This window comes from Pseudomonas sp. PF05 (assembly GCF_056521845.1).
In genome coordinates this window covers 1,094,955-1,141,546 of the sequence record NZ_JBWLPW010000001.1, presented here as the reverse complement: position 1 = coordinate 1,141,546, position 46,592 = coordinate 1,094,955, and the positions used below count along the sequence as shown (strand labels likewise).

The window sequence follows — 46,592 nt, the reverse complement described above, 5'->3', positions numbered from 1 at the left end:
CTGTGTAGGAGCTGTGTAGGAGCTGTCGAGTGCAACGAGGCTGCGATCTTTCCCCTGCCAATTGAGTCTTGAGCAAAAGATCAAGATCAAAAGATCGCAGGCTTCGCCAGCTCCTACAGAGGCCGACGGTATGAACTGTAGGAGCTGCGTAAGAGCTGTGTAGGAGCTGTCGAGTGCAACGAGGCTGCGATCTTTCCCCTGCCAATTGAGTCTTGAGCGAAAGATCAAGATCAAAAGATCGCAGGCTTCGCCAGCTCCTACAGAGGCCGACGGTATGAACTGAGCTGTGTAGGAGCTGTCGAGTGCAACGAGGCTGCGATCTTTCCCCTGCCTGTGTGCCTATAGACAACAACCAGGTCGAGAACCAGATCCGGCCGTGGGCCCTTGGGCGTTCGAATCGGTTGTTTTCCGGATCGCTACGCAGCGAAAAACGACGGCTGCGATCATGCGTTTGGTCCAGTCGGCGCGACTTAACGGACATGATCCATATGCCTACCTGAAGAATGTTCTCACGCGATTGCCAACGCAACGAGCGAATGGCGTTACCGAGCGGCTGACGCATGAATGGGCGTGCGTTCAACCTTGCGGGTTCAGGGGGCGCTTAGCTGGCGTAGCAACTTCCTGATTGGCCAAATCCTACGATTTACTGCTGCATTGGCATGCTGCGGTCTATGTCGTAACGGCCATGATTCAAGTCGTATTTGGATGCACCTCAATCTTACCGGTCAGTATAGTCAACTCCGTCCCGATGCCGGAGTGCCTTAAATTGGACAATACCCGTGAGCGCTTGATTGACTCAGCGCTGAAGCTGTTTCTTTCACAAGGTATATACATCACTGGTGTGATGGCCATCGCCGCGATGGCGGGTGTTACCAAGATGACGCTCTACAGCCATTTCCCTTCCAAGGATGCGCTGATAGTGGCTTGTCTTGAGGAGCGTGACCGACGCTGGCGTGAAGAGGTAGCGCGCACCTTGGCAGGGCATCCAGACCCGGTCAGTGGCATGCTGGCGTTTTTCGATTTGTATCAACGCTTTCTTTTGCAAGATAGCGGGCGCGGGTGCCTGTTCGTCAACAGTGCGGCTGAATTCCCACACTTTAGCCACCCTGTGCATTTGGCAGTGAGCAGGCATAAGCAAGGGATACGCGAAAATCTTACTGCGTTGGCCATGAGCGCCGGCATAAGCGACCCTGACGTAGTTGCTGATGGGTTGTTTATCTTGCTGGAAGGCAGTTTTGTCAGCGGCGCCATGGGCCAGGACGTGCGGGTATTCAACACTGCCCGGCATGTAGCTCAATGCTGGATCCGCAAGCAGGGCCAGCAAGAGCAGAGCGTATGACCCTAGGCTTATTAGCGGCCATTGCCGCCACTTTTTCCTGGTCGCTGCTCTACATCTTTCCCGGGTTGGTCGGCGATTACAGCCTTTTTGATCTGGCTGTGGTGAGCTATGCCTTTGCCGGTTTAGGTAGCCTGCTGGTGCTGTTTGTTTACCGTAGCGAAGTGCGGCAACTGCGACTGAGCGACTGGGCCTGTGCCGCACTGCTGGGCTTCTTGGGATACATCGGTTACTTCTTTCTGATTACCACCGCCGTCTTGGCAGCTGGGCCGGTGATCCCTCCGGTGATGATGGGGTCAGTACCGATCGTGCTCGCGATTGCCGGGAACATGCGAAGCTCCAGCGTGCCATGGCGCGCCATTGCCGGGCCACTGCTGGTGGCGGCATTGGGCATAAGTTTGGTCAACCTGAGCGTGTTTGATTTTAGCAGCGCAACGGTGGGGCTCCCGACCGATTCGATACTGCTGGGTCTGCTCGCATCATTAATGGCCATTGGATTTTGGACTGGTTTTGGGTTGTTAAATGAAAGTGCTTTGGCTCAGCGCCCAAGCCTATCTCCCATGTTGTGGTCAGCCATGCTGATTTTCATGTGCAGCGTCGAAATGCTCGCCTTCGTCCCTGTTGGGCTGTACTTCAAACTGTCCCACTTCGCTAGCCATCCGAGCGGGTTAGCAGGTACTCAGGCGCTAATAATCTGTGGGTTAATTCAGGGGTTAGGCGCCACCCTCGCAGGTGCCTGGGCATGGTCAGTCGCCACTCGGCGCCTACCCCTGGCTCTAAGCGGGCAATTGATCGCCAGCGAAACCATTTATGCAACTACGATGGGCTTGCTCATCAACCATCGCTGGCCTTCTTCTATGGAAGCGCTTGGGACAGGGTTTCTATTCATAGGGGTGGTGTGGGCTATTCACGCCTTTTATCGCAGGCAAACACGCCGCGAAACGCATGGTGGGATACCTGATCTCGGAAAGGCAGCGAGGCTGCGATCTTTCCCCTGCCGATTAAGTCTGAAGCGAAAGATCAAGATCGAGAGATCGCAGGCTTCGCCAGCTCCTACAGAATCTCACCCCTCTGCATAGATGTAATGCAGGTAGCTCACCTGCTCAGCCACCGGCAGGCGGTGCAGCTTGGGGCAGGATTCGCAGAGCACGGGCGGTTGGCCTTCGACCGGCTCGTGCAGCTGGTAATGCAGGCAGCAATGCCGACGCAGGGGCAAGCATGGGCAAATCTGCGGTGCCGGTGATTCGACCATGCGTTGCAGGCCCCGCAGCTTCAAGCGTCCGTTGTTCACCGTGACCTGCTCCAGCCATTGGTGCGCCTCGGCGAAGCCGTCCCTGGACAGGTCGGGGTCCATCCTGACGAACGCGCCGTCCCAGATGGCAACGAAGTTGCCCCACAATATCTTCGGAGCCAGGCCACCGGCGGCGGCCAAGGTGCTGAACAGCGGCGCCAGGTGCTCGTGGATCAATCGCGACCAGTACGCAGCACGATCCTCCGCGCCCAGGGCCGACAGCCCCGTGGCCAGGTCCAGCGCCGCAGGTTGACCGTCGTCGTGCAGCAGCAGCGCGTCCCCGCCCCAGAACTCGATGGCACAGTGACGCGTCAGCACGCAGGCCAGGGTGGCCGGCAGGACAATACTCATGTAGTTCATCGACCACTGCGATACCACGGCGGCGCGGTTCACCCCCGGGTAACGCAGGGCAAACCGGCTCAGCAAGGGTTGCAGTACGGCAGGGTCGGCAAGCTGGCTCAACGCGATGGCAGGCTGATCGCCAGGTGCCTGCCGAATAACCCGCTGTATCGGCGGCCAGGCCTGGTTAAGCCATTCTGGAAATTCGATAACGGGGCTCCCGTGGCTTTCCCTAATTAATGCAAACGATTAGCATTGGCTGATCCTATCCTCCCTCCCCTGCAAACTCAACGTCGTTAGCGACCAGGCTCACCAAGACCACATGCACACACTTCGCAATTTCTGGCGTCTCGCGCGGCCTTTCTGGGCCTCCGAGGAAAAGTACCCGGCCCTGTTGCTGCTGTTGGCCACCGTGCTGATGACCCTGTGCCTGGTTGGCGTCAATATCCTCACCAACTTCTGGAACCTGCATTTCTATAACGCCTTGCAGGCCCTGGACTACCACGGCTTCCTGGTGGGCAGCCTGCAGTTCATCCTGCTGCAGATAGGCATGGCCGCCTTTACCGTAGGCGCGTTCCACTTCCAGCAGAAGCTGACCATCCGCTGGCGGCGCTGGGCGACTCGCAACATGCTCGATCAATGGCTGGGCAGCCAGCGCTACCAGAAGCTGAAGCTGACCGAGACCGATGTCGACAACCCCGATCAGCGGATCGCCGAAGACATCGACCTGTTTATCGTCAAGTCACTCAAGTTGAGCCTGGGCCTGTTGACGTCGGTGGTGTCGCTGTTTTCCTTCCTGCATATCCTCTGGCAGGCCTCCAGCCTTGTCAGCGTGCCGTTCAACGATCAGTCGGTGGTCATTCCGGGGTTGCTGGTGTGGGTCGCCCTGGTGTACGCGCTGCTGGGCACCGGCCTCGCTTTCTGGCTGGGCCGCGCGCTGCCCAGCCTCAATTTCATGCAACAACGCCGTGAAGCGGATTTTCGTTTCTCGCTCATCCGCCTGCGGGAGAACGCTGACTCGGTGGCGCAATACCGGGGCGAGGTCGTGGAAAACGAACGCTTCAACCATCGCCTGGAGGCGGCGCTGGAGAACTTCTGGGCGCTGGTGAAGAAACAGAAGCTGATCATGGGCTACTCGACCTTCTACTTGCGCAGTGCAACGGTCATCCCGATGTTCATCATGGCGCCACAATTCTTTGCCGGCGCCTTTCCCCTCGGCCGCCTGACCCAGATAAGCGCGGCCTTCGGCGAAGTGCACGCGGCCATCGCCTACCTGGTGAGCGTGTTCCCGGAGCTGTCGGAATGGAAGTCGGTGATCGACCGACTGATCGGTTTCCAGGCGCGCCTGGATAACGTCGAGGTCACGTCCCAGGTCAGGCACGAACAACAGGCCAGCGGCCTCGACATCAAGGACCTGGACATCTGGCTGCCGAACGGCCGGCCCTTGTTCAAAGGCTTCAACCTTTCCCTCAAGCCCGGCGACAGCCTGATGATCAGCGCGCCGTCCGGCTACGGCAAATCGACGCTGATCCGCACGATTACCGGGCTTTGGCATCATGCTCGCGGCTCAAGTCGTTATGACCGTGAGCGCGCCCTGACACTGTCGCAAAAACCCTACCTGCCGCTGGGCAGCCTGCGCGAGGCGCTTTGGTACCCCAAACCACCCCGCCGCGAAGAAGATGCGGCGCTGCGCCAGATCATGGAGCAAGTCGGCCTGCAACACCTGGCCGATCAACTGGAGCAGGAACGGGACTGGGCGCAGACCCTCAGCGTCGGCGAACAGCAACGCTGTGCTTTCGTCAGGGCCCTGCTGGCCCGCCCTGCGGTGCTGTTTCTCGATGAGAGCAGCTCGGCGCTGGACGCGGCAAACGAAGCACGCTGCTATCAATTGCTCAAGCAAACGCTGCCGGACACGATCCTGATCAGTGTCGGGCACAGCGCCTCCCTGGAGCGCTTCCATTGGCAAGTCCTTGAATTGCAGGACGAGGCGCAGTGGGTGCATCGCAAGGTCAAACAAGCGGTGTAAGAGCGTAGAAGCGTAGGAGCTGTCGAGTGCAACGAGGCTGCGATCTTTCCAAGATCAATTGAGTCGAAAGCGAAAGATCAAGATCAAGATCAAGATCAAGATCAAGATCAAGAGATCGCAGGCTTCGCCAGCTCCTACAGAGTCCAGCGAAAACAAGCCCTCTCCTGCGCAACACAACATCCCTGTTCACATACCGGCATGCAGGTTTTGTGGTCTATAGTTCCTGACAGATTCAGGATTTAGCTCGGACCATCAGGAGCAACACCCCCCGAGCCGTTACCGTGTCGGATGCCCACCAGCCTTCGGTAGTGAACTATGCAGGGAGCACACCATGCCGATCCAGCGGCCTGAGACACTGAGGTTGGCCCCTGGCACTGCCCATCATGCAGAGGCCGATGGCATTACCGGGCCCGGTGTGTTTCGGTTCGGCCTCGACCAGGCCAAGGAAGCCTACATTCTGTTCCCGTTGCTGGCCGCGCTGCTGTTGCTGGTCATCTGGACCGCTACCCTGTACCTGATCAAGGTTGAACAGGCCCGCGCGCAGCAGAGCGCCGCGACGGCAAGCCTGGAGATGGGCGCCACTTATGAAGCGCAAATGTTGCGCGCCATTCACGAAATCGATCAAACCCTCAAGCTGGTCAAATACACCTACGAAGCTGAGGGTGAGCCCAATCCCCTGCGCCGACTCCAGGAGCGGGCCCTGTTGCCCCCGGCCCTGGTGTTTGACGTCAGTGTGGTCAACCCCGACGGCAGGCTCGTGGCAAGCACGCGGGTCAACAACCGGAAAAATATCGCGGACCCGGATGAACAGCAAACGCTGCGGCACAGCGACTCACTGTCCATCAGCCACCCGTGGAAAAGCCCTGTCACCGGGGAATGGCGCCTGCGCTTCAGCCGGCGACTCAACGCGGCGCACGGCGGGCTTTCCGGGATCGCCAGGGTCGAGGTCGATGCCGCCTACTTCGTCAGCAGCTACGATGCCTCGAAACTCGGCGACCAGGGTGCGCTCGGGCTCCTTGGCACCGACGGCATCTTCCGCGTACGGCGCACCGGGGAAACGGTACTGGCCGGCGATACGGTCGATTACAGTGCCGTGGTGCCGGACGCCGAAAACACCGAGGCCGTGCTCTCGGTCAATGGATGGGACGGGGTGCGGCGCTACACCAGCGCCCGTCAGCTCTACGATTTTCCATTGGCGGTGATTGTCGGGTTGTCCGAGCAAGAGCAACTGGCCGCAGTGAACCTGCAAGCGCGGACCTATCTCTGGCGCGCTGCGGGCGGCAGCCTGGTGCTGGTGTTGTTGGTGGGCCTGCTCGCCCGGATGAGCTGGCAATTGGCGCAAAGCCGTTTGCGCGCCGCCGAAGCCCAGACTCAACTGGCCGCGGCCGCCCGCCAGGCCGGCATGGCCGAAATCGCCACCAATGTCCTGCACAACGTGGGCAATGTGCTCAATAGCGTGAATATCTCCGCCGACCTGGTCACCCGCAAGCTACGCACCAGCAAGGCCTTGGGGCTTGGCAAGGCGGTGCAAATGATGAACGAGCATGCCGAGGACCTCGGTGACTTCATCTCCCGCGACGAGAAAGGCAAGCTGCTGCCCGGCTACCTGAACCAACTGGTGGATGCGCTTGCGGTCGAGCAACAGAGCATGACCGAAGAACTCGGCCAATTGAGCAAAAGCGTCGATCACATCAAGGAAATCGTCGCCGCCCAGCAATCCTATGCGGGCACCTCCAGCATTGCCGAAACCGTGCAGATAAAGGACCTGATCGAGGATGCCCTGCGCATGAATACCGGCATCATCGCGGCGCATCGGATCACCGTGGTGCGAAACCTGGCCGAAACACCCCTGCTGCTACTGGACAAGCACCGGGTGCTGCTGATCCTGGTCAACCTGATCAAAAACGCCAGCAGGGCGATGGATGACCGGCCGGAGCTTATCCCTCAAATCATCCTCCAGAGTGAGCTTGCCCAAGAGAACACCCTGGTGATCAAGGTCATCGACAATGGCGAAGGCATCGCGCCAGAAAACCTGACACGAATCTTTGCCCATGGCTTTACCACGCGCAAGGATGGCCATGGCTTTGGGCTGCACAGCTGCGTGCTGGCGGCCATGGAGATGGGCGGTTCGCTGGAGGCCCACAGCGAGGGCCCGGGAACGGGCGCGACCTTTACGCTCAAATTGGCGATCTAGACTACGCTTCGGTGCGTGCTAGCGCGCAGTGTCAGCCAACGTTACAAGGAACAGACGAATGGCGATCCATGCATCGAGGTCACGTTGACCCTATGGTGACAAGACCCAATACACTGGCCCTGGCCGTCGTGACGCTGTATGCCGGCGGGGCCAGCGCCGACACAGCCGATACGGCGATGTTCTCGTTGAGCAGCTTCGGCACCGTGGGGATCGTCCACTCCAGCCAGAAAAAAGCCGACTTCACCTCCAGTGTCTTCAAACCCAACGGCGCAGGTCATTCACGCAACTGGAGCGCCGACGTCGACAGCCTGATCGGTGCCCAACTGACCGCTACGTTCACCCCGCAGCTGTCGGCCGTGGTGCAGGTTATTTCAGAGCAGCGCTACGACAACAGCTACCGACCCTTTGTCGAGTGGGCCAACATCAAGTACCAGTTCACGCCGGACTTCAACGCCCGCATCGGCCGTACCGTATTGCCGACTTTCCTGGTCTCCGACACTCGAAAAGTGGGCTATACCCTGCCCTGGGTGCGGGCGCCCATGGAGGTCTACAGCCTGATGCCGATTTCCAGCAGCGACGGCATCGATGGCAGCTACCGGTTTCATATCGATGAAATCACCGATACCGTGCAGGCTCACTACGGTCAGACCGACAGCCGACTGCCTGACGGCGCTGGCAAAGCACTGGCGAGAAATTTCTGGGGGATCACCAACACCACTGAGTTCGGCGTCCTGACCACGCGCATCACCTTCATGAAAGCCGACCTGACCCTGGAGCAGTTCAACTCACTCTTCGATACGTTCAGGGAGTTTGGTGCAGAAGGCATCGCCATCGCCGATCGCTACGACTCCGATCACACGCCCGTCGAATTCTTTGGAGTAGGCGCCAGCTATGATCCGGGTGATTGGTTCGTCATGAGCGAATGGGGGCGTCTCGATAGCCGTTCCGGGCTAGGCAGGACCAGCGCCTGGTACATCAGCGGCGGATACCGCATTGAAGCGTTCACCCCCTATGTCACCTACGCTCGGTCCAAGACCGAAACAGAAGTCTCCAGCCCGGGCTTGTCAACATCGGCCTTGCCACCGGACCTGGCGGGTGCTGCCGCGCAGCTCAACGGTGCGCTCAACTCTGTCCTGGGCTCAAACGAAGGCCAGCAGACCCTCTCCCTGGGCGTGCGCTGGGATTTCACCAAGAACATGGACGCCAAGCTGCAATACGATCACACACGGTTCAAAGGCAACTCGGTCGGCCCGTTGATCAACCCCCAACCGGACTTCGAGCCGGGGGGCTCATTCAACGTCATCAGCCTAGCTGTCGATTTTGTATTCTGATGGAGCGGGCCATGTGGTTTGTGAGGCTCATCGGATTCGCCGTAGCGGGGCTCGCCATGTGCGCAGCCAGCACTGCCGTCCAGGCCGAGGTGGTCGTGGTCGTCGCCACGTCCAGCCCGGTGAAAACGCTCGCGCGCAATCAGGTGGCAGATATTTTCCTGGGCAAGACCAGTCGTTTCCCCGACGGCGGACAGGCAACTCCCATAGACCTGACGGAAGATTCACCGACCCGTGATGAGTTCTACACAACGTTCACAGGCAAGTCCGCCTCCCAGCTCAAGGCGCACTGGTCGAAAATCATCTTTACCGGCAGGGGCCAGCCGCCGCAGGCTGTTTCAAGCAGCGCGGAGCTCAAGAAGCGTGTTGCAGGAAACCCCGGCACCATTGGCTATATCGATGCTCGGGAGGTGGACGGCAGCGTCAGGGTGCTGCCGCTCGACCCACAATGAGTACAGTACATGCTGTTCACTTGAGAAAGCAGATGTATCTGTGGCGAGGGGATTTATCCCCGCTGGGCTGCGAAGCAGCCCTAAAATCTGAAATCCCAGTTTGCCTAGTAAATTGAATCGGCAGTGTTGGGGCCGCTTCGCGACCCAGCGGGGATAAATCCCCTCGCCACAATGAGTACGGGCCTTAGGTATCCAGATCCGTATCAGCCGCCTGGGCTTGCAGCAACACCTTGAACTGATCGGCGGGAACCGGTTTGTTGAAGTAGAAGCCCTGGAATTCGTCGCAGGCATTGTCCCGCAGGAAATCGGCCTGCGCCTTGGTTTCCACGCCTTGGGCCACCACGGTCAGGCTGAGCGTGCGACCCATGGCGATAATGGCCTCGGTCAAGGCTTTGTCTTCCGACACGCTGCTGGTATCGCAGATGCACGAGCGATCGATCTTGATGACGTCGAGCGGGAACTGCTCGAGGGCAGAAAGCGAAGAATAACCAATGCCGAAATCGTCGATGGCGATGCGGACCTTCAGGTGTTTAAGCCCCGTCAACACGCTCAACGCTCTCTTGACGTCCTGCATGAGCAGGCTCTCGGCGATTTCCAGTTCCAGCAGACGTGCATCCATACCGGTTTCGGCCAATATCTGCGCCAGGTCCGTGAGCAGGTTCTCATCGGAAAACTGCCGTGCCGTGAGGTTCACGGCGACCCCCAGGTGCGGCAACCCCTGTTGCTGCCAAGCCACGTTTTGCTGGCAGGCGGTCCTGAGTACCCACTTGCCGATCGGCACGATCAAACCGGTCTCTTCCGCGACCGGGATGAACTGCATCGGTGCCACGATACCCAGGTCTGGATGATTCCAGCGCAGGAGCGCTTCCATGCCGGTGATTCGGCCACTGCCGATATCTCGCTTGGCCTGGTAGTGAAGCTCGAACTCGTGGCGCTCCAGCGCGTGGCGCAAGCTCAGCTCCAGCGTCAACCGTTCCAGTGAGTCCGCGCTCAGCTTCGCGGAGTAGAACTGGAAGTTGTTCTTGCCGCATTGCTTGGCCTGGTACATCGCGATATCGGCGTTTTTCTTGAGTGTCTGCTCGTCCAGGCCATCCTGTGGAAAGACACTGATGCCGACACTGGCAGTCACCCGGAACTCCTGGCCCTGGAGGTTGAAGGGCCGGGCAATGGCGCCGAGGATTTTCTGGGCGGTGGCTGCCACGTCCTTGTCATCGGACAGCTCCGGCAGCAGGATCACGAATTCATCGCCGCCCAATCGGGCCACCGTATCGCTGGTGCGCAGACACCCCCTGAGTCGCAGCGCGACCTCCTCGAGCAATTGATCGCCGGCATCGTGCCCAAGCGTGTCGTTGACTTGCTTGAAGCGGTCGAGGTCAAGGAACAGCACCGCCAGTTGCCGGTGATAACGGCCTGCCTCGCTGATGCTCTGGCTCAACTGCTTGCTGAACAGGCTGCGATTGGGCAACGCCGTAAGGCCGTCGTGATAGGCCAGGTACTCGACACGTTCAGCGTAGGCAATTTTCGCCTCGGCCGCGCGCAGGCGGCTTTGCACCAGTTGCCAACTCATTCGGGCGAGCAGCCCCGCCATTAACATCAGCAACAGGCTGGCGCCTGTCGCACGCCAGAGGTAGGTGTGCGCTTGCCGGGCCACCGAGGCCAACTGTTCTTCTTCGGATAAACCGACGACCACCGCGAGCGGAAAATCGTAGAGCTGACGGGCGTTGGTGTAGCGCCGCACACCGTCCCATCCATTGATCGAGCGTACCGCTTCAGTGTTTTCAGTGTCCGGCACCACGGCGGCGTAATCGACCTCGTCGCCGGCCGAGATCGCATCCCCGCTGCGCCGTGCCCGAAAGATGCCGTCGATGCCCAGCAGGCCGAGCAAGCCATGATCGCCGAGTTTCGAGGGGTCATAACTGCTGACGAAATAGGCCGCGTCGACCTTGACCATGGCGATCCCGGCGAAGGCGCCATCCCCCGCGTCGAGCCGCCGGCTGAAACGCAACTTCCACTCCCCCGTCGCCGGGCTTTTCCACGGACGGCTGATCGACAGTGCAGTGTCACGCCCCACCGTTTGCAGCTCATCCTTGGCAATCCGGCTTCCGGCCTCGCTCGGCTGGGTGCTGGCGACGACCCGGCCAGTGGCGTCGACCACGCTGACGTCAAACAGATAAGGGGAAGGCAGCAAGGCGCGTGCCTTGAGCTGGGGCAGCGGGTTGGTCTCGCGCCCGGACTCGTAGGTGTACTTGACGAGCTTGAGGGTCTGATCGATTTCACGCACCGCCCGCAGGATCTGCGCTTCGTAGGTGGCGCCGATTTCCAGGCTCGCCTCGGCGATGCCCTGCTGCGCGCGGGCCTGCTCGACCTTGATCAGGTACAGGGTGCCCGCCCAGATGACCGACAGCAGTAAAACCGCCAGCAGCGGGAACAGAATGTAGGCTTCCTTGACCTGGTCGAAGCGGCGCCAAAACGGATGACTCGTCGCATCGGACAGGGCGTTTTCACGAGGAGCGACATCCTGGGCCGACGTCAGTACACTCGCCCGCTGGATCGCCATGGTGTGCTCCCTGCATTGTTCAATGCCGACGGCCTGCGGGTATCCGACCCGGCAAACGCCGCGAGGCGTTCGTGGCTCCTGATCGCCGACACTGAAGGACCGCGGACTTGCAGAAAACTATAGACCACAAACTGCGCCTGCCACTGCCAATCGGCACGCCGACCGTGGCTTTGCGGTGATTGTCATGACGAAGTGCAGTTGACTCCCCTGACTTATTGGTCCAGTTTTTAATACAACAGTGTCCTGCAGGTCTTTGATGCAGGACGTAATACCTGATAAATCCTGTTCGTTAAGCAAAGGGCCCCTGCCAGCCTATGAGTGATGTATGTAGGACCTTCCCAGCCATTGAACGCCAATGGACGTCCCTGTGTCGTTGATTCCCCTGGTTGTGTGTGACGACTCCAACATGGCGCGCAAACAGGTGTTGCGCGCGCTGCCCACAGACTGGCCGGTTTCGGTCACCGAGGCGGTCAACGGGCGCCAGGCCATGGACGCCATACGCCAGGGCCTGGGGCAAGTGGTGCTGCTCGACCTGACCATGCCGGAGATGGATGGCTACCAGGTGTTGAGCGCCTTGCGCGCCGAAGGCTTGAAGGCGCAAGTCATCGTGATTTCCGGTGACGTCCAGGACGAGGCGGTGCGCCGCGTGCTTGAGCTGGGCGCGCTGGCATTCCTGAAAAAACCTTTCGACGAAAACGAACTGCGCCAGACCCTCACCCGGTTGGGGCTACTGACCCCATCCGGCCAGGTGCCACTGCCGAACCGTTCGGCCCCGAATGCGGCCATCAGTTTTCACGATGTGTTCCGCGAGACGGTCAACGTTGCCATCGGCCGGGCGGCGGCCCTGATCGCCAAGGTATTGGGGGTCTTTGTGCAGTTGCCGGTGCCGAACGTGAACATCCTCGAGGTCGGTGAACTGCACATGGCGCTCAACGACGTCGGCAGCTCCCAGCAACTCACGGCCATCTGCCAGGGTTTCATCGGCAGCGGCATTGCCGGCGAAGCCCTGCTGATATTCCATGACTCGGAAATCGCCGACATCGCGCAATTGATGCAGCGCGAGAGCGCCGATTATTCGGACCTGGAAATGTTGCTGGACCTTTCCAGCGTCTTGATCGGTGCGTGCCTCAGCAGCATTGCCGAGCAGATCGATGTGGTGTTTTCCCAGGGCCATCCGCAGATTCTCGGCCAGCACGCGGCCATCGAGGAACTGATCCAGGTCAACCGCAAGCATTGGAAAAAGACCCTGGCGGTGGAGATCAGCTACAGCCTGGAAGGGCACGATATTCGCTTCGACCTCTTGCTGCTGTTCACGGAAGACTCCATCGAACGGTTGACCCACAAACTCGCCTACCTGATGAACTGAGCCATGAACGATTCCATCGATCTGAACGAGTTTCACTGGTTGCTGGCCATCGTTCAGAGCATCGACGTCGGTGTCGTGGTGCTCGACCGCGAGTACCGCGTGCAGGTCTGGAACACCTTCATGGAGAACCGCTCCGGGGTGCAGCCCAAGGATGCTCACAATCAGCATTTTTTCAGCCTGTTCCCTGAAATCGATCGCCAATGGTTCAGCCGCAAGGTGGAAAGTGTCGCGACCCTGGGCACGCCAGCGTTCACGGTCTGGGAACAGCGCCCGTACCTGATCCGGTTCAAGAGCTACCAGCCGATCACCGGCCAGGAAGCGTTCATGTACCAGAACACCACGCTGCTGCCGCTGCGCTCGCCCGACAACACCATCAAGCATATCTGCCTGGTGATCTATGACGTCACCGACGTCGCCACCAACCGGCATCAGCTCCAGGCCGCCAATGCACAACTGCAACGACTCTCCAGCACGGATCGACTGACGGGGTTGTATAACCGCGGTCACTGGGAAGGCGACCTGAAAGCCGCCTACGCCCGCCACCAGCGCTACGGCAACACGTTGAGCCTGGTGATGCTCGATATCGACCACTTCAAGCAGGTCAACGACACCTATGGTCACCAGGCCGGCGACAAGGTCATCGAGCACGTCGCCGAGCTACTGCGCGAGCATGTGCGCGACGCCGATGTCGCCGGGCGGTATGGCGGAGAAGAGTTCGGCGTGGTGCTGTCGGACACCGACAAGGCCGGCGCCCGGATTTTCGCCGAGCGCCTGCGCAAGGCAGCCGAGACGCTGCAAGTGCACTACAACGGCCAGGTCATCCGTTTCACCATCAGCCTGGGGGTAGCCGACCTGAGCCAACCTTCGAACGACCACGCCGACCTAATCGCCAGGGCGGACCAGGCGCTGTATACGTCGAAGAAGAGCGGGCGCAATCGGGTGACGGTGCATGAATAGCCAGCCCACAACGGCTCCCTGTGGCGAGGGGATTCAGCGAAACGTCGCACCGCCCCGCCGGGCTCTGTAGGAGCTGGCGAAGCCTGCGATCTTTTGATCTTGATCCTTCGCTCTCGACTCAATTGTCTGGGGCAAGATCGCAGCCCCGCTGGACTCTGTAGGAGCTGGCGAAGCCTGCGATCTTTTGATCTTGATCTTTCGCTCTCGACTCAATTGTCTGGGGCAAGATCGCAGCCTCGTTGCACTCGACAGCTCCTACACAGCGCTCGCTCCCACAGGGGCCTTTGGCATTTACTCACCCACAAGCCTTGGGGAAGCTTCGCCATATTTACCCAGCAGCTTTAGCGTCACCCCGTTTGTCCAGCCGAAGCCGTCCTGCAGTTCATATTCGCCGCCTCCCCCGCCGTCACCGCGACCGGACAGATCGTATTTCTCCACCAGCTTGTTCTCCTTGCGGTAGAGGTTTTCGACTTGCTGCAAGAAGCGGCTGCCAATTTGCTGCGCCAGGGCGGTATGCCGGTATCGGTCCAACCCCTCCACCGCCACCCATTGCAACGGTGCCCAGCCATTGGGCTCGTCCCACTGCTGGCCATTGCTGACCTGGGTGGTGGCGATGCCGCCGGGGCGCAACAGGCCATTGCGTACCGCATCGGCGGTGCGATCGGCATGCTCGACAGACGCCAGGCCCGTATACAGCGGGAACAGCGTCGCGGCCGTGAGCTGCTGGCGCTGCTGGTTGCGTTGCCAGTCGTAGTCCACGTAGAAGCCTTTGTCGGCATTCCACAAGTGCTTCTCGATGGCACGCTGGCGCAGTTCGGCGCGCCGGCCGTAAGCCTGGACGCAAGGGGTGTTCTGCACCGTCTCGCAGGCTTTGGCGATGGTGTTTTCCAGATGATAGATCAGGCTATTCAGATCCACGGGCACGATAGCGGTGGTACGAATGCTCGCCAGGTTCTGGCCATCGTCCAACCAGCGCGAGCTGAAGTCCCAGCCACTTTCGGCGCCGGCGCGCAGGTCACGCCAGAGCTCTTCCTTGGGCCGGTCCGGCGCCTGCTCGGCGGTGCTGACATCTTGCAACCAGGATTCCTGTCGAGGCGTCGCGCTGGCATCCCAATAGCGGTTGAGCACACTGCCATCGGCGAGCTTGACCACATGTCGCTCAGCCGCGCCGGGCTTGAGTGCCTGGGCGCCTTCCATCCAATAGGCATACTCCTTCTGCAACTGGGGCAGGTATCGACCATAGGCCTGGTCACCTTCGATACGCGCCTGCAACTGCACCATGTAAGCAAAGAATGGCGGCTGCGACCGGCTCAGGTAGTAGGTGCGATTGCCGTTGGGAATGTGGCCGTAGGTGTCGATCATGTAGGCAAAGTTGTCGGTCATCTGGCGGACCTGGGCCTTATCACCGCTCTGCTCAAGCCCCAGCATGGTGAAATACGAATCCCAGTAATACATCTCGCGAAAACGCCCGCCGGGCACCACATAGGGCTGCGGCAAGGGCAACAAGCTGCTATAGGCCGGCACCTGCTTGTAGGTTCGGCTCAGTATCGGCCAGAGACTGTCGATGTGCTCCTCGATCGGAGCGCCGGGCTTGGGTGCCGGGCTTTCAGCTGCGCCGGATTCGATGAAATTGTCTTTCACGAAGGCCTTGATATCGAAGGCATCGCTGTTACGTCGGGCCAGGTAATCGGCGCGGATCTGCGCTGGATCACGGTTGGGCAGCGCGTCCACGAAATGCTTCTGGTCGGGGAACACCTGCTCGCGTTGCACCGCTTCAAAGAGTTCGGGATAGGCTTGGTCGGGGGGAAGATTGGCTCGTGCCTGGGCGTCGGCGTAGCTCCATGTAGCGGGCGGTTGGCTTGAACAGGCCACGCACAGCAGCGCGGCAAGGGAGAGGCTGGTGAGATCGATAGGTCGCATCAGAGGGTCCGTCCTGTTTTCGTTTCTGACAAACGAGTGACATGACGGGACGGGCCCGGGTTCATTAAATGCGCTCCGATAGCCCCAGTTCCAGTGGGAGCGAGCTCGCTCGCGATGACGGCGGTACATCCAACACCTGTCCAGGCTGACCCACCGCTTTCGCGAGCAAGCCCGCTCCCACCGGTTTCAACTGGCTGGCATCAGAACCAGGTTTCCATCTGGATGCCGTACTGCCAGACACCGCCGGCGTTGAAGTCAGTCTTGCCGAAGGAGTCCGTGGTGCTGTACCGGTCCAGGTCCGACGACCAGTTCATGACGCTGGCGAACAGGCGTAGCTCAGGGCGCGTGAGCAGATCGCCCAGGTCAGGCTTGAAGGTCGGGGCGACCGTGAACTTCCAGAAGTTACCGTCGACCGCATTGCGTTGCAGGTAGCCCTTGGGGTCCAGCTGCATGGTTTGCCAGCTCATCTCGTAGGCCATCTCGAAATTGCTGTTGATTTCGTTGGCCAACCGCACGTTCAGGGTCATCCAGCGGTAGTCGTCACCCTTGACGTAGCGATCCTTGCTTTGTTCAGCCAGCAGGCTTGGGCCGATGCGCCAGCCGGACGCTATAGGGGTCTCGCCGTAGAGCGCCAGACGCAGGGCACGGGCGTCGTCGATCAGTTCGCCATCCGAGCCAACGTTCTTGACCTCTGCCCCTAACCCTTGGCCATAGAGCAGCGCTGTCTTGAAGAAGCCTTCGCGGCCGAAAAAGTTTTTCTGGTGATTGGCGACCATCGTGTGCAAGCCGGAATCGGCTGGCGTCAGCCCCGCTTCATTGGTGCGGGTAGCGAAGTCGTTTTTCTTCGAGCCGATGGCGTTGAACATCCACTGCCACTGGCCACCGTCGAAAAACTGGTTGGAGGTCAGGATGTAGCTCTCCACATCGGCATTGACGCCACCCTCGCTGAAATCCCCGTAGTTGCGACCGATCAGTGAGTAGTTCGAGCGCCAGTCCTTGGTCATCTGCACATCGTAGATGCCACCGCCGGTGCCGGCCAGATAGACCACGTCAGAGTCCAGCCAGTGGATGTCGAAATTGTCCCTGTCGAAGCGCTTGCCGGCCCACAGGGTGGAATTTTCGAACATCGAGTTGCCCTTGAAGGCCGCCAGGTGATCGAGCTCGGTAAACACCTGGCGCACGTTCAGGTTGCTTTCCTCGGCGGTCCAGTCGTTGGAGCTCTCCACACCATCGGCGATGGACACCGTGAACTTGGAGCGGGTGCCGTTCTGCGCGTACAGCTCTTTCGACAGGTCGATGCGCATGTAGGTGTCGTCCTCGTTACCGAGTCGCCCGACAGCGCCACCCACAGAACCGGCCGGGGTGGTGTACGGACCGCCACGACCACCGCCCAACCCATCATTGATCAGCAACCCCGAACGGGCGTAGCCCTTGAAGCTGAAGCCGTCGGTGAGGTGGGCGCCACTGCCCTGCTTCTCTGAGCTTTGCTGACTGGCTTCGAGTTTTGCCAGACGGGCATCGAGCGTGGGGACCGTAGCGGCGGACGCCACCGGTTGTGTGGCGGGCGTGGCGCGTTTGATTTGTTGCAGTTCCCTGGCGAGCGCCTGGGTTTGCTGTTCGGCGGCGGCGGCACGTTTTTCCGCTGCGCTGGCACGGGCCTCGAACGCGGCCATGCGTTCTTCCAGCGTTGCGGCCTGAGAAGCGGTCGCCGCGGCGCCGAGCACGCTTGCGAGTAGCCAGCTTGATGCTTTCTGCATGTGGAATTTCCCTGTTTTGTTTTTATTGTTCTGTTGCCGCGACCGGCCTTTTTCGCCCTGGCTCTGAATTGTCAAACCTGAGCAAAAAAAGGATGCCTGATCGCAAATACACTGCTACATTTGGCGATGTTAACGTTAACTTTTCTAAAAACAAAAATAAAGAGGGCTTTATGAAACAGCTCAAATCGCTCCTTCCAGCGGCATTGCTCGGCCTGTGCGTCGGGTTTCCATCCCTCTCCACAGCCGCCAGCCTGACGATTTCCTGCGGTGCCGTGGGCGCTGAATTGCAGCTTTGCAAGGAGGCCGTCGAAGCGTGGTCGAAGCAGACCGGCAACAGCGTCGAAGTGGTTTCCACGCCTAACTCGGCGACCGAGCGGTTGTCGTTCTACCAGCAGATCCTCAGTGCGCAATCCAGCGACATCGACATCATCCAGATCGACATGGTGTGGCCGGGGATGCTGGCCAAGCACTTGATGGACCTGCGCGAGGTGCTTCCTGCCAACGCGACCCAGGGTTATTTCCAGGCCCAGGTGGATAACGCCACGGTGAACGGGCGCCTGGTGACCATGCCGTGGTTCACCGACTCGGGGCTGCTGTATTACCGCAAGGACCTGCTCGAGAAGTACAACAAGCCCGTGCCCCAGACCTGGGAAGAAATGACCACGACTGCCAGGGCTGTCCAGCAGGCCGAACGCGATGCCGGAAACGCCAATGCCTGGGGTTATGTATTCCAGGGACGCGCCTACGAAGGCCTGACGTGTAACGCACTGGAGTGGATCAGCAGCCAGCCGCAAGGTGGGCTGGTCAACGCGCAAGGCGACATCGTGGTCAACAGCCAGGCCTCGAGGGCGGCGTTGACCCTGGCCAAAAGCTGGGTCGGAGACATCGCCCCCCGTGGCGTGCTCAATTACACCGAGGAAGAAGGACGCGGCGTGTTCCAGTCGGGCAATGCGCTGTTCATGCGTAACTGGCCTTATGTCTGGGCCCTGGTGCAAAGCCAGGACAGCATCGTAAAGGATAAGGTCGGCGTCGCTCCCCTGCCCCGCGGCGGCGCGACGGGCACCCACGCGTCCACCCTCGGTGGCTGGGGCCTGGCAGTGTCGCGCTACAGCGCCAACCCCAAGCTCGCCGCCGAACTGGTGAGCTACCTGAGCAGCGCCCAACAACAGAAACACCGCGCCTTGGTTGGCGCCTATAACCCGGTGATCGAGTCGCTCTACCAGGATCCCGAGTTGCTCGCGGCCATGCCGTACTACAGCCAACTGCGCAGCATCCTCAATGATGGGGTCATGCGCCCCGCTTCAATCACCGCCGACCGCTATCCACGCGTCTCCAATGCCTTCTTCGATCAAGTGCACGGCGTGCTGGCGGGCGAACGGCCGGTGGATCAGGCGCTGGCCGAACTGGAAAGCGAACTCACGCGCATCAAACGCCGGAACTGGTAAGCCACAAGGAAGGAAATCACCATGTCTGTCTCCACGACACTCGCCCCCGGCGACGACGAGTACCTGCTCACACGGGAAACGCCGGTACAACGCCGTCGCGTTCGCGCCGCCTGGCTGTTCCTGAGCCCGATGTTGCTGTGCCTGGCCCTGGTGGCGGCCTGGCCGCTGCTGCGCACATTCTGGTTCAGCCTGACCGACGCCAGCCTGGCCGACACAAGCGATGCAACCTTTGTCGGCTTGAGCAATTATCTATTCCACAGCAGCACCGGCTGGTCAGGCATCCTGGTCGATCCACAGTGGTGGAACGCGGTGCGCAACACCTTGCATTTCACCGTGGTGTCAGTGGGGTTGGAGATCGTACTGGGGCTGCTGGTGGCATTGCTGCTGAACGTCAAGTTCACCGGACGCGCCCTGGTGCGGGCGCTGATCCTGATCCCCTGGGCGATCCCGACCATCGTCTCGGCGAAAATCTGGTCATGGATGCTCAACGACCAGTTCGGCATCATCAATCACCTGATGCTCGGCCTCGGCCTGATCGATGCGCCCCTGGCCTGGACAGCGGACGCGGACCTGTCGATGTGGGCAGTGATCATCGTTGACGTCTGGAAGACCGTGCCTTTCGTCACGCTGCTGATGCTGGCGGCCTTGCAGATGTTGCCCAGCGACTGCTACGAAGCCGCCAGGGTCGATGGCATTCACCCGGTGAAAGTGTTCTGGTGGGTCACGCTGCCGCTGCTGATGCCGGCCTTGCTGGTGGCGGCGATCTTTCGCATTCTCGATTCCTTGCGGGTGTTCGACGTCATCTATGTGTTGACCTCGAACTCATCGAGCACCATGAGCATGTCGGTCTATGCCCGCCAGCACCTGGTGGAATTCCAGGACGTCGGTTACGGCAGCGCCGCTTCGACCTTGCTGTTCCTGGTCGTGGCGGTCATCGCCATGGCTTACCTGTACCTCGGACGCCGTCAGCTGGAGGTTCGCTCATGAGCCCGCGCCTGCTGAAAAAAGCCCTGCTGCGCGCCGGGTTCTGGTGCCTGATCGGGATCTTGCTGCTGTATGCGGTCTTCCCGTTCTACTACGCCATCGTGACGTCGCTGAAGCCGTCCAGCGCCTTGTTCCAGGTGAGCTACTGGATCGACAACCCCGACTTCTCCAACTATGCCGCCGTGCTCAACCAGGCCTCGTTCCTGCGGGCCATCGGCAACTCGCTGGCTGTGGCGCTGTGCGTGGTCGCACTGGCGTTGTTCCTCAGCCTGACCGCCGCCTATGCCCTGGGCCGAGTGAAGTTTCGCGGACGCGGCGTGGTGTTGATGATGGTCCTGGGCGTCTCGATGTTTCCACAAGTCGCAGTGCTGTCGGGATTGTTCGAGGTGATCCGTGCCCTGGGCCTGTACAACACGTCCTGGGCGTTGATCCTGAGCTACACGATTTTCACCCTGCCCTTCACCGTCTGGGTGCTGACCACCTTCATGGGGCAACTGCCTCATGAGCTGGAAGAGGCCGCGATCATGGACGGTGCGTCACCCTGGGTCACGCTGACGCGCGTGCTGTTGCCGCTACTCTGGCCGGCACTGGTCACCACGGGGCTTTTGGCCTTCATCGCCGCCTGGAACGAGTTCCTGTTCGCCCTGACCTTCACCCTCACCGACTCGCAACGCACGGTCCCGGTCGCCATCGCGCTGATTTCCGGCGGCAGCCCCCATGAATTGCCTTGGGGCTTGTTGATGGCGGCGTCGGTGCTGGTCACGGTGCCATTGGTGATTCTGGTGCTGATCTTCCAGCGCCGCATCGTTTCCGGCCTCACTGCCGGTGCGTTAAAGGGTTGAGGCCCAACACAGACAAGAAAGGAACAGCATCGTGATCAAGTTGAAGCTGGACAACGTGAACAAACAATTGGGCGGCGCACGCATTCTTCGCGACGTCAGCCTGGAGATCTCGGCGGGTGAATTCGTGGTTTTCGTCGGCCCTTCGGGCTGCGGAAAGTCGACCTTGCTGCGGCTGATCGCCGGACTGGATTCGATCTGTGGCGGCGACCTGCTGATCGACGGACGCCGAGTCAATGACCTGGAACCGCGCGAGCGTGGCGTCGGCATGGTGTTCCAGTCCTATGCGCTGTACCCGCACATGAACGTCTACGACAACATCAGCTTCGGCCTCAAACTGGCCAAGACCGAAAAGACCAGCCTGCGCGAGCGGGTGCTGAAAACCGCGCAGATCCTGCAGTTGGACAAACTGCTGCAACGCAAGCCACGGGAACTGTCGGGTGGGCAGCGCCAGCGGGTGGCCATGGGCCGGGCCATGGCGCGGGAACCGGACATACTGCTGTTCGACGAGCCGCTGTCCAACCTCGACGCCTCCCTGCGCGTGCAGATGCGCAACGAAATCGCCCGGCTGCATGGACGACTGGGCTCGACCATGATCTACGTTACCCACGACCAGGTTGAAGCGATGACCCTGGCCGACAAGATTGTCGTGCTCAATGGCGGCCGCATTGAGCAGGTCGGCTCGCCGCGCGAACTCTATGAGCGTCCGGCCAGCCGCTTTGTCGCCGGTTTCCTCGGCTCGCCCAAGATGAACTTTCTGCCGGCACGCCTGCACACCCCAGGCGAGACCAGCCAGATCGATAGCCCTTTATTGGGCATGACGCCCCTGCCCTTCGACAGCGCCCACCTGGCGGCGAACAGCTCGCTGACCCTGGGGATTCGCCCGGAACACGTGTCGCTCAAAGCGGCGCAAGGCAGCGCTGGGGTTGTCGTGGTCGGGGTCGAATACCTGGGCAGCGAAACCTACGTGCACCTGGAGTCCGGCGAGGATGAACCGTTGATCTGTCGCTGCGAGGTCAACGCCGGATGGCAAGTGGGCGATCGGGTTGAACTGCAGCTGGCGTTCGGCAGCCTGCACCTGTTCGATGCGGATGGCACTGCCTTGAGACGCCATCCTGCTGTTATTGAAGTCCTCCCGGAGGACGCCCCGCAGCGCTCGCCAAAAGCAGGCGCCCTATGACTGTGTCCGTGAATGCCATGAACGCCCCCATGCCCTCCCCCCTTGAACATGCGCAGCAGGCGCTGAGTGAAGGTCAGTCTCGCGTCATCGACGATTATCGACCTGACTATCATCTGGCGCCTGTCGCGGGCTGGATGAACGACCCTAACGGGGTGGTGTTTTTCCGTGGCGAATATCACGTGTTCTACCAACACCACCCTTTCGATGCCAAATGGGGTCCGATGTATTGGGGCCACGCCAAGAGCGTCGACCTGGTCCATTGGCAGCATCTGCCCCTTGCCCTGGCGCCGGGGGATGACTTCGACCGCCACGGCTGTTTTTCCGGTAGCGCGGTGGTGTGTGGCGATACCCTGGCGCTGATCTACACCGGGCACACCTGGCTGGGAGAAGTGGGTGACGAACGCTTTATCCGCCAGGTCCAGTGCCTGGCCACCAGTGACGACGGCATCCGGTTCGTCAAGCATGGCGCCGTCATCGAGAACGCGCCGCAAGAAACGATCATGCACTTTCGCGACCCCAAGGTCTGGCAGGAGGACGGCTATTGGTTCCTGATTGCCGGCGCGCGCCTGGGCGACAAACCGCTGCTGCCGCTGTACCGCTCCACCGACCTGCGCACCTGGGAGTTCCTCGACTACGTGTCCAGCGGCAATGAGGTCGATGGCTACATGTGGGAATGCCCGGACCTGTTTCGCCTCAACGGGCGCGACGTGCTGCTGTATTCCCCCCAGGGCATGCAACCTGAAGGTTACGAACGGCTCAACAAGTACCAGACCGGTTATCGCATCGGCCGGCTCGACAGCGAATGGCACTTCAGCGGCGGGCCGTTCATCGAACTGGATAACGGCCACGATTTCTATGCTGCGCAAACGTTGGAGGCCGCCGATGGTCGGCGCCTGATGTGGGCCTGGCTGGACATGTGGGAAAGCCCGATGCCGAGCCAGGCCCATCACTGGTGCGGCATGCTCGGCCTGCCCCGCGAGCTTGAACTGCAGGGCGATCGCCTTGGCGTGTTCCCGGCACGGGAACTGACCGCGCTGCGTCAGGCGCCACTGCCGAGCATCACGCCGTGGGGCGAGTCGGGCAGCCGCTGGGTGCCGCAAGTGAACGGCGACAGGCTGGAAATCCATGTGCATCTGGATCTGCTCGGTTGCACCGAAGGCCATCTGGGCATCGCCTTGCGCTGCAGTGCCGATGAGCAGGAACAAACCCTGCTTTATTACGACGCGTCACTGCAACGCCTGGTGCTCGATCGCAGCCGTTCGGGTGCGCAAGTGAGCGGTCAGCGCAGCGTCACGATAGACCCGGCGCAAACGCAACTGCAGCTGCGGGTATTTCTCGATCGCTCGTCCATCGAGGTGTTTGAGGAAAACGGCCGCTTCAGCTTCAGCAGCCGCGTCTATCCGCGGCCCGACAGCCTCGGGGTGAAACTGTTGGCGAACGGGACGGGCGGGCGCGTCGCCATCCCCAAGGCATGGCCGCTGGACTCGGGCTGGCTATGAGTACCTTCATTCGAGTCGCGAGAAGCCAGGACCCTGTGTCATGATTCTGCGTCAACCTGACTGGCCGCACTTCGCATGACTTCCGTGAAAGACGTTGCACAGCTGGCCGGCGTATCCCTGATGACGGTTTCGCGCGCGCTCAACACGCCGGAAAAACTGAGCCCCGAAACCCTTCAGCGGGTACGTCGCGCCATTGATGAACTGCAATTCGTACCGAGCCTGTCAGCGCGCAGGATGCGCGGCGACAACCTGCAGGCGCGCACCATCGGAGTGTTCGCACTGGACACCGCGACAACGCCGTTTGCCGTCGAGTTGCTGCTGTCCATCGAACAGACCGCGCAGCAGGCAGGCTGGAACGTCTTCATCCTCAATCTGTTGAGCAACCCGCCCACCGACCAGAACATCGACCTGATGCTGTCGCACCGTCCCGACGGGTTGATCTTCAGTGCCATGGGATTGCGCCAGGTGAGCATTCCCGAGCGACTCAAGAGCAAGCCGCTGGTGCTCGCCAATTGCCTGGCCGATGACAGCCACCTGGTCAGTTATGTGCCGGATGATGAAGCCGGGCAGCATCGAGCCATGCAGCATGCGTTGAGCCAAGGCTATCGGCGTCCGCTGTGTATCAATTTGCCGAGGAAGAGTCTGGCCTGGGGCCTGCGCCAACGGGGCCTGCAACGTGCCTGTCAGGCCGTCGGCCTGGCGCCTGAGGCACTCCTGCAATACGACCTTTCCGATCACGACGCCTATGGTGAAACCGCCGCCATTCTCGACCGGCACATCATCGACGGGCGTCCGCAATTCGACATCCTGGTCTGCGGCAACGACCGCATCGCCTTTTGCGCCTATCAGCTGTTGCTGGGCCGCGGCCTGAAAATTCCCGACGATGTTGCGGTGCTCGGCTATGACAACATGATCGGCATCGCCGAACTGTTCATCCCGCCACTGACCACCGTACAACTGCCGTACTACGAGATCGGTCGCCAGGCGGCCCGACACCTGATCGAGAACCTCGAGGTAACGGGCGCCCAGCCGGTGGATTGCCCCCTGGTGGTCAGGGCGTCGCTATAGGACCGGCGAGGGAGCTCCTGTAGGCGCTGTGTAGGAGCGCTGTGTAGGAGCGCTGTGTAGGAGCTGTCGAGTGCAACGAGGCTGCGATCTTTCCCCTGGCAATTGAATCGAAAGCGAAAGATCAAGATCAAAAGATCGCAGCCTTCGGCAGCTCCTACAGGGATCTGTGGAGCTGTCGAGTGCAACGAGGCTGCGATCTTTCCACTGGCAATTGAATCGAAAGCGAAAGATCAAGATCAAAAGATCGCAGCCTTCGGCAGCTCCTACAGGGATCTGTGTAGGAGCTGTCGAGTGCAACGAGGCTGCGATCTTTCCACTGGCAATTGAATCAAAAGCAAAAGATCAAGATCAAAAGATCGCAGCCTTCGGCAGCTCCTACAGGGATCTGTGTAGGAGCTGTCGAGTGCAACGAGGCTGCGATCTTTCCACTGGCAATTGAATCGAAAGCAAAAGATCAAGATCAAAAGATCGCAGCCTTCGGCAGCTCCTACACAAGTCCAGCGGAAGCACGTTCTCATGAAACAAATGATCACTAAGGCTGCGTCACGGGCGATGGCGGCAGTGATGCGATGATCTGGGCGCGGCAAACCTCGAGGATCTCATCGGCCAGCGCGCAATCGTCCGGGCAGGCCCGTGACAACATGATCGCGCCGACGGCATGGGCCAACATGTCGAGCATTTTGGCCCTGATCGCTTCCTGCGGCGCGTCTTGCTCGGTCTCGTACCGGCTTTCGAGCGCGGCCAGCGTGTTTTCGATGCCGCTGGCAAAGGTAGCCTTCAGTTCGGGCGATTGACGGGCAGCGTCGCCACACAGTGCCGCCAAGGTGCAACCGCCGCCCCGGCCGTCACGGTGGTCCCTGGACACGTAAAGATCGACGAAACCAGGCACGTCGATGCCCGCATTGTCGGTCAGCGACTGCGCAAGGCTGTTGGCTGCCGCTTCGGCCATCAGGTCGGCCTTGGAACCGAAATGCTTGTAGAACCCGCCATGGGTGAAGCCGGCGGCCGCCATCAAGTCCGCCACACCCACGCCGTCAAAACCTCGCTCGCGAAACAAGACAGACGCCGTCTCGACGATGTGCTCCCGATTTGCCTGGGCCTGGGCCTTGGTCACCCTCATTTTTCACTCCCTCGTGCTGCTCGAAAATCATGCGCACATCATACATAGATGTCGAGCATAATCAAATTAGTTGACAGTTTAGATTTCGATCATCATCCTAATAAAAAGCCGCGCTCACTTCGGCAGGCTGCACGCGCTCCCTTTATCCAAACCGACGGAAACAAGACGCCATGACCGACCAGAACCTGTTCACGCCCTACACATTGGGTGATCTCACGCTTTCCAACCGAGTGGTCCTGGCACCGCTGACACGTAACCGTGCGGGGCAAGGTTTTGTACCGAGCGAGTTCGCTGCCACTTACTACAGCCAAAGAGCGTCGGCAGGCCTGCTGATCTCCGAGGCTTCACAGGTTTCCCAGCAAGGACAGGGTTATCAGGACACACCTGGGATCTACACCCAGGCGCAGATCGACGGCTGGCGCACCGTCACCGAGGCCGTGCATGCCAAAGGTGGGCGAATTTTCCTGCAACTGTGGCATGTCGGCCGCGTTTCCCACGTCGACCTGCAAGCGAACGGCGTCGCACCAGTGGCCCCCTCCGCCTTGCGTCCGGCGACCAAGGTATTCGTCAACAATAGTTTCGAGGACGTTTCCGAACCGCGAGCGCTGGACATCAGCGAGTTACCCGGGATCATCAACGATTTTCGCCAGGCGGCGGCGAACGCCATCGCGGCAGGGTTTGACGGCGTGGAGATCCACGGCGCGAACGGCTATCTGCTGGACCAGTTCATCAAGGACGGTGCCAACGTGCGCACCGATGCCTACGGCGGCTCGATTGAAAATCGTGCTCGCCTGCTGCTGGAAGTGACCGCGGCAGTGGTGGAAGAAGTCGGCGCCAACCGCACCGGCCTGCGCATCTCGCCGGTCTCGCCGGCCAATGGTGTGTCCAGCAGCGCACCACAGGCCCAGTTCGACTACCTGGTCGAACAGCTCAACGCTCTCGACATCGTTTACCTGCACGTGGTCGAAGGCGCGACAGGTGGGCCGCGCGACGTTGCGCCCTTCGACTTTGCCGCCTTGCGCCAACGCTTCAAAAACACCTACATCGCCAACAACGGCTACGACCTGGACTTGGCCACCTCACGACTCGTCGAAGACAAGGCTGACCTGATCGCCTTCGGCCGGCCGTTCATCGGCAATCCGGACCTGGTGGAGCGGCTCAGAACCGGTTCGCCTTTGTCGGCATTCAACCCCGCTACCCTCTACGGTGGCGGTGCGACGGGCTACATCGACTATCCAACGCTCGCTGAATCCAGCGCGCGGTAACACTGGCAAGACCCGACTGCGCGCCTGAACAACAGCGCGCGACTCGCTCATCAATACCTTGAAGAAGAGAATCTCCCATGGACACTCGCACAACCGTTCTCATCACTGGCGCCTCCACCGGCATTGGCGCTGTCTATGCCCAGCGCTTTGCGCAACGTGGACACCCTCTCGTCCTGGTCGCCCGCGACAGCGCGCGCCTGGAAGCGCTGGCCGCCAAGCTGCGCAGCGAACATAACGTTGTCGTGGATATTCTCCAGGCCGACCTGACCCAGATCGGCGACCTGACCACCGTCGAAACCCGGCTGCGCGATGACGCCGACATCGGCATCCTGGTCAATAACGCCGGTGCTGCCCAATCCGGGACCTTCATCGAACAATCGACCGACAGCGTCGCGCACCTGGTGTCGCTCAATACCACCGCGCTGGTGCGGCTGGCCAGCGCCATCGCCCCACGCCTGGTCAAAGCGGGTGACGGCGCGATTATCAATATTGGCTCCGTCGTGGGCCTGGCACCGGAGTTCGGTATGTCGGTCTACGGCGCGACCAAGGCGTTCGTGCTGTTTCTCTCCCAGGGACTCAGCCTGGAACTCGCCCCAAAAGGCGTCTACGTTCAAGCTGTCCTGCCAGCGGCCACCCGTACCGAAATCTGGGAACGCGCGGGCATCGATATCAACACCCTGAATGAAGTCATGGAAGTCGCTGACCTGGTCGATGCCGCGCTGGTCGGTTTTGATCGTCGCGAGCCGGTGACCATCCCGCCCTTGCATGAAGAAGCACGCTGGGATGCCTTGCAGGCCGCGCGTCAAGGCCTGCTCGGGCAAATCCGGCAGTCCCATGTTGCCGAACGTTATCAAGACCCGGCGTGATCATCGTTTAGCGGGCGCCGGCGCGAAGGACAGCGCCGGTGTTTCTGGGTGCCGGGCCAGATGATCACTGCGCTGCATCCCTTAGAAGAGCAAAACACCATGAAGGCATTTTTAATCGACCGCTACGGCAAGAGCAGTGGCCGTATAGGCGATGTACCGGCCCCTGACGTGGGAGAGCACGACGTTCTGGTCCGCGTGCAGGCCGCCAGCGTCAACCTGCTGGATTCAAAGATCCGCAAAGGCGAATTCAAACTGATCCTGCCCTACTCATTTCCCTTGGTATTGGGTCATGACGTGGCCGGTGTCGTGGTTCGTGTGGGCTCCCGTGTCCAGCATTTCAAAGCGGGCGATGAAGTCTATGCCCGCGCCCCGGATGGGCACATCGGCACCTTCGCCGAGCAGATTTCAGTGAACGAAAACGCCCTGGCCATGAAACCGGCAAACATCAGCATGGAAGAAGCCGCCGCCCTGCCCTTGGTCGCCCTGACCGCCTGGCAGGTACTGGTTGAAACCGCACGACTGAAGAAAGGCCAAAAGGTCTTCATCCAGGCCGGTTCAGGTGGCGTCGGCACCCTCGCCATCCAGCTTGCCAAGCACTTGGGCGCCTTCGTTGCGACCAGCACCAGCACCGGCAATGTGCCGTGGGTCAAAGCCCTCGGCGCGGACATTGTCATCGATTACATGCAACAGGATTTCGCCAACGTCCTGCAGGACTATGACGTCGTGTTGAACAGCCTGGGCGCCGATGAGCTGGAGAAATCGCTGAAGATCCTCAAACCTGGCGGCCAGCTCATTTCCATCTCGGGACCACCCACCCCACAGTTCGCCCAGGCCCAGGGATTTTCCTGGGTGCTGAGACTGATCATGGGCCTGTTGAGCCGCGGTATACGCCGCAAGGCCCGCCGAAAAGGTGTGGGCTACGCCTTCGTGTTCATGCGTGCCAGCGGTCCTCAACTGCGTGAAATCACCACGCTCGTCGAGTCCGGCAGCATCAAGCCGGTGATTGATCGGTCCTTCTCCTTCGATGCGACGGCCGATGCCTTGAGCTACGTCGAGCAAGGACGCTCCAAAGGCAAGGTCGTCATCAACGTCCGCTCAGGAATGGCCGATGAGTGAAACCGTATCCACCCCAGACAGCGACCAGGATCCAGCAACAGAGGTGACCCCTTCGGCCCCGGCCCCCTTGGAGGAAGACAAGGAGGAGCAAGACTTCGGTGCGCCAGTGATCGTCTGGCGCACGTTGATGCTCGAGCAATGAAGCGTGACCTCATTCGCCTCATGGCCGAATGAACGACGCCTCCTGCGCTGCCATTGTCCGAAGCAGCGGAGCCACCCGCAGGCCTCGCTCAGGAAGTAAGGCCGCCCAGCCGGCAAGCGCCTCGACGATCCCAGGCAAGCCAACCCGGTCGGCGTGGTAAAGCAGCCCGCCCCGGTAACGGGGAAAGGCGTAGCCGTGAATCCAGACGAGGTCGATGTCATTGGGGCTGTCGACGATACCTTGTTCAAGCAAGTGCGCGGCCTCATTGATCATGGCGAACAGGCACCTGTCGAGAATTTCCTCATCGTCAATTGCACGCGGCTCGATACCACGGTTTTGTCGATGCGCCACGAGCATCCTGGCCACATACGGGTCCGGCAGGCCCCGACGCTGGCCTTCCTCGTATCGGTAGTAACCGGCCGCCGTTTTCTGTCCGAGACGCCCCGCCTCATGCAGCTGCTCGATCCAGTTGCAACGACGTTCCGATGCGTTCAGTTGATCGACCCGGCCCTGCCGGTTTCGCCAAGCGATGTCCACGCCCGCCAGGTCACGCAGTTCGAAGGGCCCCATGGGGAAACCGAACTGCCGGATGACCCGGTCCACGTCCTCCGGGGCCGCCCCCTCCTCCAGCAGGAAACCCGCCTCGCGCTCGCGCACGGCCAGCAAACGGTTGCCGACAAAACCATAGCAATTGCCCACGGCGACAGCAGTCTTGCCCAGTCGTCCGCCCAATTGCAGCACCGTTGCCAGGACATCAGGTTGCACCTGAGGCGTCCTGACCACCTCAAGCAGCTTCATGACATGTGCCGGGCTGAAGAAGTGCATGCCGATGACATCGCCCGGGCGGGTGGTCACGCCAGCAATGGCCTCGATATCGAGGTACGAGGTATTCGTCGCGAGGATCGCACCCGGCCTGGCGAAGCGGTCCAGTTGCCTGAACACGGCCTGCTTGACGGCGAGGTCTTCGAACACGGCTTCGATAATCAGGTCAGCGCTGGCAACACCCTCAATGCTTGAGTCGAACTCGATCAGCGTGGCACGTCGGGCGGCTTCGTCGGTATCTAGTCGACCTTTTTCCACGGCGCTGGTGAAGTAGCGGTCGATGGTCGTGCGACCGCGCTCCAGGGCTTCGGGTTGCGTATCGATCAGGCGTGTAGAAATGCCAGCGTTGGCCAGGCACAGCGCAATGCCGCTGCCCATGGTGCCCGCGCCAATCACGGCGACCACATCAATGGGGCGTGTGGGGGCTTGCCTGGCCAATGCACGACATCTGGAGGCCAGGTCCCGCTCGGCAAAGAACACGTGCCGCAACGCCTTGGCCTGCTCGCTATGGCGACGAGCGATGAAGCGTTCACGCTCGTTCGCCATTCCCTCGGCGAAGGGCAACTGCCAGGCGTCTTGCAGCGCTTGCAGGGCGATGGCAGGGGCCTCCTGGCCCGCTGCCTTGCGAATGATCGCCTGGGCGCGTTCGTTGAAAAGCTGTGGGTCGAATGGCACGACCGACAGGTCGCAGGACCGAGGGGTGGGCTTGCCCATGATCTCCCTGGCGAAGTCGCTGGCACACGCCAGTACCGACGCATCGCCCAATCTATCCAGCAAACCGATCGCCAGTGCTTGTGCCGCGCCGATACGTTCGCCCTCCAGCACCATCGCCAGTGCCACCTCCATGCCGCACAACCGTGGCAAGCGCTGCGTGCCCCCCGCTCCGGGTATCAGGCCCAGGCTGACTTCCGGCAAGGCGAACTGCGCATCCGGTGCGGCCACTCGGTAATGGCAGGCCAGGGCCAGTTCGAGCCCACCCCCGAACGCCGAGCCATGCAGCGCCGCAACGACGGGTTTCGACGCCTGTTCGATCGCGGCCAACACGTCAGGAAGATGAGGTGCCTGCAGGGGCAGGTCAAACTCCTTGATATCGGCCCCAGCGACGAATGTCCGCCCCTGGCACGCAATGACGATCGCCTTGATGGCGCTGTCGGCCAACGCTTCTTGCAGCCTTTCGAGCAACTGTTCCCGAACCTCCTGCGACAGGGCATTGACCGGTGGATTGTCGATGATGACCTGGCCGACATCACCTTCACGTTGGAGCACTACAGTGGCGTGCATCGGTTACCTCCCGTTGAATGGCTTGGATTACAGAAGCGACAGTGGGTAGCTGACGATCACGCGCACATCGTCAGCGTCCCGGGCGAAGTCCGCTCGATAGGTGGCGCTGCGCACCCGCATGCTCATGCCTTTCATCGAACCGTTCTGCACCACGTATTGCAGTTCGACGTCGAGCTCGCGTTCACCATCGGCGTCCGCGCCCGTCACGTCGGCCCGACTGCCGCGCAGGTAACGAGTCATGAAGCTCAGGCCTGGGACGCCGACCGTGGCGAGGTCGAAGTCATAGCGTGCCTGCCAGGAGCGTTCGTCCTTCTCGGCAAAGTCGCCCATCTGGACGAAGTTCACCAGGTAAGGATCGGTGCCGGCCACGTAGGGAAACGCTGAATTTCCGGACATCTTCTGGTAACCCAGCCCAAACGAATGGCCTTTGAGCTTGTAAGTGCCCAAGGCACTGAAGGCGCGGTTATCAATACGACCGCCACGCGCCTGGCCGTCGCTGTCACTGTCGAAAAAGCGCACATCGCTGGTGAAGCTGCCCCAGTCGCCTTTCCTGCGGTCGGTCAGGCCCAGGAAGCGCTGCTTGTAGACGTCTTCCAGGACGGCGTATTGGGCAATCAGGTCGGTCGTCGCACTTGCATGGAAGGTCCCACCGATGAGGTTGAAATCGCCGCCATCAAGGGGGCCGCTGAAGCGGCGGTTCTTGTTGTTCAGCTCAAGACCGGTGGAGCCCGACTGATCCCTGTACACCGTGCCCTGGATCCGTGCCGCGGTGAGTTCAAGGGGCTTCCATTCGTTGACCTGCACCTGGGTGCCTTCAAAGGTCTGCGGCAACAAACGACCGTTGTTGGCGGCCAGGGTCGGCCATTTCGGCAGCAAGGTCCCGACCCGTAACTGGCTCTGCGAGACCTTGACCTTGAGGGTGCCGCCGGCCTTGGAATAATTATCGGGTACATCACCGTCGTCCTGGACCGGCAGCAGGCCGGTGCCGGCACGCCCCGGCCCCGAATCAAGCTTGACGCCCAGCATGCCGATCGCATCGACACCGAACCCGACGACGCCAGGGGTGAAGCCGGACTCATAACGCAGGATAAAACCCTGGGCCCATTCCTGGCGTTTTGACTGGCCCGTGCCCTCGCGAAAATCCCGGCTCATATAGAAATTGCGCATTTCCAGGGAGGCCTTGCTGTCTTCGAAGAAGCCTTCGGCGCCTGCCATGGGCAAATACGCGGCAAAGCCCATCCCTGCCGCGCAGAGCGGCATTGTTTTTATTGATTTCATGACTGCTTACCGAGAAGAAGCCGAGCGCTGCCAATGTGTTCCTTGAAGCGCCGGCCGGGTGAAATTCAAACGCGCTTCAGCGCACCTGGGTCAGGTAGTCCTGGGCCTTGCCGGGGATTTTTTCGTTCTGGACCGCACCCAGGAACTTGATCGCGCGCTCCACGTCGGTATCCGTCAGGTACGGGGTCTTCGGGAACGACTTGCGATTGCTTTCCCAGGCGGCGGCATAGACCTTGTCGTTCACGCCGTCGAAGCGACTGCGCACGGCTTTCATGGCTTGCTGCGGCTGTTCGTTGATCATCTGAGTGGCATCGCCCAAGGCGGCCAGGAAGGCTTTTACGATGGCCGGGTTGTCTTCGGCCCATTGCCGACGAGCACTGAGGGCGATCGAGGGATAACCATCCAGCTCGGCGACCATGCCCTCGGACATGTCCAGCAAGGTGAAGCCGTTCTGGTCAATAACCGCGCTATCTGAGGCCGGCGATGACAGGGCAAAGCCATCGATCTTGCCTTGGGCGAACGCCGCCAGCATTGCCGCGCCGTTGTTGAGGTAAAGCAGCGTGAAATCCTTTTCCGATTCCAGATGGGCCTGTTGGCCAAGGAAGCGCACCAGGAAATCGGCGCTGCCACCGGCTCCGCTCACCGCCAGGCGCAGGCCCTTGAACGCGGCCAGCCGTTGCGCGACGGTGGAGCTGGCATTGAGGCCAAGCCGATCGGCCACTTCCTGGCGAATGACCACATTGCTGGCGTATTGGCCGACCATGCGCCCCAAGAGCGTGATGTCTGCGCCCTTGATCTTGGCATTGATCGCATTCTGGGTGGCGCATGAGCAGAACTGCACCGAACGGCTGGCCAGCCCCGACGCCGCCGCACCGCCGCCCTTGAACTTCACCAGTTCGATGTCCAGGCCGTGTTTTTCGAACAGGCCACCGTCGAGTGCGACGAACAGCGGCATGTGCACGAAACCTTCCGTGCCCAAGGCGACCTTGATGCTCTCGGCAGCTTGCGCCTGGAGCGAGACAGCACCGAGTACGACGCTGAGTCCTAAAGCAGAAATAAAACCTTTGATAGACATGATGCGACCCTCTGTTTTTGTTGTTGTGATGGTGTTGCTCAGACCGAGATTTCTCGCTCGTCCTGTTCTTTCTTCCACGGCATCAGGTACGTCTCCAACGCACGAACCGCCGCCTGGAGCAGCAGCGCCAGGGCGATGATGGCGATCAGCGCGGCGAATACGCCGGCCGTGTCCAGTTGCCCCGCCGCGTCCTGCAACAGGTAGCCCAGGCCACGGTTGGCAGCCATGATCTCGCCGACGATGGCACCGATCAGGGCATAGGGCACCGACAGCTTGAGGCCGGTGAACACCCACTGGATGGCCGACGGCAGCACGACCTTGGTGATCAGGTGGTGCTCTTTGGCGCCCATCAGGCGCAGGATCTCCAATTGCTCGCGCTCCACCGCGCGGACACCGCTGTAGGTGTTGAGGAACACCAGGAAGAACACGATGGTGGCGGTCAGGATGATCTTCATTTCGATGCCGATCCCGAACCACATGATGAACAGCGGCGCGAGGGCAACTTTCGGCAGGCTGTAGATGGAAGTCAGGATCGGGTCCAGCAGCTTGGCGAGCAGCGCGTTGCGCCCCAGGATCAAGCCCACCGTGATGCCTGCCAGGGCACCGAAGAAAAAGCCCGCCAGGGTTTCCACGACGGTGATCCAGCCGTGGGAGAACAGTCGGCCACTGGCGACCAGCTCAATGAAGCGCCGGCCGATTTCCAATGGCGAGCTGACGAAAAACGGATCCACCAAGGGACCGGAAGCGAACTGCCAGGACAAAAAAATCGCTGCGAAGATGGCGAGACGACCGAGAAAGATATTCATGTGCAAGGTTCTCCAGGGCTGGGACTTCAGGCGTCGTGATCCGGCGTGATGATTTCCCACAGGTCGCCACAAAGTTGGTGGTAACGCGGGTTCTTGCGCAGCTGGATGATGTTGCGATCGTCACCCAAGGGAATGGGCACATCGCGCACGATGGTGCCCGGGCGACCGGAGAACACCAGGCAGCGATCGCCCAGGGCCACGGCTTCGTCCAGGTCATGGGTGACGAACAACACGGTTTTCTTGAGCTGGCGACTGAGCTTGAACAGCTCCGTCTGCATGCGGATGCGCAGTTGCGCATCCAGTGCGGCAAACGGCTCGTCCATCAGCAGCGTTTCCGGGTCATAGGCCAGCAAGCGCGCCAGGGCGGCGCGCTTGCGCATGCCACCGGAAAGCTGGCTCGGGTAGGCCTTTTCGTGTCCATCGAGGCCGACAAGGGTCAACAACTCGCGGATTCGCGCTTCACGCTTGGCCTTGGGCACACCCTGGATTTCCAAGGGAACGGCGATGTTGCCGGCCACATCCCGCCACGGCAGGAGATGGTCGCTCTGGGTCATGTAACCGGTGCGACCGTTGATGCCTTGCACGGCCTCGCCTCGGTACAGTACCTCGCCAGTGGTGGGACAAAACAGACCGGCGACCATGTTGAGCAAGGTCGACTTGCCGCAGCCGGAAGGGCCGATGATGGTCACCAACTGGCCTTGCTGGATGTCGACATTGATGCTGTGGGATGCCTGCTTGGCGACGCCTTTGACCGTGAAGGACTTGGACACGTCACGGAAAGAAACCACCGTCGGGGCGGTCACCGTGGCGCTGATCGGGGCACTGCGCGACTGGATGGCAATATGGGGACTGTTCATAGAGACCTGCTTGTTTTTATGAGTCTTAAATGAGCGTTGTTTGATTATGCGAGCGTGATTTCCAGGGTAAAGGCAGCTGTTCCACAGAGTGGAACGGCCTCCTTACGCCATGATCGTCAAGCCGTCCAAGGCCATCACCCCGCTTCCGGCAGGACGAACCAGCAACGGATTGATCTCGGCTTCGATCAGGCGCTCGCCCAATTGCATGGCCATGTCCGAGAACGCGACGATGCAGTGCGCGGCGGCTTCGACGTCGGCCTTGGGCATGCCGCGATAGCCATCCAGCAACGGGTAAGTGCGCAGCTCGCGCAGCATCTGCCGGGCTTGCTCGAGGTTTACCGGAAGCAAGTGCAAGGTGGTGTCCTGGAACAACTCCGCTGTAACCCCGCCCATTCCCAGCAGGAGCGCCGAGCCCAGCTGCGGGTCGCGGTGGAAGCCGAGAATGAGCTCCTGCCCTTGCGTCACCATTTCCTGGACGAGAAAGGTCGGCGGCTCGAACCCCACGTGGCGGCTGACCTCGGCACGCATGCGATCCAGCCGCGCGCCGATGTTTCCGGCGTCCAGATGCAAGGCCACGCCGCCCACTTCGCTCTTGTGCGGGATCTGCTCGGAAAGCACCTTGAGCGCGACGTGACCGCCCAGTTCCTGCGCGGCCCGGGCGGCTTGCTCCCCATCACCAACCACCCGCTCCCGCGTCACCGGGATGCCGAAGCTGGCGTACAAGCGCTTGCTGCGCTCTTCATCGAGCGGGCCACTTGGCAGGTCCTGGAGAACCTCTGGCCCGGCCTGCGCTGTGCCAGACTCAGGGGATGGCTCGCTCCAGGTGGCCTGTGCCGCCAATGCCTTCAGTGCGCTGGCACAACTTTCCGGCGCGCTGAACGCCACGCCTCCAGCGCCATTGATACGCCGGGCCGCAGCCGGGGCATGGGGGCTGATGTACGCCAGCACCGGTTTATCGGAGCTGGCCAGGCTGTCGCCAATGGCATCGGCCATCAGGTGCGGCTGGGCAACACCGGAAGAGCCCACGACGCTGATCACTGCATCGAAATCCGCACTGTCGAGCAAGATGCCAATGGCCTCGCGCATCAACTCCGGCTGCAACCCCGCCAAGGTCAAGTCGATCGGGTTACGGTCCAGCACCGCCTGGTCGCCAATATCCAGGTCTCGCAGTTTCGCCGCGGTCTGCGCGCCGGGCGTGGGGGTTTCGAAACCGCTGACACCGAGGCTGTCGGCGATCAAGGTGCCCGCGCCGCCGGTGGAGGTCAGAATGGCGACCCGTCGGCCACGCATGACCCGGCCACTGGCCAAGGCGAAGGGAATGTCCAACAGGTCGGCAAACGTCTCGGCGCGAATCACCCCAAGCTGACGGAAATAGGCGGAGTACAGAGCATCGGAGCCGGCCATGGCCCCCGTGTGGGAGGCTGCCGCATGGGCACCTGCTTGGGAGCGTCCCACTTTGAAGACCACGACAGGCTTGCCGGCGTCGCGAGCCTTGCGCGCCGCACGGGAAAACTTTTCACTGTCGCGCAAGCCCTCCAGATAAAGGGCAATCACCGAGGTCGCGGGATCGTCGGCCAGGTAATCGACGAAGTCGGCGACATCCAGATCGACCTCGTTGCTGGTGGAGATCAGCTTGGAAAAACCGATACCGGCAGCGACGCCACGGGACAGCAGCGCGCCCAGAATCCCGCCACTTTGCGAGACGACGGCAACCCGGCCGGCCAGCAGTTCGTCCATGTCCAACGCGCCGCTGGCCGACAGCGTGATCCGCTCGGTCAGGTTGACCAGGCCGATGGTGTTCGGGCCCAGGATCCTCATCGACCCACGGGCCGCTTTCAGTTCGTCCTGGCGCGCGGCACCTTCAGAACCGGTTTCACCATAACCACCGGCCAATACAATGGCTGCGGGGCAACCCAATGCCGCCAGTTCGGCGACGGCCTGGTTGGCGCGCGCCGCCCCCAGCAGAATGATCGCCACGTCCGGCACTTCCGGCAGCTCGGCAATGCTGGGATAGCAGCGCAGCCCGTCGATTTGTTCATAACGAGGATTGACTGGGTACAGGCGCCCTTCGAAACCATGCTTGCGCAGGAAGGCAATGGGCCGGCCCGAGGTTTTGCGGGCATCGCCCGAGGCACCGATGACGGCAACGCTGGCGGGACTGAGAAGGCGTGCAATCTGATTCATGTTTCAGCTCCGCTCGGCCTTGCGCGCAAGGAAGGCGGCAACCGATTCCTGATGCTCGCTGGAGGTGTAGCAAATGCCTTGGGCCTGGCTGCCCATGGCGAAGATCTGGCTCTGGGTGAGCTCGAAGGTGTTGTTCAAGATCGACTTGCTCAGCGCCAGGGCCGTGGCGGATCCCCCCGCGAGTTGCAAGGCCCAATCGTGGGCCGCCGGGAGAAGATGATCGTGTTCGACGACACGATCGATCATGCCGATCCGCTGGGCTTCCACCGGCGCGACCGTGCGTCCGCTGAAGATCAGTTCCTTGGCCTTGGGCAGGCCGACACGACGGGGCAGGAAATACAAACCACCGCCATCCGGGATCAGGCCGCGAGCGATATAGCTCATCGCAAAGCTGGCCTGCTCGGAAGCCACGATAAAGTCGCAGCTCAACGCCATGTCGCAGCCCAGGCCCGTTGCGGCGCCATTCACCGCAGCGATGGTTGGCTTGGGCAGGTTGTGCAGCAGCGACACCGCATGATGAACCCGCTGCTGGCGCTTCCAACCATTGAACGCCACGGAACCGGCGGGAGCACTCATGCGCGCCTGCATGCCCTTGATGTCGCCACCGGCACAGAAGCCCTTGCCGGTGCCGGTCAGGATCAGCGCCTTGATCGAGTTGTCCGAGGCAATCTGCTCCAGGTATTCGATCAGCAACGAACGCATTTCATCACTGATTGCGTTGCGCGCTTCGGGGCGATTGAGGGTCAGGGTCGCGATGCCATCCACGACACACAGATCAATGGGGCCAGACAATTGCTGAGGGATCGTCATACGGTGCCTCTCTTATTATTCAGTTGATTGACCGCCCGGCGATGCGCCAAGCTTGGATTCAATCTGCGGGAGAGCGAACCTGATGACAACGCGACCGTTCCATCTGTTGGAACAGGGTGACACTGGCCTGGCTTCGGCAAATGTTCCCGGGCAAGGCAAGGCACCGCTCAACCGATCCCTTGAACGCGGCCTGGATTTGCTGAGGGCGTTCCGGCCGGGTACCGAATCCCTGACCAATGGTGACCTGAGCGAGATCGCCGGTTTGTCGAAATCCACCGTGAGTCGATTGACCCAGACCCTGGTTCACGCCGGGTTCCTGGATTACGACCCGACAGTGGGCACCTACCGACTGGCACCCTCCCTGCTTGGGCTGGCGCATTCGATGTACCACGCCAGTACGCTGTTGCAGATCGCCACGCCGTTGATGTTGCAAGTGGCTCGCGACCATCAGGTCAACGTCAGCCTCGCCGCCGCCGATGGCGACGAGATGATCTACCTGGAGTCGATTCGCTTGGGCAAGCGCAAGTCGCCGCGCAATGTACTCGCCGGGCAGCGCTTGCCCATGGACGTGACGTCCCTGGGCCGGGCTTATCTGTCGGGGCTGGAAGAAGGACAACGCCGGCCATTGCTGGAACTGTTCAGCTCGCGCCGCTGCGAGGCCCGCGCCAGCCAACTGATCGAAGAGATCGACGATGCGGTGAAGAACGTATGGGCAACCGGGTACTGCGTGGCCTCATGGCAGCCGGAGGTCATGGCGATTGCCACCCCGCTCGACCACCCGGCCTATCGGACCCATGCGCTGAACATCAGCCTGGCGACCGTTGAAACAGCGCAGGAAATTGAAGCACGTTATGCAACAGTGCTGCTGGATCTGGCGCAGGCGATCAGGCAGGCACTGGCAGACGCCCGTGCCGACTGATCGTCAGTGGCAACTGTTACCAAACAGCTATATGCGAATCCGCCCGCGGTTCGGTCCCGCCGCACAGCACACCACTGACCGGGTCGCGCAGGATGATCTGGCCGCGGCCATAGTCGGTCAGGTCGCTGGCGATCTGAACCTCATGCCCCCGTCGCACCAGGGCATTGGCCAGGTCCCGTGAGGCCCCGTGCTCGATACCGACCTTCATCGCCCCCAGCCATTGCCAGCGCGGTGCGTCCAGGGCCGCTTGCGGGTTCAGGCCGAAATCCACCAGGTTCATGACCATCTGCACATGCCCCTGGGGCTGCATGTAGCCGCCCATCACGCCGAAGGGGCCGAGGGCTTCGCCGTCGCGGGTGAGGAAACCGGGAATGATGGTATGGAAGGTCTTCTTGCCCGGGGCCAGGCAGTTGGCGTGGGACGGATCGAGGCTGAATTCCTGCCCACGATTCTGCAGGGCGATACCGCTGTCGGGCAGCACCACGCCTGAGCCAAACCCGTGGTAGTTGCTCTGGATGAACGAAACCATATTGCCCTCCCCATCCGCGGTCGCCAGGTACACCGTGCCGCTGGCGTGGGGGTCGCCGGGCGCGGGCGGTTGGGCCCGTTCGCCGATCTGCCGGCGACGGCGGGCACTGTAGTCATCACTGAGCAGGTCAGCCACCGCCACGCGCATGTGCACAGGATCGGTGATGTAGTGCAGGCCGTCGCTGTAGGCCAACTTCATCGCTTCCAGTTGGCGATGCCAGGTCTGTTGGCTGTCACGGTGATCGAAGTCGAAACCTTCCAGAATCTTCAACGCCATCAAGGCGACCAGGCCCTGCCCGCTTGGCGGGATTTCCCAGACATCCACGCCTCGGTAATTGACGTGGATGGGGTCCACCCACTGGGCACGATAATCCCTGAGGTCCGAGGCCCGCAGATAGCCGCCACTGGCCCGGGAATGGGCGTCCAGGCGTTCGGCCAACGCGCCGCGATACAGGCTTTCGCAGCGGGTATCGGCTAATTCCTGGAGGGTGCGCGCCTGGGCCGGGTTGCGAAAAATCTCCCCGGCCCGTGGCGCTCGGCCTTTGATCAGGAAGGTAGCGAACCAGGCCTCGAGGACGGCATCGCGATGGGGGGTGAACTCGTTCACCGCGACCTGCCATTGATGGGCGACCACCGGCGACAGCGCAAAGCCGTCCCGGGCCAGGCTGATGGCCGGTTGCAGCAGCTCGGCAAAGGGCAGCTTGCCAAAGCGTCGGGACAACTCGGCCCAGGCCGACGGGCAGCCCGGGACGGTCACCGGTGTCCAGCCATAGAGCGGCATCTGCCCGTGGCCGGCGGCCTTGACCGCCTCGATGCTCAAGGCCGCCGGCGCATGGCCATTGCCGTTGAGGCCGTGCAACTGGCCCTTGCACCAGACCAGCGCGAAGGCGTCACCGCCAATGCCACAACCGGTGGGTTCCACCACCGTCAGTGCGGCGGCCGTGGCGATGGCGGCGTCGATGGCATTGCCGCCCTTTTGCATGATTTCAATGCCCGCCTGGGCCGCCAGGGGCTGGGACGCGGCAACCATGCCCCGACGGGCGAAAACGCTCTGGCGTTGCGACGGATAAGGGTATTGGTGGGCAGAAAATTTCAGCATGGCGAAGGCTCTTCGATACAGGAATTCAGTGGCCGGGGAAGGTCATAACACGCGACTGAGAAAGGCCCGGGTACGAGGATGAATGGGGTGACAGAAAATCTGCTCCGGCGGCCCCTGCTCGATGAGCTCGCCCTGGTCCAGGACCACCACACGGTCGGCCACTTCCCGGGCAAAGCCCATTTCATGGGTCACCACGACCATGGTCATGCCCTCGTCGGCCAGCTCCTTCATCACTTGCAACACTTCGCCGACCGTCTCCGGGTCGAGGGCGCTGGTGGGTTCGTCGAAGAGCATGGCCTGGGGTTTCATGGCCAGGGCCCGGGCAATCGCCACCCGCTGTTGCTGGCCGCCAGAGAGCATCGACGGGTAGTGATCGGCCTTGTCCGCCAGGCCGACCCGCTCCAACAGGCCGCGGGCCTGCTCCAGCGCGGCGGTGCGAGTCACGCCAAGCACCTGGATCGGCGCCTCGATGATGTTTTCCAGGGCCGTCATGTGGGGGAACAGATTGAAGCGCTGGAAGACCATGCCGATGTCCCGCCGTTGACGGGCGATGTTGCGCTCCGACTCACGCACCAGGCTGCCGTCGGCCCGCTCGCGATAGCCCATCGCCCGGCCATTGACGCGGATGCGGCCGCCCTGGATGTCCTCCAGCAAGTTGATGCAGCGAATGAAAGTGGTCTTGCCGGAGCCGGAAGCGCCGATCAGCACCACCACTTCGCCGCGCCGCACTTGCAGGGAGATGCCCTTGAGAATCTGCAGCTCGCCGAAGGACTTGTGAACGTCCAGCGCCTCGATGATCAGCTCTTCGCTTTTATGCGCCATGGTTAACGTGCCCTCAACAGGTTCAGGGTGCTGCGACCGAACATCCGCGTCGACGCCGGCGGCGGTGACGAGGGGCGGTCCGACTGACCGAAACGGGCTTCCAGCCAGCGCTGGAAAAAGCCCCACAACGTGGTCAGCAACAGGAAGTAGATCGCCACCACCAGATACAGTTCGAACACCCGGAACGTCGCCGACGTGACCATCTGGGTACTGAGCAACAGTTCCTGTACGCCGATCACGCTGACCAGCGTGGTGTTCTTGAGCATCACGTTGAACTCGTTGCCCAGCGGCGGCACGATGACCCGGAACGCCTGGGGCAGGACAATGCGGCGCATCAGTTTGGCGAAGGTCATGCCCAGCGAGCGTCCGGCCTCATATTGGCCCTTGTCCACCGCACCGATGCCGGCGCGGATGATCTCGGCCATGTAGGCGCCCTCGTTGAGGCCCAGGGCAATGATCGCCGCCTGGATATTGCCGGGGATCACCAGGCCGAACAGGTCGATGTCTTCGAAGCGGAAAATCCCGCCAGCGGCCAGTGCGGTGTAGAGAAAGACGATCTGCACCAGCAACGGCGTACCGCGCATCAGCCACACGTAAAAACGCACCGGCAAATGCAGCAAGGGGTTGCTCGACAACCGCAGCAGAGCGGCGGCCAGCCCCAGGGCACAACCCAGCAACATCGCCAGCACACTGATCAGGCAGGTCAGCCAGAGCCCGGTGAGGTACACCCCGCTGGGCTGCAACAGGTACTGCCAGAACACATCCCAATTGAAATTCATCGATGGTTCACCTCAATCAAGCGTGTCACTGGCGACATGCCATTTGCCAAGCAGCTGGCTGTAGCTGCCATCGCTGCGCATATCGCCGATGACCTGCTGCACGGCGGCAGTCAGTTGCGGATCGTCCTTGCGAATACCCAGGCCAGTGAGAATCCGGCTGAAGGCTGGCACCCCTTCCTCGAACAGATCGGGGGCCATGGCGGCGTAGTAACCAGCGGTTTCCACGGTGGTGCCGTAGGCATCGACCTGGCTGATGCGCAGAGCCTGGAAGGCATCGGTGTCGCTGTTGTAGACCACCAGTTTCATAGACGGTTTGCCGGCCTTGGCCAGGGTCTCGTTCTCGGTGTCGAGCAGGGTCTTGATGGTGGAACCGTTAAGTACGGCGACCTTGTGTCCGGACAGATCCGGCAGCGTCTTGAGGCCCTTTGGATTGCCCTTGGGCACCACAACCGCCTGGCTGGAATACATGTAGTTGACGATGTCGATCACCTCGCGGCGCTCGGGCTTGTCAAACAGTTGGTCGACGATCATGTCGCACTGTCGGGCCAGCAACGCGGGGAGCAGTCCGGAAAAGGGAATGACCCGCCACTCCACCTTCTTGTCGCCCAGGCGCTTGGCGATCTCCAGCCCCAGGTCCACGGTCAGTCCCTTGGGTTTCTGCGCCTCATCGAAGGACACCAGCGGCGGCGAATCCATGCCCGAGCAGTAGACGAGTTTATCGACCTTGAGCAAACGCTCCGGGACAACGGGCGCGGCAACCGCCCACTGCGCACAGAAACCCAAGGATATAGCGGCAACCAACAGGCGAGGCTTATGCATGACCAGACACTCCAGTTCAGTAAGTAACGGGCAGTACTCAAAGTCAGAACACGGGCAGGCTCGGAGCCCGCTCTCGTTATTTTTTCGATTGCAGGAACTCGATCAATTCAGGGACGGTGCCTTCGATGTGCGCACGCACCACCGCCTCGGCCTTCTCGGCGTCGCCAGCGCGCAGGGCGTCGAGGATCAACATGTGCTCCTGGCGCGCACTCAGGGGCTTTTCCACATGCTGCAGCCACAAGCGCATGGGCGCTTCGATCAGGGCATAGAGCGCGCTGATCTGCTTGAGCAATCGCGGGCGACCGCTGAGGCTGCACAGGTATTCATGGAACGCGCGATGGCGGCTGACCCACTCGGCGCTTTCCTCGCGGTAATCGTCCATCTCGTCCAGCAGTCGCTCCAAGGCAGCCAACTGGCGCTCGCCAATTCTGGCTGTCGCGACACGGACTGCCAGGCCTTCCAGGGCGCTGCGCATCTCGAAGACTTCATGCAACTCATCGATGTCCAGACCGCTGACAATCGCCCCGCGATTGGGTCGCAGGGTCACCAGGCCCTGGGCATCCAGACGGCGAAAGGCTTCACGCACCGGCATCCGGCTCATGCCGATTTCGTTGGCGATGTCCTCGGCAATCAGCCGGTCGCCCTTGCGTAACCGACCGCCACAAATCGCATCGAGCAGGAAATTGTAGGCCTCCTCCTCGGCCGTTATCGGCGGGCGTTCAGCGTAAGTGGGAACAAATTGCATGGCAGCACCTTCTGAATTTTTGTATCCAATTATCCATGGATTCAAAAAAGCAGAATGCGTGCCAAGCTTACGCATAATCGTGCAAGCGATTGATTTAGAGGAATTTGCCGAGGAAAACGACTCCCCGCCTTAAACCATTAGCCGCACAGGTGTGCTACCAAACAGCTCAACGGCTGCCTTTTATGGGTGCAGGGGGATGATTCGGTAACACCGCAGGCGGCGGCCCATCAAGCCGGTGCCCTGGGCGTATCGGAGGGTGACTCGCCAAACAGCGCCCGGTAATGGGCCGCAAAATGACTCAGGTGGAAAAACCCCATCGCCATGGCGATTTCACTGACGTTCAGTGCCGCCGCATGGGTCGTGATCAAACGCCGGCGCACGGCATTGAGCCGCAGGTTGCGCAGGTACTCCACCGGACGCATCCCGGTGACCGCCTGGAAACTGTTCTGCAGGGTCCTGCGGCTGACCCGCAACTGCTCGCACAAGTCGAGGATGCTCAAGGGCACATCGGCGCTGGACACCACCAGCTCCTGGCAACGTTTGACCAGGTAGGCACTGACGGCAAAATTGCCGCGTCGGCCACGCACCTCGTCCGAGGCGTGACTGAACAGATCGAGAAAGGCGTTGAGCAGGACGTCCTCGAGGATTTTTTCCGAGGCGGGATTGACGGCGTCTGCCTGTTCCAAAAGGTGACGAAACAGTGGGTGGATCCTTTGCTGCACGCGGCGCAGCACCGCCTCGTCCACGCTGACCTGGGACACGCTTTGCAGGCGCTTGAGCTGTTCGCTCGACAGTTCGTAGGCCGCCAGTTTGGCGAACCGTACCGTGTCGACATTGGCCGCGAAGAAGTGCGTGCTTTCCGGCGCATGCAAGACGAAGTCTTCGCCATCGCGCAACAGCACGACGCTGTGGGCGCCCACTTGGTGCCCCTGGACCACCGGCGCACCGCCCAACGACATGGCAATGCACAAGCGCCCTTTTGGCGCGCAACCGCGCTGCACCACCCGTTTATCCAGCACCTCCTGGAAAATCTGGAAACGATCGGCGCACACCTGCCGCAGTTCACTGGAAAGGCAACCACGCCCGAGTTGGTCATAGACCTGTTGCCAACCCAGGATCGAACCGGCGTGTTGCTGAGGATCATTGAAGGTACGGACTTCGGCGAACATGATCATTGTTCCTCGGTGATGCTGTGCTTATTTACCCGATGCAGTTACTCAAGCCCTGCAGGAACCGTGTAGAAGCTGTGTAGGAGCTGTCGAGTGCAACGAGGCTGCGATCTCTCCCCAGACACTTGAATCCCAAGCGAAAGATCAAGATCAAAAGATCGCAGCCTTCGGCAGCTCCTACAGTGTGTAGCCAGCGTGAGCAGGCGTCCTCGCCCGACGTACGCTGTGTAGGAGCTGTCGAGTGCAACGAGGCTGCGATCTTTCCCCTGGCACTTGAGTCCCCAAGCGAAAAATCAAGATCAAAAGATCGCAGCCTTCGGCAGCTCCTACAGTGTGTAGCCAGCGGGAGCAGGCGTCCTCGCCCGACGTACGCTGTGTAGGAGCTGTCGAGTGCAACGAGGCTGCGATCTTTCCCCTGGCACTTGAGTCCCAAGCGAAAGATCAAGATCAAAAGATCGCAGCCTTCGGCAGCGCCTACAGTGTGTAGCCAGCGTGAGCAGGCGTCCTCGCCCGACGTACGCTGTGTAGGAGCTGTCGAGTGCAACGAGGCTGCGATCTTTCCCCAGACACTTGAGTCCCAAGCGAAAGATCAAGATCAAAAGATCGCAGCCTTCGGCAGCTCCTACAGTGTGTAGCCAGCGTGAGCAGGCGTCCTCGCCCGACGTACGCTGTGTAGGAGCTGTCGAGTGCAACGAGGCTGCGATCTTTCCCCAGACATTTGAGTCCCAAGCGAAAGATCAAAAGATCGCAGCCTTCGGCAACGCCTACCGGAAAACCAAAGCCAGTTCCGTGCCAAGCATGTGCAAACGATATTCGCCTGCCCTGACGTCCATCGGCGCCAACAACGCCCCGGACAGCACCACCTGCCCCGCTTCAACGCGCTGCCCGTCGGCCAGCAACCGCCGGACCAGCCAACACAGATTCGCCAGAGGTGTGTCCTCGCGCGCCAAGACGTTACCTTCACCACAGGACACGCCGTCATGCGCCAGGCGATAGTTCACTTCGGGCAGTCGGTCCGGATCGAACCCCACCCTCGCCCCGAGGCAATACAGCCCCGCGGCGGCATTGTCGGCAAGAAACGCCCCGACGCCGAAACGCCAGCCCTGCCAACGACAATCGGCGATTTCGAATGCCGGCGCGACCTCTAAGATGGCGGCGAGGATGTCCTCGTCGCTGTAGAAACCCGGCACCAATGTGCGCCCCAGGACAAACGCCAGCTCGATTTCCAGCTTTGGCTGGATCAGCCGCGCCAGGGGCACCGTGCTGGCGGGCTCTACCACCATGGCATCGGTCAGTGCGCCCAACACCGGTTCATCAATACCGAAACGGTCCTGGGCGGCACGGCCGGCGAAAGCCACTTTCCACCCGGTCAACCGCTCACCAGCGGCCTGGCGCCGGCGCAATGCCTCGCGCTGCAAGGTGTAGCCCTCCTGCAGGGCAACAGCTTGTGGCTCCAACGAAGGCAAGGCATGTACAGCCTGCTCGGCCTCGTGAAGCCGGACCAGGAAATCATCTTCGCGTCTCATGAGAGTTGCTCCGCCAGTTTGCGCAA

General features: G+C 61.2%; 39 protein-coding genes and 1 pseudogene (1 of these 40 only partly in view). 20 read left to right on the top strand and 20 right to left on the bottom strand.

Annotation, left to right across the window (positions count from 1 at the left end):
• Window positions 1-320: 320 nt before the first annotated feature.
• The 3 genes and pseudogenes from AC09SL_RS05100 to AC09SL_RS05090 form a co-directional block, all read left to right on the top strand.
• Window positions 321-625 (top strand): annotated as a pseudogene (locus AC09SL_RS05100) (transposase domain-containing protein); the annotation flags it as partial.
• Between the two features lie 141 nt (window positions 626-766).
• Window positions 767-1,339, top strand: coding sequence for a TetR/AcrR family transcriptional regulator (locus AC09SL_RS05095; protein WP_058542436.1), 573 nt, complete (start codon window positions 767-769; stop codon window positions 1,337-1,339).
• Complete coding sequence (locus tag AC09SL_RS05090) at window positions 1,336-2,415, top strand: DMT family transporter (protein WP_231139225.1); 1,080 nt, start codon at window positions 1,336-1,338, stop codon at window positions 2,413-2,415. The genes AC09SL_RS05095 and AC09SL_RS05090 overlap by 4 nt, the downstream gene beginning before the upstream one ends.
• Here AC09SL_RS05090 and fhuF read toward each other — a convergent pair.
• On the bottom strand, window positions 2,400-3,089 hold the full coding sequence (gene fhuF, locus AC09SL_RS05085) for a siderophore-iron reductase FhuF (protein WP_081264402.1): 690 nt from the start codon (window positions 3,087-3,089) through the stop codon (window positions 2,400-2,402). The genes AC09SL_RS05090 and fhuF overlap by 16 nt on opposite strands.
• A 199-nt stretch (window positions 3,090-3,288) precedes the next feature.
• Between fhuF and AC09SL_RS05080 the strand changes: the two genes are divergently transcribed.
• The 4 genes from AC09SL_RS05080 to AC09SL_RS05065 all read left to right on the top strand — a co-directional run bounded on the left by AC09SL_RS05080 (window position 3,289) and on the right by AC09SL_RS05065 (window position 8,966).
• Window positions 3,289-4,992, top strand: coding sequence for an ABC transporter ATP-binding protein/permease (locus AC09SL_RS05080; protein WP_058542435.1), 1,704 nt, complete (start codon window positions 3,289-3,291; stop codon window positions 4,990-4,992).
• Between the two features lie 331 nt (window positions 4,993-5,323).
• The gene (locus tag AC09SL_RS05075; protein WP_058542434.1) at window positions 5,324-7,186 is read left to right on the top strand and encodes an ATP-binding protein; all 1,863 of its coding nucleotides are present in this window, start codon (window positions 5,324-5,326) and stop codon (window positions 7,184-7,186) included.
• 92 nt (window positions 7,187-7,278) lie between these two features.
• Window positions 7,279-8,517, top strand: a complete 1,239-nt coding sequence (locus tag AC09SL_RS05070) for a porin (RefSeq protein WP_058542433.1) — start codon at window positions 7,279-7,281, stop codon at window positions 8,515-8,517.
• A gap of 11 nt (window positions 8,518-8,528) precedes the next feature.
• On the top strand, window positions 8,529-8,966 hold the full coding sequence (locus AC09SL_RS05065; RefSeq protein ID WP_058542432.1) for a type 2 periplasmic-binding domain-containing protein: 438 nt from the start codon (window positions 8,529-8,531) through the stop codon (window positions 8,964-8,966).
• A 184-nt stretch (window positions 8,967-9,150) separates the two neighbouring features.
• Here the strand turns inward: AC09SL_RS05065 and AC09SL_RS05060 are convergent, their stop codons facing one another.
• A complete protein-coding gene (locus tag AC09SL_RS05060) occupies window positions 9,151-11,523 on the bottom strand; it encodes a putative bifunctional diguanylate cyclase/phosphodiesterase (protein WP_058546110.1) in 2,373 nt (790 codons plus the stop codon).
• Window positions 11,524-11,878: 355 nt separating this feature from the next.
• On the opposite strand from AC09SL_RS05060, the gene AC09SL_RS05055 reads away from it, so the two are divergent.
• Window positions 11,879-12,889 carry a response regulator gene (locus AC09SL_RS05055; RefSeq protein WP_058546111.1) on the top strand — a complete coding sequence of 337 codons (1,011 nt, stop codon included), beginning with the start codon at window positions 11,879-11,881 and terminating at the stop codon, window positions 12,887-12,889.
• A 3-nt stretch (window positions 12,890-12,892) separates the two neighbouring features.
• Window positions 12,893-13,846 (top strand): sensor domain-containing diguanylate cyclase, encoded by a 954-nt coding sequence (locus AC09SL_RS05050; protein WP_058546112.1) that lies wholly within the window; start codon window positions 12,893-12,895, stop codon window positions 13,844-13,846.
• 291 nt (window positions 13,847-14,137) lie between these two features.
• Here the strand turns inward: AC09SL_RS05050 and treA are convergent, their stop codons facing one another.
• The gene (gene treA / locus AC09SL_RS05045; RefSeq protein WP_058546113.1) at window positions 14,138-15,766 is read right to left on the bottom strand and encodes an alpha,alpha-trehalase TreA; all 1,629 of its coding nucleotides are present in this window, start codon (window positions 15,764-15,766) and stop codon (window positions 14,138-14,140) included.
• 200 nt (window positions 15,767-15,966) lie between these two features.
• Entirely contained in the window at window positions 15,967-17,523 is a 1,557-nt protein-coding gene (locus AC09SL_RS05040) for a carbohydrate porin (protein WP_058546114.1), read from the bottom strand.
• Between the two features lie 170 nt (window positions 17,524-17,693).
• Between AC09SL_RS05040 and AC09SL_RS05035 the strand changes: the two genes are divergently transcribed.
• From AC09SL_RS05035 to AC09SL_RS05010, 6 genes are all read left to right on the top strand, one after another.
• Window positions 17,694-18,968: an ABC transporter substrate-binding protein gene (locus AC09SL_RS05035; RefSeq protein WP_058546115.1), complete on the top strand. Its 1,275-nt coding sequence runs from the start codon at window positions 17,694-17,696 to the stop codon at window positions 18,966-18,968.
• A gap of 21 nt (window positions 18,969-18,989) precedes the next feature.
• Window positions 18,990-19,955: a carbohydrate ABC transporter permease gene (locus tag AC09SL_RS05030; RefSeq protein ID WP_058546116.1), complete on the top strand. Its 966-nt coding sequence runs from the start codon at window positions 18,990-18,992 to the stop codon at window positions 19,953-19,955.
• Window positions 19,952-20,794 carry a carbohydrate ABC transporter permease gene (locus tag AC09SL_RS05025; protein WP_058546117.1) on the top strand — a complete coding sequence of 281 codons (843 nt, stop codon included), beginning with the start codon at window positions 19,952-19,954 and terminating at the stop codon, window positions 20,792-20,794. Before AC09SL_RS05030 ends, AC09SL_RS05025 begins: the two co-directional genes overlap by 4 nt.
• Window positions 20,795-20,825: 31 nt before the next feature.
• Window positions 20,826-21,971 (top strand): ABC transporter ATP-binding protein, encoded by a 1,146-nt coding sequence (locus AC09SL_RS05020; RefSeq protein ID WP_064106803.1) that lies wholly within the window; start codon window positions 20,826-20,828, stop codon window positions 21,969-21,971.
• A complete protein-coding gene (locus AC09SL_RS05015; protein ID WP_193034290.1) occupies window positions 21,968-23,470 on the top strand; it encodes a glycoside hydrolase family 32 protein in 1,503 nt (500 codons plus the stop codon). Before AC09SL_RS05020 ends, AC09SL_RS05015 begins: the two co-directional genes overlap by 4 nt.
• A gap of 75 nt (window positions 23,471-23,545) precedes the next feature.
• Entirely contained in the window at window positions 23,546-24,538 is a 993-nt protein-coding gene (locus AC09SL_RS05010; protein WP_058546119.1) for a LacI family DNA-binding transcriptional regulator, read from the top strand.
• 532 nt (window positions 24,539-25,070) lie between these two features.
• Here the strand turns inward: AC09SL_RS05010 and AC09SL_RS05005 are convergent.
• Window positions 25,071-25,658, bottom strand: coding sequence for a TetR/AcrR family transcriptional regulator (locus AC09SL_RS05005; RefSeq protein WP_058546120.1), 588 nt, complete (start codon window positions 25,656-25,658; stop codon window positions 25,071-25,073).
• Between the two features lie 170 nt (window positions 25,659-25,828).
• Between AC09SL_RS05005 and AC09SL_RS05000 the strand changes: the two genes are divergently transcribed.
• The 4 genes from AC09SL_RS05000 to AC09SL_RS04985 all read left to right on the top strand — a co-directional run bounded on the left by AC09SL_RS05000 (window position 25,829) and on the right by AC09SL_RS04985 (window position 29,047).
• Window positions 25,829-26,923: an alkene reductase gene (locus tag AC09SL_RS05000; RefSeq protein WP_058546121.1), complete on the top strand. Its 1,095-nt coding sequence runs from the start codon at window positions 25,829-25,831 to the stop codon at window positions 26,921-26,923.
• A 77-nt stretch (window positions 26,924-27,000) separates the two neighbouring features.
• On the top strand, window positions 27,001-27,789 hold the full coding sequence (locus tag AC09SL_RS04995; RefSeq protein ID WP_058546122.1) for an SDR family NAD(P)-dependent oxidoreductase: 789 nt from the start codon (window positions 27,001-27,003) through the stop codon (window positions 27,787-27,789).
• Between the two features lie 99 nt (window positions 27,790-27,888).
• Window positions 27,889-28,905 (top strand): NADP-dependent oxidoreductase, encoded by a 1,017-nt coding sequence (locus AC09SL_RS04990; protein ID WP_058546130.1) that lies wholly within the window; start codon window positions 27,889-27,891, stop codon window positions 28,903-28,905.
• A complete protein-coding gene (locus tag AC09SL_RS04985) occupies window positions 28,898-29,047 on the top strand; it encodes a hypothetical protein (RefSeq protein WP_155742062.1) in 150 nt (49 codons plus the stop codon). Before AC09SL_RS04990 ends, AC09SL_RS04985 begins: the two co-directional genes overlap by 8 nt.
• A gap of 18 nt (window positions 29,048-29,065) precedes the next feature.
• Here AC09SL_RS04985 and AC09SL_RS04980 read toward each other — a convergent pair whose 3' ends face one another.
• The 7 genes from AC09SL_RS04980 to AC09SL_RS04950 form a co-directional block, all read right to left on the bottom strand.
• Complete coding sequence (locus AC09SL_RS04980; RefSeq protein WP_058546123.1) at window positions 29,066-31,150, bottom strand: 3-hydroxyacyl-CoA dehydrogenase NAD-binding domain-containing protein; 2,085 nt, start codon at window positions 31,148-31,150, stop codon at window positions 29,066-29,068.
• A 27-nt stretch (window positions 31,151-31,177) separates the two neighbouring features.
• A complete protein-coding gene (locus tag AC09SL_RS04975; RefSeq protein WP_058546124.1) occupies window positions 31,178-32,428 on the bottom strand; it encodes an OprD family porin in 1,251 nt (416 codons plus the stop codon).
• A 76-nt stretch (window positions 32,429-32,504) separates the two neighbouring features.
• Window positions 32,505-33,503 carry an ABC transporter substrate-binding protein gene (locus AC09SL_RS04970; protein WP_058546125.1) on the bottom strand — a complete coding sequence of 333 codons (999 nt, stop codon included), beginning with the start codon at window positions 33,501-33,503 and terminating at the stop codon, window positions 32,505-32,507.
• Between the two features lie 38 nt (window positions 33,504-33,541).
• On the bottom strand, window positions 33,542-34,309 hold the full coding sequence (locus AC09SL_RS04965) for an ABC transporter permease (RefSeq protein WP_058546126.1): 768 nt from the start codon (window positions 34,307-34,309) through the stop codon (window positions 33,542-33,544).
• 26 nt (window positions 34,310-34,335) lie between these two features.
• Entirely contained in the window at window positions 34,336-35,166 is an 831-nt protein-coding gene (locus AC09SL_RS04960) for an ABC transporter ATP-binding protein (RefSeq protein ID WP_081264401.1), read from the bottom strand.
• 102 nt (window positions 35,167-35,268) lie between these two features.
• Window positions 35,269-37,350, bottom strand: a complete 2,082-nt coding sequence (locus tag AC09SL_RS04955; protein WP_058546127.1) for an acetate--CoA ligase family protein — start codon at window positions 37,348-37,350, stop codon at window positions 35,269-35,271.
• A gap of 3 nt (window positions 37,351-37,353) precedes the next feature.
• Window positions 37,354-38,160, bottom strand: coding sequence for an enoyl-CoA hydratase/isomerase family protein (locus AC09SL_RS04950; protein WP_058546128.1), 807 nt, complete (start codon window positions 38,158-38,160; stop codon window positions 37,354-37,356).
• An 82-nt stretch (window positions 38,161-38,242) separates the two neighbouring features.
• Between AC09SL_RS04950 and AC09SL_RS04945 the strand changes: the two genes are divergently transcribed.
• Window positions 38,243-39,079: an IclR family transcriptional regulator gene (locus AC09SL_RS04945; RefSeq protein ID WP_058546129.1), complete on the top strand. Its 837-nt coding sequence runs from the start codon at window positions 38,243-38,245 to the stop codon at window positions 39,077-39,079.
• A 16-nt stretch (window positions 39,080-39,095) separates the two neighbouring features.
• Here the strand turns inward: AC09SL_RS04945 and AC09SL_RS04940 are convergent, their stop codons facing one another.
• From AC09SL_RS04940 to AC09SL_RS04905, 8 genes are all read right to left on the bottom strand, one after another.
• A complete protein-coding gene (locus tag AC09SL_RS04940) occupies window positions 39,096-40,706 on the bottom strand; it encodes a gamma-glutamyltransferase family protein (protein ID WP_064106802.1) in 1,611 nt (536 codons plus the stop codon).
• Between the two features lie 42 nt (window positions 40,707-40,748).
• Window positions 40,749-41,528, bottom strand: a complete 780-nt coding sequence (locus AC09SL_RS04935) for an amino acid ABC transporter ATP-binding protein (protein WP_058545291.1) — start codon at window positions 41,526-41,528, stop codon at window positions 40,749-40,751.
• Between the two features lie 2 nt (window positions 41,529-41,530).
• Window positions 41,531-42,307 carry an amino acid ABC transporter permease gene (locus tag AC09SL_RS04930; protein WP_024616527.1) on the bottom strand — a complete coding sequence of 259 codons (777 nt, stop codon included), beginning with the start codon at window positions 42,305-42,307 and terminating at the stop codon, window positions 41,531-41,533.
• A 12-nt stretch (window positions 42,308-42,319) separates the two neighbouring features.
• A complete protein-coding gene (locus tag AC09SL_RS04925) occupies window positions 42,320-43,126 on the bottom strand; it encodes an ABC transporter substrate-binding protein (RefSeq protein WP_064106801.1) in 807 nt (268 codons plus the stop codon).
• A gap of 76 nt (window positions 43,127-43,202) precedes the next feature.
• Entirely contained in the window at window positions 43,203-43,871 is a 669-nt protein-coding gene (locus tag AC09SL_RS04920) for a GntR family transcriptional regulator (RefSeq protein ID WP_058543077.1), read from the bottom strand.
• 227 nt (window positions 43,872-44,098) lie between these two features.
• Entirely contained in the window at window positions 44,099-45,040 is a 942-nt protein-coding gene (locus AC09SL_RS04915) for a helix-turn-helix domain-containing protein (protein ID WP_058543078.1), read from the bottom strand.
• A 764-nt stretch (window positions 45,041-45,804) separates the two neighbouring features.
• The gene (locus AC09SL_RS04910) at window positions 45,805-46,566 is read right to left on the bottom strand and encodes a 2-keto-4-pentenoate hydratase (protein WP_058546795.1); all 762 of its coding nucleotides are present in this window, start codon (window positions 46,564-46,566) and stop codon (window positions 45,805-45,807) included.
• Window positions 46,563-46,592: the 3' portion of a bifunctional 3-(3-hydroxy-phenyl)propionate/3-hydroxycinnamic acid hydroxylase gene (locus AC09SL_RS04905; protein WP_058546794.1), read on the bottom strand. 1,578 nt of this gene lie beyond the right edge of the window; only the last 30 of its 1,608 coding nucleotides appear in the window; the start codon falls outside the window, past its right edge; its stop codon occupies window positions 46,563-46,565. Before AC09SL_RS04905 ends, AC09SL_RS04910 begins: the two co-directional genes overlap by 4 nt.

What these genes read in the sequence shown, in the direction of transcription:
- AC09SL_RS05015 (WP_193034290.1), top strand. Translation starts at nt 21,968, where the DNA reads ATGACTGTGTCCGTGAATGCCATGAACGCCCCCATGCCCTCCCCCCTT.
- AC09SL_RS05035 (WP_058546115.1), top strand. Translation starts at nt 17,694, where the DNA reads ATGAAACAGCTCAAATCGCTCCTTCCAGCGGCATTGCTCGGCCTGTGC.
- AC09SL_RS04985 (WP_155742062.1), top strand. Translation starts at nt 28,898, where the DNA reads ATGAGTGAAACCGTATCCACCCCAGACAGCGACCAGGATCCAGCAACA.
- AC09SL_RS05060 (WP_058546110.1), bottom strand. Translation starts at nt 11,523, where the DNA reads ATGGCGATCCAGCGGGCGAGTGTACTGACGTCGGCCCAGGATGTCGCT.
- AC09SL_RS04950 (WP_058546128.1), bottom strand. Translation starts at nt 38,160, where the DNA reads ATGACGATCCCTCAGCAATTGTCTGGCCCCATTGATCTGTGTGTCGTG.
- AC09SL_RS04960 (WP_081264401.1), bottom strand. Translation starts at nt 35,166, where the DNA reads ATGAACAGTCCCCATATTGCCATCCAGTCGCGCAGTGCCCCGATCAGC.
- AC09SL_RS05055 (WP_058546111.1), top strand. Translation starts at nt 11,879, where the DNA reads ATGGACGTCCCTGTGTCGTTGATTCCCCTGGTTGTGTGTGACGACTCC.
- AC09SL_RS04910 (WP_058546795.1), bottom strand. Translation starts at nt 46,566, where the DNA reads ATGAGACGCGAAGATGATTTCCTGGTCCGGCTTCACGAGGCCGAGCAG.
- AC09SL_RS04925 (WP_064106801.1), bottom strand. Translation starts at nt 43,126, where the DNA reads ATGCATAAGCCTCGCCTGTTGGTTGCCGCTATATCCTTGGGTTTCTGT.
- AC09SL_RS04935 (WP_058545291.1), bottom strand. Translation starts at nt 41,528, where the DNA reads ATGGCGCATAAAAGCGAAGAGCTGATCATCGAGGCGCTGGACGTTCAC.
- AC09SL_RS04995 (WP_058546122.1), top strand. Translation starts at nt 27,001, where the DNA reads ATGGACACTCGCACAACCGTTCTCATCACTGGCGCCTCCACCGGCATT.
- AC09SL_RS04920 (WP_058543077.1), bottom strand. Translation starts at nt 43,871, where the DNA reads ATGCAATTTGTTCCCACTTACGCTGAACGCCCGCCGATAACGGCCGAG.
- AC09SL_RS05080 (WP_058542435.1), top strand. Translation starts at nt 3,289, where the DNA reads ATGCACACACTTCGCAATTTCTGGCGTCTCGCGCGGCCTTTCTGGGCC.
- AC09SL_RS04915 (WP_058543078.1), bottom strand. Translation starts at nt 45,040, where the DNA reads ATGTTCGCCGAAGTCCGTACCTTCAATGATCCTCAGCAACACGCCGGT.
- AC09SL_RS05040 (WP_058546114.1), bottom strand. Translation starts at nt 17,523, where the DNA reads ATGCAGAAAGCATCAAGCTGGCTACTCGCAAGCGTGCTCGGCGCCGCG.
- AC09SL_RS05050 (WP_058546112.1), top strand. Translation starts at nt 12,893, where the DNA reads ATGAACGATTCCATCGATCTGAACGAGTTTCACTGGTTGCTGGCCATC.
- AC09SL_RS04965 (WP_058546126.1), bottom strand. Translation starts at nt 34,309, where the DNA reads ATGAATATCTTTCTCGGTCGTCTCGCCATCTTCGCAGCGATTTTTTTG.
- treA (WP_058546113.1), bottom strand. Translation starts at nt 15,766, where the DNA reads ATGCGACCTATCGATCTCACCAGCCTCTCCCTTGCCGCGCTGCTGTGC.
- AC09SL_RS05070 (WP_058542433.1), top strand. Translation starts at nt 7,279, where the DNA reads ATGGTGACAAGACCCAATACACTGGCCCTGGCCGTCGTGACGCTGTAT.
- AC09SL_RS05030 (WP_058546116.1), top strand. Translation starts at nt 18,990, where the DNA reads ATGTCTGTCTCCACGACACTCGCCCCCGGCGACGACGAGTACCTGCTC.
- AC09SL_RS04970 (WP_058546125.1), bottom strand. Translation starts at nt 33,503, where the DNA reads ATGTCTATCAAAGGTTTTATTTCTGCTTTAGGACTCAGCGTCGTACTC.
- AC09SL_RS04955 (WP_058546127.1), bottom strand. Translation starts at nt 37,350, where the DNA reads ATGAATCAGATTGCACGCCTTCTCAGTCCCGCCAGCGTTGCCGTCATC.
- AC09SL_RS04945 (WP_058546129.1), top strand. Translation starts at nt 38,243, where the DNA reads ATGACAACGCGACCGTTCCATCTGTTGGAACAGGGTGACACTGGCCTG.
- AC09SL_RS05005 (WP_058546120.1), bottom strand. Translation starts at nt 25,658, where the DNA reads ATGAGGGTGACCAAGGCCCAGGCCCAGGCAAATCGGGAGCACATCGTC.
- AC09SL_RS04990 (WP_058546130.1), top strand. Translation starts at nt 27,889, where the DNA reads ATGAAGGCATTTTTAATCGACCGCTACGGCAAGAGCAGTGGCCGTATA.
- AC09SL_RS04940 (WP_064106802.1), bottom strand. Translation starts at nt 40,706, where the DNA reads ATGCTGAAATTTTCTGCCCACCAATACCCTTATCCGTCGCAACGCCAG.
- AC09SL_RS04975 (WP_058546124.1), bottom strand. Translation starts at nt 32,428, where the DNA reads ATGAAATCAATAAAAACAATGCCGCTCTGCGCGGCAGGGATGGGCTTT.
- AC09SL_RS05010 (WP_058546119.1), top strand. Translation starts at nt 23,546, where the DNA reads ATGACTTCCGTGAAAGACGTTGCACAGCTGGCCGGCGTATCCCTGATG.
- AC09SL_RS05065 (WP_058542432.1), top strand. Translation starts at nt 8,529, where the DNA reads ATGTGGTTTGTGAGGCTCATCGGATTCGCCGTAGCGGGGCTCGCCATG.
- AC09SL_RS05025 (WP_058546117.1), top strand. Translation starts at nt 19,952, where the DNA reads ATGAGCCCGCGCCTGCTGAAAAAAGCCCTGCTGCGCGCCGGGTTCTGG.
- AC09SL_RS04980 (WP_058546123.1), bottom strand. Translation starts at nt 31,150, where the DNA reads ATGCACGCCACTGTAGTGCTCCAACGTGAAGGTGATGTCGGCCAGGTC.
- AC09SL_RS05075 (WP_058542434.1), top strand. Translation starts at nt 5,324, where the DNA reads ATGCCGATCCAGCGGCCTGAGACACTGAGGTTGGCCCCTGGCACTGCC.
- AC09SL_RS05000 (WP_058546121.1), top strand. Translation starts at nt 25,829, where the DNA reads ATGACCGACCAGAACCTGTTCACGCCCTACACATTGGGTGATCTCACG.
- AC09SL_RS05090 (WP_231139225.1), top strand. Translation starts at nt 1,336, where the DNA reads ATGACCCTAGGCTTATTAGCGGCCATTGCCGCCACTTTTTCCTGGTCG.
- AC09SL_RS04930 (WP_024616527.1), bottom strand. Translation starts at nt 42,307, where the DNA reads ATGAATTTCAATTGGGATGTGTTCTGGCAGTACCTGTTGCAGCCCAGC.